Source organism: Streptomyces sp. NPDC054883 (genome assembly GCF_053610645.1).
On record NZ_JBSGYT010000013.1, the window covers coordinates 57,121 to 113,581 of the forward strand.

Here is a 56,461-nt window from a genome sequence, read left to right on the forward strand (position 1 = left end):
TCGAGGACGTGGCAGAGCACGGTGAACGGCGCAGGATGGAAGTGTTCTTCGGGGCGCGCAGCGACAATGACCTGTACGACAAGGACACCCTGCTCGGGCTGCAGCGTTCCCATCCGTGGCTGTCGGTGCGTCCGGTCGTCGGGGAAGGGCTTGCGGGGCAGCTGCCCCAGGCTGTCGGTGTGAACGGGCCGTGGAGTTCGTACGACGCCTTCATCTCGGGCCCCCCGGCGATGATCCGCAGCGGTGTCGACGCGCTCAAGCGGATCGGCATCCCGGGGGAGCGGATCCGCTACGACTCGGTCGAGGAGCTGGTGGGCGTCGCCGGCTGAACGACCCGCCGGGCTTCCTCCCGCCTCGGCGGCGGATCAGCCCAGGTCGGGCGCGTGCATGGCCCGTACCCCCTCGATGTTTCCGTCGAGGTAGTGGCGCAGGGAGAGCGGGACGAGGTGCACGGCCGCGATGCCGACCCGGCTGAACGGTACGCGGACGATCTCGTACTCGCCTTCGGGTTCGTCGATCTCGGGGCCGTGCCGTTGGGCGGGGTCCATGGATTCGAGACGGCAGACGAAGAAGTGCTGCACCTTGACGCCGGTCACGCCGCCATCGGCGATGTGCTCCACGGTGTCCACGAAGCAGGGCACCACATCGACGATCTTGGCGCCCAGTTCTTCGTGTACCTCCCGGTGCAGGGCGTCGACAACGGTCGCGTCCGTCGGCTCCACTCCCCCGCCGGGAGTGAGCCAGTACGGGTCGACGCCGGGCTTGGTGCGCTTGATGAGGATCAGGTCGTCACCGTCGAGCAGGATCGCGCGGGCGGTGCGTTTGACCACGGGACGTTCGGTCATGGGTGAAGAGTGGCCCACTCTTCCGCTTCTGAAACGCCCGCCTGCGAAACCCGCGGTTTCCACGAGGTGGACTCTGCGGTGACGGGGTACCGGGATGCGCCGGATCACCAGTCCACGGCGGCGCGCAGCAGCCGGTCATGGGCCCGGGCGAGGTGGGCGAGTGCCAGGCTCCCGGTCCGTACGACGACGAACCAGGTACGCAGCGGTGGTACCGCGGGCTCGAGCAGGGAGACGATCTGACCCCGGTCCAGGGCCTCCTGGCAGAGGTAGCGGGGCAGAACCGCGAGCCCCGCGCCGGCCCGCACGCACTCCCGTACGGCCCTGAGGTCGGGCACGACGACGGTGGCGGCGGCTTCCGGCACCGCGTCGAAGACGGCGGCCCAGTAGCGCGTGACGAGAGGAAGGCTCTCGTGGACTTCCACGACCGGGATCCCGTCGAGGGCGGCCGGACCGCCGGGGCCCTTGTCGCGCAGCAGGTCGGGATCGACGAGGGCGGCCCAGTAGGGAGCGGCGACCAGCACCTGCTCCTCGTCGCACAGGGGCGTGGCGGTGACCGGCCCGCCACGTGGCCGCCCCGTGGTGACCACGAGGTCGTGCTGTCCGGCGGACAGCCCGTCGAGGGCCTCCTCGGCGTCCGCCTGGAGTGCGGTGCGCAGGGTCTGCCCCTGACCGACCAGGGGCGCCAGGGCGGGGAGGACGCGATGGCACACGAACTCGGGCGGACCGGCGATGTGCAGCGTCCGTAACGCGCCGGCGGCCTCCCGTTCCGTCTCGGCGATGCGCAGCAGAGCGTCGAGGTGTGGGGCGGCCTTGTGGGCGAGTTCGTCACCGATGGCGGTGGGCGTCACCCCCCGTGCCCGGCGGTGGAAGAGGGGCCGGCCCAGTTGCCGTTCGAGGGTGCGGATCTGCGAGGTGACGGCGGGCTGGGACAGCCCGAGGAGCGTGGCGGCCCGGGTGAACGAGCCGGCCCGGTGCACCGCGACGAAGGTACGCAGCAGGGCCAGGTCCATGGCGGCCCCTCTCGTTGGGGCCTTCAACTATAAATATGCCGATAGGCCCCTGTCGCTACCGTGATTGGACTCTGACGCTGAGTCAACTAGCCTTGTGGACGTGGTTCTTCACCGAGGGAACCCGAGAGCGGTCCGAGCCAAGAGGGGGGAGGCTCGGACCGCCCTCATTCGTTCGGTCAGCCCTCCCGGCCCGCCACATCGAGTGCCCGGAGTACGTCTGCCACCAGGTCGTCGGTGTCCTCGGCGCCGGCCGAGAAGCGGATGAAGCCTTCCGGCACGGCGTCCCCGCCCCATCGCCCGCGACGCTCGGCGGTGGACCGTACTCCGCCGAAACTCGTGGCGTCCTCCACCAGATGCAGGGCTCCCATGAAGCGTTCGGCGTGCGCCCGGTCCGCCAGGGTGAACGAGACCACCGACCCGAAGCCGTTCATCTGCAGGGCGGCCGTCTTGTGCGAAGGGTCCGAGGGTAGCCCCGGGTACCGCAGCCCGGTCACGTCCGCGCGTTCGTGCAGCGCCTCCGCGACGGCCAGTGCGTTGGTCCACTGGCGCTGGGCCCGCAGCTGGATCGTGGCCAGCGAACGGTGGGCCAGCCAGGCTTCCATCGGGCCCGGGATGGCTCCGACGATCTTGCGCCAGCGACGGACCCCGGCGGCAAGCTCCGGGTCGCGGCAGGAAACGTAGCCGATCAGGAGGTCGCCGTGGCCGGTGAGCCCCTTGGTACCGCTGGCGACGGAGAAGTCCGCGCCGAGTTCCAGCGGCCGCTGCCCGAGCGGCGTGGCGAGGGTGTTGTCGACGGCGACCAGGGTGGAGCCCGTGTGCGCCGCTGACACCAGGCGCCGTACGTCGCACACGTCGAGTCCGGGGTTGGACGGCGTCTCGATCCAGAGCAGCCGAGCCCCGTCGAGCTCCGTGAGCTGGGCGTCGCCGCCGGTCGGGGCGGTGCGCACGTGGATTCCGTACGCCTCCAGCTGCTCCCGCAGCAGTGGCAGTGCCTGGTAGCCGTCGGAGGGAAGGGTGACGGTATCGCCCGCGCGGGTCTGCGACAGGAGAACCGCGGAGACGGCGGCCATGCCGGACGCGAAGACGATGGTTTCCACGCCGTCCCGTCCGGGGGCCTCCAGTTCGCTGATGGCCCGCTCCAGCAGCGTCCAGGTCGGGTTGCTGTCACGGGCGTAGGCGTACGGTCCCTCGACCTCGCCGGGGAGGTGGAAGTGGGCGGCGAAGACGGGCCCCGGCAACGCGGGCTCGTTCTTCACGGGATGGGGCAGCCCGGCGCGGACGGCCCGGGTCCCGTCGCCGTACAGGTCCGCCGATGAGACGGGGAGATCGTTCACGGGGGGCTCCTTCAAAGCACGCGATACGGGGCCGCCGCTCAGCTCTTGTCCGGCAGGGCGAGGTTCACGGCCCAGGAGACGACGGAGATGATCAGACCACCGATGAGCGCGGCCCAGAACCCATCGACGTGGAAGCTGAGGTCGAACTGCTCGGCCAGCCAGGAGGTCAGCAGCAGCATCAGGGCGTTCACCACCAGGGTGAACAGGCCGAGGGTGAGGATGAAGAGCGGGAGCGAGAGCAGCTTCACCACAGGCTTGACGATGAGGTTGACCAGGCCGAAGACCAAGGCGACCAGGATCAGAGTGAGCACCCTTTTGCCGGTGCTGTTCCCGTCCTCGTCGAGCGTGATGCCGGCGACCAGCCAGATGGCCACGGCCAGGGCCGCCGCGTTGGCGAGCGTCTTGACTACGAAATTCGTCATGTGCCCGATCGTTGCAGAGAAGATCCTGGTGGGACATCGTCAGATCAGCGGATTCCACGGCGCCGCGGAGCAAGGGGTAGGACAAGGATGAAAGCCTTCCGGCTGGACGAGCTCGAAGCGGAACGGGCTGCCAACGACGGCGCGTACCTGCAATTCCTGAAAGAACGCAACATGTCGGTCGGGCTGTACGCGCTCGATGCCGGACAGAGCGACCCGCAACAGCCGCATCGCCAGGACGAGGTGTACTTCGTCGTGAGCGGCCGGGCCTCGATCACGGTCGGGGAGGAGACGACGACGGTGGCGAACGGCAGCGTCGTCTATGTACCGGCCGGGGTGCCGCACAAGTTCCACCACATCACCGAACCGCTCAAAGTGATGGTGGTGTTCTCCCCGCCGGAGGGCTGAGGGTCGGGCCCCCGATCCCCCTAAGGGTCAGGTCAGGGGGTTCCGAGGGCTCGAGGGCCCCCGGACGAGAACGCGGCCTCCTAGCATCGGATGCAGGAAGTCACGGACGAGGAAGAGGTTGTGGACATGGACCGGATCCGAGCGATGTTCGAGGGCATGCCCTGGTGGGTCAAGTGGGTCGCCGTTCCGCTGCTGGCGCTGTTCGTGTTCGGAGGGTTGATCACCACCATCCTCGGGACACTGATCGCCTTCGTCTTCAAACTGCTGCTCTTCGTGGCCCTCGTGGGCGGATTGATCTTCGTGGTGAAGAAATTCACCCGGAGCGGATCGAAGTCATCCTCCGGTGAGTGGTAGGACGCACGACCCGGGCGGTGTCCGCGTTAACCCAGCCGGGGGAACGTGAGGCACGAAACCCCTCACCCGGTCAGAACCGGCGGATAGAGTGCCAATCTGGGCCGTCCCTGGGTACCCACAGCGGTATCATCGTTCTGACCTGCGGTTATCTCCATCAGCTGTCAAGCGCGACCCCCAGGATCCACGGCATACGCGGGGGCGGCCCCCGCAGGGCGGGCCACCCTTGAGCCCGCCGTCACGCCTGGGGGTGAGCTTTGTCCGCAGTCCACAACGCCGCCGTGCCCACGCTGATCGCTTCGGTGCAGAGGGCGCTGAGACTGCTCGAAGCTGTGGGTTCCCACAGCGCGGGAGCCCCGGCGAAACAGCTGGCGCGCGAAGCCGGCCTCCCGCTCCCCACCGCGTACCACCTGCTGCGTACCTTGACGCACGAGGGCTATCTGCGCCGCGAGGGCGGGGTCTTCCTGCTCGGTGACGCTGCCTGGCGCCTGGCGAGCGGTGGACTCCAGCAGAAACGTCGCAGCATGATCGTCGACTCCCTGGCGCACTTCCGCGACGTGATCGGGGCCCCCGTCTACTTCGCGGTCTACCGCGAGGGTGAGATCGAGGTGGTGGGCGTATCGGACACCCCAGCCGCCCCTGCCTGCGAAGAGTGGGCGGATTTCCGGGAGACCGGACACGCGCACGCGATCGGCCAGTGCCTCCTCGGCCAACTTGACGAGAAGGCGCGCAAGGACCACTACGGCCGGCATCCGGTTGGCGCGGTTACGCCTTACACGGTGCGGGACGAACGTGCTTTGGAGCAACGCCTCGCCACCCTGCAGCCAATGCAGCCGGTTACCGAACGTCAGGAATATGTATTGGGCACGGTGTGTGCTGCGATCCCCATTACGGTGGGAGATACCGCTGCAACCGTGGCGATTTCGGTCCCTTTGCGCCAAGAAGGTCGATTGCTCTATGCAGTTGATCGACTGCGGAGTGAAGTAGGCGCGCTGCTGAGCACCCTTTCGTTCTCTATCAGTATCTGAAATCTCACTCCTTGTGATCCGCTAGCGCTTCCACCACTCTTGTCAAGGGGGCCCACGGGGGGACCATTCCTGGCCACTTCCACAACATCGGGGTAGGCAATGCGCGAGTCGGTACAGGCAGAGGTCATGATGAGCTTTCTCGTCTCCGAGGAGCTCTCCTTCCGGATCCCGGTGGAACTCCGGTACGACGCTCATGACCCCTACGCAGTGCGACTGACCTTCCATCTTCCCGGGGACGCGCCCGTGACCTGGGCGTTCGGCCGGGAACTGCTCCTCGACGGGATCAACAAGCCCTGCGGCGACGGCGACGTGCACATCGCCCCGTCGCACCCCGATGAACTGTCGGACGTCCACATCCGGCTGCAGGTGGGCGGTGAGCGAGCCTTGTTCCGCGCGGGAGCTGCGCCGCTGGTCGCTTTCCTCGATCGCACCGACCGGCTGGTGCCGCTCGGTCAGGAGCGCAACCTCGGGGACTTCGAGGGCACGCTCGACGAGGCACTCGACAAGATCCTCGCCGAATCCCGGCAGAACGAGCAGAACGCCGGCTGAGCCCCTCCACCGCCCACCCGGACCCCGTCGGCTCAGCGCTTGCGCCGCCGCCCCCGGCCGGCCCGTACCGGTCCTGCGGCCGCGGTGGTCGCCGAGGCTCCCGGCCGGTCGGCGGAGACCACCAGTGCGGCCAGGGCGGTGGTGACCGGTACGGAGGCGACGAGCCCGATGGAGCCCACCAGTGTCCTGATGATCTCCTCGGCGACCAACTCGCTGTTGGCCACCGAACCCATGCTGCTGTTCGCGATGGAGAAGAGCAGCAGCAGGGGAAGCGCCGCGCCCGCATAGGCGAGCACCAGGGTGTTGACCACCGAGGCGATGTGGTCGCGCCCGATCCTGATGGCGGCCCGGTAGAGGGCCCGCGATCCCATTGTGGGATCGGCCTGGTGGAGCTCCCAGACCGCGGACGTCTGGGTGACGGTCACATCGTCGAGCACACCCAGCGATCCGATGATCACGCCCGCGAGCAGCAAACCACTCATGTCGATGTCCGGGTAGAGACCGTGGATCAGTCCGGTGTTGTCGTCGGTATTGCCGCTGAGGAAAGCCCAGTCGATGAAGAGGGAACCGAGCAGACCGATCAGCAGCAGTGACACCAGCGTGCCGAGAACCGCGACCGAGGTGCGTGCGGTCAGCCCGTGGCACATGTAGAGCGCGATCAACATGATGGCGCTGGCCCCGACCACCGCTACGACCAGCGGGTTGGAGCCCTGCAAGATCGCCGGAAGGATGAAGAGCGTCAGCACGCCGAAGCTGACGACGAGTGCGATCAGGGCGAAGACGCCGCGCATCCGCCCGACCACGACGACCGCGACGGCGAAGATGGCGGCCAGCAGAGCCAGCGGGAACTTCCGGTTGAGGTCGATGACCGAGTACTGGAGGTCCCGCGGCGCGTCCGGCGCGTAGGCCACCACCACCTCCTGGCCGCTGGCCAACTGCCGGGGCGCCCCCGGCTGGACGATCTCGACGAAGGTGCGGCCCTTGTCCGAGCCGGTACTGATCTCGACGGTCGCCTTCTTGCACGCGCCGGTCTGCTCCGCCGTGGCCTCGCGTCCCGACGGGGTCGAGGTATCGCCGGTGGGCGGGACCTGAGAGGCGTTGACGGACTTGCAGTCGACGCTCGCCAGCGCGACGACCTTGCCCTGCTGGGTCTGCCGGTCGAAGCCGACACCTGTCCGCTCGTGCGCCGGAGCTCCGCCCGGCCAGAGCACCACCATCCCGACGAAGACGGCCGCCGCGAACGGGATCAGCACGGCGGCGATGACCTTGCGCAGGTGCAGGGAGACGGGTGCCGCCGGGCCGTGGCCGTGGCTGTGCGCATGCCCGTGCCCGGACCCGTGGGAAGGCACGTGGCCATGGCCGTGCGGGGCGGGTACGTGGTCGCTGTGACCGGTGGGCTCGGAGGGACTGACGGGAGGCAGCGGCGAAGACGTCACCGGCAGATCATCGCAAGAGATGAGGGGGCCCACTGTTCAGCACGCCACAGATGACGCTAGCGTGGGGGCTACTTTGCACAACGCGGGAGCTCGGAGCACCGGGCTGAGAGGGCGCTGATCACCGTACGCACGCCGAACGGGCGGGTACGGGAAGAGGCTGCGTCGACCGCCGAACCTGTTACCGGGTAATGCCGGCGTAGGGAGATAGGTCTCATGACCATTCAGGACGCACGCACGCCTGCCGTCAGCCAGGACGCCGACGGCCAGACCGCGCGCCAGCCGGGCTGGCACAAGGGATACCTGGCGGGCTCCCGCCCCGACATCCGGGTGCCGGTCCGCCAGGTCCACCTCACCAACGGCAAGGACGTGACGCTCTACGACACGTCCGGTCCGTACACCGACCCGCAGATCGAGACCGACGTCCGCCGGGGGCTTCCCCCGCTCCGCGAAAACTGGATCATCGGGCGCGGAGACACCGAGGAGTACGCGGGACGTCCCGTGCGCCCCGAGGACGACGGCATCAAGCACACCTCGCCGCGCGGTGGCCTCAAGAACCTCGACGCGGTCTTCCCGGGCCGTCCGCGCCAGCCCCGTCGGGGCCGCGACGGGGCGGCGGTCACCCAGCTCGCGTACGCCCGCCGGGGTGAGATCACCCCGGAGATGGAGTACGTCGCGATCCGCGAGAACGTCTCTCCCGAGGTCGTCCGCGAGGAGATCGCCGCAGGTCGCGCTGTACTTCCGGCCAATGTGAACCACCCGGAGATCGAGCCGATGATCATCGGTAAGCGATTCCTGGTGAAGGTCAACGCCAATATCGGCAACTCCGCCGTCACCTCCTCGATCGAGGAGGAGGTCGACAAGATGACCTGGGCGACCAAGTGGGGCGCCGACACGGTCATGGACCTCTCCACCGGCCGCAACATCCACACGACGCGCGAGTGGGTGCTTCGCAACTCCCCGGTCCCGATCGGCACCGTGCCGCTCTACCAGGCGCTGGAGAAGGTCGACGGCCGCGCCGAAGAGCTGACGTGGGAGATCTACAAGGACACCGTCATCGAGCAGGCCGAGCAGGGCGTCGACTACATAACGGTGCACGCCGGCGTGCTGCTCCCGTACGTGCCGCTGACCGCCCGGCGCAAGACCGGCATCGTCTCGCGCGGTGGATCGATCATGGCCGCGTGGTGCCTCGCCCACCACAAGGAGAACTTCCTCTACACGAACTTCGAGGAGCTCTGCGAGATCCTCGCGACGTACGACGTCACCTACTCGCTGGGCGACGGCCTGCGCCCCGGCTCCATCGCGGACGCCAATGACGCGGCCCAGTTCGCGGAGTTGAAGACGCTTGGCGAGCTGAACACGATCGCCAAGCGGCACAACGTGCAGACCATGATCGAGGGACCGGGCCACGTCCCGATGCACAAGATCAAGGAGAACATCGACCTCCAGCAGGAGATCTGCGAGGAGGCGCCGTTCTACACCCTCGGCCCGCTGACCACGGACGTCGCTCCCGCATACGACCACATCACCTCAGGCATCGGCGCCGCGATGATCGCTTGGTGGGGCACCGCGATGCTCTGCTACGTCACGCCCAAGGAGCACCTGGGCCTGCCCAACCGGGACGACGTGAAGACCGGTGTCATCACGTACAAGATCGCGGCGCATGCCGCGGACCTGGCGAAGGGCCACCCCGGCGCTCAGGAGTGGGACGACGCCCTGTCGGACGCACGGTTCGAGTTCCGCTGGGAGGACCAGTTCAACCTGGCACTCGACCCGGACACCGCCCGTGAGTTCCACGACGAAACCCTGCCGGCCGAGCCGGCCAAGACCGCGCACTTCTGTTCCATGTGCGGTCCGAAGTTCTGCTCGATGAAGATCTCCCAGGACATCCGCCGCGAACACGGCGGAGACCTCAAGGCGGACGAGATCGAGGCCGGCATGGCGGAGAAGTCCGCGGAGTTCGCGGCCTCGGGGAACCGGGTCTATCTTCCGCTGGCCGACTGAGGGCAGTTCGCACGGAACGGACCCGCGTCCCATGGGGGGAGTCGCGGGCCCGTTCCACGCGGGTGTTTCACGTGAAACATCACTCCCGATCGGGCTCGGGGCCGCCGAAGTCGGGGCTGGTGAAGTCCGGCGGGGTGTAGTCCGGGAGCGGACCCTTGGAAGCGGCTCCAGGGCTGGTGAAGTCCGGGCGGGTGTACCCCAGGCTGGGGATGCGCCCCGCATGCGGTGTTCGCGGCGTCGGATACCCGGGGCCGGCGCTGGGATCGGCCAGGGCGTCCCGGAGGAACGGAATGATGCCGCGTTCCAGCAGGGCGTTGCGCCATGCCTCACGAGCGCGCGAGAGTTCGTCGGGTACCGCCACCGTCTCCTCGGCCGTGACCTCGGTGGAGCTGTTGCGGACGGCGGTCACGAGCAGTCCGATGACCGCGAAGAGCAGCGCGATCACGGTGAGCCCGCCGAAGAGCCACCCCGCCGTCAGCATCGTCCGGGCGAAGGCGGGCTCGGGATCGATCATCTTGAGGCTGTACCCGACCAGCAGGAAGATCAGCATGGCGGTGCCGGCCAGGACCGGCGCGAGGACCGCGACCACGGCGCTCACGCCCACGCCGCCGCCCTGCTCGTCCCCGTCGCCCTCGCCTGACGTGCCGGGGGCCGACAGATGCTCGTCGCGCAGTTCCGCGCGGACTTTCACGTAGTGGTCGTACTCGGCCGCGGCCGCCGCCGTCAGCAAGGCGGTGGCGCTCATGGCCATGGTGCGCAACTGTTCGGCGTTCAGCCGTTCGCCCAGAGAGGCGAGTTCGGGCCGCTCGTTCGCCGTGCGCAGCGCCTCGTCGAGAAGCCGATCGAACTCCGGTCGGTCTTCGGTGAGCAGGTGCGGAGCGCTGGTCATGTGCATCCCCCGATGCTCCGTACAAGCCGGTATGCCCGCGTAGATTCGGGCGCCGGCACAAACGGAGGAGAGCCTGCTACGGATAGAGCGATGGTAGAGCGCCCATGCCACGAGGTGACAGGGGCTTTCCGGAAATACCCCGCTCGGGGAATGCTCAGTCGTTCAGCGGGAGTTGGACGACGAGCAGCTTGCCGGCCATCGTCACGCCGCCGTCCATCGCGATGGCCAGACCGTCCGCGTACACGTGCGGACCGTCGACCGTCTCGGGGCCGTGGGAGTCGTCGCCGTCCTCCGTGCCCACCTCGCCGAGCAGGTACGGGATGGGGCTGTGGCCGTGCACCACGCGGCCGCCGCCATAGGTCCCGAGGAGTTCCCGTACGGCCTGCGGGCCCGTTTCCTCGTCCCGGAAGGCGAATCGCTTGGTGAACTTGCGGAACAGGTCCCAGGTGATGTCGGCGTCGTTGCGGGTGAGCAACTCGTGGATGGTGTCGTTGACGTCCTCGATGGAGTCGCCGTAGTCGAGGTACGCGGTGGTGTCCGAGTGCAGCAGCAGGTGCCCGTCCTCCAGCGTGGCGGCGTCGAGCCGCGACATCCACTGGAGGTGGACGTCCTGGAGGCGCTCCATGTCGGTGCGCTGACCGCCGTTGAGCAGCCAGGCGGCTTGGAAGGTGGCGGTCCCGGCGCCGGACACGACGGGGGTGTCACCGAACCGCTTGGCGCCGATGAGCAGCAGCTCGTGGTTGCCCATCAGGGCCTTGCAGTAGCCGCCGGCGGCGGCGGCCTCGGCGGAGAGCCGCATGACGAGGTCGATGACCCCGATGCCGTCGGGGCCGCGGTCCGTGAAGTCGCCGAGGAACCAGAGCCGGGCGTTGCCGGCGGACCAGTGACCGTCGGCGTCGATCAGGCCCTGTGCCTGCAGTTCGGTGACGAGCTCGTCGAGGTATCCGTGTACGTCGCCCACGACGTACAGGGGGCCCGGACCGCCGGGTGCCGGTTCCTGCGGAACGTAGTGGATCTGGACGGTGTCGCCGGGACCGGCGGCCGCCCCGCGGCCGATGACGGGCAGGTCGCGCTGTGTCGGCGTGTAGCCGTCGGGGTCCTCGTCCTGCGGGGCGGCGGCTGCGGGGGCCGCGTCGGGCCCGGTCGCGGGGGGCGGGGCGGCCTCGGGCGCGTAGGCGGGTCGCGGCGGCACGGGAGCGCCCTCCTCGTAGTACGCCGGGTACTCGCCGTAGACGGGAGCCTCGCCGGGCATGCCGACGGACGCGGCGTACGGGGCGGGTTCGGTGCCGGGAACCCGGAAGTCCCGCAGCGTGTCCGTCCGCATCGCGGGTCCCTGACCGGCCCCCTGAGTCATCGACCCCTCCACCACCGTCGCACTGCCGTACACCTGCGGACCCTTTTCGCCTCCGTGGCGGAGGGTCCGTGATGTCGTGCGCCCATCATAGGAATGCAGCTCGCGCTCTGTGACGCACCAGGGGTGGTGAATCCTGGCCGGAGCCGATCCTTTCTACCGCTTTCTCCCGATATCGGCGATTGTTGAAGTCTCCGGCGAGGTCGTCGGGCCCCGCCGGAGTGTCGCCAAGTCCCGTGCGCAGGAGTGTGATCAGTCCTGGGCGGGCGACCGAGGCGGGCTGACGGTCGTGCGGGGCTGCCTGCGCTGGGAGGAGGTCCGGATGATGAGTTCGGTGGGGACGACCTGCTCGACGGGCCGGCCGGTGTCGACACCTTCGATGGCGTCGATCAGCAGCTGGACCACGGCCGTGCCGATGCGGCGCGGCTTGAGGGAGAGCGTGGTGATGGGTGGTTCCGTGTTGGCGTAGACGGTCGATTCGCTGCAGCAGACGAGCAGCAGGTCCTCCGGGACGCGCAGACCGTAGCGCCGGGCGGCGGCGAGCAGATCGGTGCCGTTCGGGTCGAAGAGCCCGTAGACGGCATCGGGCCGGTCGGGCCGGGCGAGCAGCCGGTCCGCGGCGACGGCGCCCGCACACGGGTCGTGGGCCGGATAGGACTCGTAGACGGGGTCCTGGCCGACGCGCTCGCACCAGCTGAGGTACGCGGTGGTCGAGAGGCGGGTGTAGGTGTCGGTCGTGGTGCCGGTGAGGAGTCCGATCCTGCGGGCTCCCGCGGCGGCGAGGTGGTCGAGGAGGTTGAGCACGGCGGCCTCGTGGTCGTTGTCGACCCAGGCGGTGACGGGGAGCGAACCGGCCGGACGGCCGTCGGACACCACCGGCAGGCCCTGCCGGACCAGTTCGCTGACCACGGGGTCGTGGTCGGAGGGGTCGATGACGACGGTGCCGTCGAGGGCGACGTTGGACCACACGTCGTGGCGTGAGGTGGCGGGGAGGATGACCAGGGCGTAGCCCCGGGCGAGCGCGGCGGAGGTGGCGGCCCGGGCCATTTCCGCGAAGTACGCGAATTCGGTGAAGGTGAAAGGTTCATCCCCGTACGTGGTCACGGTCAGGCCGATGAGGCCGGATTTGCCGGTACGGAGGGTGCGTGCGGCTGCGGATGGCCGGTAGCCCAGCCGGTCGGCGACTTCGCGAACGTGGCGGCGGGTGGCGTCGGGCAGCCGTCCCTTGCCATTGAGCGCGTCGGAGACGGTCGTGATGGAGACGCCGGCCGCGGCGGCCACGTCCCTGATGCCGGCCCGGCCCTGTCGGCCGCCGACCCGCCGGGTGGTCTCGGTCCGGCTCACCTGATGCTTCCCTGCTGCTGTCATGGCGAGCCGATAGTAGGGCTCGATGGGGTGGGTGGCCCGGCTGCATATGCAGCCGTTGACAGGCACGATTCTGCACGGTTCGCCACCCCCAATGACCTTGGAATGCAAGGCGATTGATCATTATTGATGGCTAAGGCGCTAGTCGGCGACGATGGGCCTGCCGAAACGGTGCCGTCTCGGGCAGTTCTCAACTCACCTGCACGAGGGACGCGCGCCACGGCGCAGGCCACCAGCGCGCGCATATATGCGCGCGCTCCCCCTGTGATCCTGGCGCCCGCCATTCTCTGATCGGCGGAATCCTCATAAGGTGAGCAGTATTGAGTCGACGGCGACGTCGACGGGACGGTCGAGGAGGACCTGCGGTGAGCGAGAAGAGCCCGAGGCTGCGCGCCGAGCTGGACGGCATCCCCACTTACAAGCCGGGCAAGCCCGCGGCGGCGGACGGGCGCGTCGCGTTCAAGCTGTCCTCCAACGAGAACCCGTATCCGCCGCTGCCTGGGGTCCTGGAGACCGCGGTCGCGGCGGCCGGCCACTTCAACCGCTACCCCGACATGGCCTGCACGGGCCTGGCGAACGAGCTCGCCGAGCGCTTCGGCGTCCCGGTCGAGCACATCGCGACGGGCACCGGTTCGGTGGGCGTGGCCCAGTCGCTGATCCAGTCGACGGCCGGGCCGGGCGACGAGGTCATCTACGCCTGGCGCTCCTTCGAGGCGTACCCGATCATCACGCAGATCTCCGGTGCGACCTCCGTGCAGGTTCCGCTCACCGACGGGGACGTGCACGACCTGGACGCGATGGCGGAGGCGATCACCGAGCGGACCCGGCTGATTTTCGTCTGCAATCCCAACAACCCCACTGGTACGGCGGTGCGCCGGGCCGAGCTGGAGCGGTTCCTGGACCGAGTGCCGTCGGACGTCCTGGTCGTCCTCGACGAGGCGTACCGGGAGTTCGTCCGCGACACGGACGTCCCGGACGGCATCGAGCTCTACCGCAGCCGCCCGAACGTGTGCGTGCTGCGTACGTTCTCCAAGGCGTACGGACTGGCCGGCCTGCGGGTCGGATTCGCGGTGGCGCACGAGCCGGTGGCCGCGGCCCTCCGTAAGACGGCGGTGCCCTTCGGGGTCAGTCAGCTCGCCCAGGACGCGGCGGTCGCCTCGCTGCGAGCCGAGGACGAGCTGCTCGGGCGGGTCGGCTCGCTCGTGTGCGAGCGCAACCGGGTGTACGACACGCTTCTCGCCCAAGGCTGGACCGTGGTCCCGGACACGCAGGCGAACTTCGTCTGGATGCGCTTGGGGGAGCGGACCGTGGAGTTCGCGGCGGCGTGCGAGAAGGCCGGTGTGGTGGTCCGGCCGTTCCCGGGCGAAGGTCTGCGGATCACGATCGGTGAATCCGAGGCGAATGACATCTTCCTGAACACGGCGGAGGCGTTCTTCAAGGAGCTGTAGCCGTACCGCGGAAGGCGGGACCCGGTTACGCGAGCTCGACGCGGATCGGGTCGCCGTCGCGGACGGTGGCCAGCAGGCGCGGGTCGCCGTCGAAAGAGCCGAGTACGTTGCACGGGCTCGCGAGGCGGCTCTCGCCGGCCCGGGAGATGGGCGTGGGGCCGTAGGGCAGCGCGAGGGCATCGCCTTCGGTCCAGAAGGCGACCGTGCCCGGCTCGACGACCTGTCGGGCGTCCTGCTCCAGTGAGACCGAGACGCCCGTGTCGAAGTAGACCTCCTCGCCCCACGTGTGGGCGGAGGCGGAGATCGGGAGGGCCGCGCCCAGGGCCTTGCTGGTCGGGGTCTCTTCCAGGGTGGCGGTGAGCTGGCCCGCGGGCCAGCTGATTCGAATCTTCATGAGCCGCATTCAACAATCTGTTGAATCTGTTGGCTAGGGGGACCCCCGCCGAAAGATCGAAAAGCCTGTGCGCAATAATGCTTGTGAATGTGAACGCGTTCACAAGCTCGGCTGTTTTGTCCTGCATCACGTGGGATGTAACGGGCGGGGTGCGGCTTTGACGACCCACGGCGACCCGAAGGAGATGACGACGTGGATCTGGCTCTGGCGCCGGAGACTCTGGCGCGATGGCAGTTCGGTATCACCACCGTCTACCACTTCCTCTTCGTCCCCCTGACGATCTCGCTCGCCGCGCTCGTCGCGATCTTGCAGACCGCCTGGGTGCGCACGGAGAAGGAGAAGTACCTCAAGGCCACCAAGTTCTGGGGCAAGCTCTTCCTGATCAACATCGCGATGGGTGTCGTCACCGGCATCGTCCAGGAGTTCCAGTTCGGCATGAACTGGTCCGACTACTCGCGGTTCGTCGGTGACGTCTTCGGGGCTCCGCTGGCGTTCGAGGCGCTGATCGCCTTCTTCTTCGAGTCCACCTTCATCGGGCTGTGGATCTTCGGCTGGGACAAGCTTCCCAAGAAGATCCACCTCGCCTGCATATGGATGGTCTCGATCGGCACCATCCTCTCCGCGTACTTCATCCTCGCCGCCAATTCCTGGATGCAGCACCCGGTCGGGTACCGGATGAACCAGGAGACCGGACGCGCCGAGCTGACCGACTTCCTCCAGGTCCTGACTCAGAACACGGCCGTCGCACAGGTCTTCCACACCCTTACGGCGGCCGTGCTCACCGGCGGTGCCTTCATGGTCGGCATCGCCTCCTACCACCTGCTGCGCAAGAAGCACATCCCCGTGATGCGCACCTCGCTGCGGCTCGGTCTCGTCGCCGTCGTCATCGGCGGCCTGCTGACAGCGATCAGCGGAGACACGCTCGCCAAGGTCATGTTCAAGCAGCAGCCGATGAAGATGGCGGCGGCCGAGGCGCTCTGGGACGGGGATAAGAGCGCACCCTTCTCGGTCTTCGCCGTCGGTGACGTCGACAAGGGCCACAACAAGGTCGCCGTCGAACTGCCCGGCCTGCTGTCCTTCCTCGCGGACAGCGACTTCGATTCCTTCGTGCCCGGCATCAACGACGTCAACGAGTCCGAGCAGGCGAAGTACGGGCCCGGCGACTACCGGCCGGCCATCCCCGTCGCCTACTGGGGCTTCCGGTGGATGATCGGCTTCGGCATGGCGTCCTTCGGTATCGGCGCCCTGGGGCTGTGGCTGACCCGCCGCAAGTTCCTGCTGCCGGCCGCCCTGCGCACCAGCGACGACGAACGGCCGCACCTCGTCCTCTTCAGGACCGCCCTGAACCCGCGCCTCACCCGCCTGTACTGGCTCACCGCCATCGGCACTCTCGGCTTCCCGCTGATCGCCAACTCCTGGGGCTGGATCTTCACCGAGATGGGTCGCCAGCCGTGGGTCGTCTACGGAGTCCTGCGCACCCGTGACGCGGTTTCCCCCAGCGTCACGCAGGGTGAGGTGCTCACGTCGATGCTCGTCTTCACCACCCTCTACGCCGTGCTCGCCGTGATCGAAGTGCGGCTGCTCGTGAAGTACGTGAAGGCAGGGCCTCCGGAACTCACCGAGGCCGACCTCAACCCGCCCACCAAGATCGGCGGGGACGACAAGAATTCCGACCGGCCGATGGCCTTCTCGTACTGAGGCTGAGGAGACCACACCATGCAACTCCACGACGTCTGGTTCGTGCTCATCGCCGTCCTGTGGATCGGCTACTTCTTCCTGGAGGGCTTCGACTTCGGGATCGGCGTACTGACCAAGCTGCTCGCTCGTGGCCGGCGGGAGAAGCGGGTCCTGATCAATACCATCGGACCCGTCTGGGACGGCAACGAGGTCTGGCTGCTCACCGCCGGCGGTGCCACCTTCGCCGCCTTCCCCGAGTGGTACGCCACCCTCTTCTCCGGCTTCTACCTGCCGCTGCTGATCATTCTGGTCTGCCTCATCGTCCGAGGTGTCGCCTTCGAATACCGGCACAAGCGTCCCGAGGACAAGTGGCAGACCAACTGGGAACACGCGATCTTCTGGACCTCGCTGATCCCCGCGTTCCTGTGGGGCGTGGCGTTCGCCAACATCGTCCGCGGAGTCAAGATCGACCAGCACAAGGAGTACGTCGGCACCGTCCTCGACCTGCTCAACGGGTACTCGCTCCTCGGCGGTCTCGTCACGCTGGCCCTGTTCACCTTCCACGGCGCCGTCTTCGCATCGCTCAAGACGGTCGGCGACATCCGGGAGCGCTCGCGCCGGCTCGCGACCCGGCTGGGTATCGTCACCGCCATCCTTGCGCTGGCCTTCCTGCTCTGGACCCAGCTCTCGCGCGGTGACGGCAAGAGCCTGATCGCCATGGCCATCGCGGTCGCGGCACTTCTCGCGGCCCTGGCCTGCAACATGGCGGGCCGTGAGGGCTGGTCGTTCGCGCTGTCCGGGATCACCATCGCGGCAGCCGTTGCGATGCTCTTCCTGACACTCTTCCCGAACGTCATGCCCTCCTCGCTGAACGACGCCTGGAACCTCACGGTCACCAACGCATCGTCCAGCCCGTACACGCTCAAGATCATGACCTGGTGCGCAGGGGTGGCCACCCCGGTCGTGCTGCTCTACCAGGGCTGGACCTACTGGGTGTTCCGCAAGCGGATCGGCACCCAGCACGTCGTCGACGCGCACTGATCCGGCGCGCTGACCGACTCTCCCGCTTGACCCTCCCGAGGGGATGTTTCACGTGAAACCGATCGACCCGCGCCTGCTGCGCTACGCCCGTTCCACCCGCCTCTTCCTGGCTGCGGTGGTGGCCCTCGGGCTCGCCGGGGCGGGGCTGGTCGTCGGGCAGGCGATGCTCATCGCCGAGATCGTGGTCGGCGCCTTCGAGAAGGGGCTGAACGCGGAGACGCTCCGGACGCCACTGCTGCTGCTCGCGGCGGTGGCTCTGGGGCGAGCCCTGATCTCCTGGCTGACGGAACGAGCCGCTCACCGGGCCGGCGCGGCGGTCAAGTCGGAGCTACGAGGGCGGCTGCTGGACCGGGCCGCGGACCTCGGGCCGGGATGGCTGAGCGGACAGCGCACCGGCTCGCTGGTGGCGCTCGCCACCCGCGGTGTGGACGCGCTGGACGACTACTTCTCCCGCTATCTGCCCCAGCTGGGTCTCGCGGTGGTCGTGCCCGTGGCCGTGCTCGCCCGTATCGTCACCGAGGACTGGGTCTCGGCGGCCATCATCGTGGTCACGCTGCCGCTGATTCCGCTGTTCATGGTCCTGATCGGGATGGCCACACAGTCCCGGATGGACCGTCAGTGGCGGCTGCTGTCCAGGCTGTCCGGGCATTTCCTGGACGTGGTGGCTGGGCTCCCGACGCTCAAGGTCTTCGGCCGGGCCAAGGCCCAGGCCGAATCGATCCGCAAGATCACCGACGACTACCGCCAAGCCACGATGCGCACGCTGCGCATCGCGTTCCTGTCCTCGTTCGCCCTGGAACTGCTGGCCACGCTGTCGGTGGCCCTGGTGGCGGTGACCATCGGCATGCGGCTCGTCCACGGTGACCTGGACCTGTACACCGGGCTGGTCATCCTGATCCTGGCGCCGGAGGCCTATCTGCCACTGCGCCAGGTGGGGGCGCAGTACCACGCGGCTGCGGAGGGGTTGTCGGCCGCGGAGGAGATTTTCGACGTCCTGGAGACGCCGGTGACCGCTTCGGGCGGGGCCGACAGGGTGCCGGCCGGAGGGCTGCGGATCGAACTCGACGCGGTGGCGGTCCGGTACCCCGGACGGGGTGGGGATTCCCCGGGCCCCGTCTCGCTGGCCGTCGAACCGGGAGAATGTGTCGCCCTCACCGGGCCGAGCGGCGCCGGGAAGTCCACCCTGCTCCATGTCCTGACGGGCTTCGTTCAGCCCACCTCCGGCAGGGTCCGGATCGGCGGCACGGACCTGCGTGAACTGGCGCTGGAACAGTGGCGGGAGCGGATCGCCTGGGTGCCGCAGCGGCCGTACCTGTTCGCGGGAACCATCGCCGAGAACGTACGGCTGGCCCGGCCCGCCGCATCGGACGAGGCGGTGACCGAGGCGCTGCGCGACGCCGGGGCGTGGGAGTTCGTGGCAGAGCTGCCCCGGGGCCTGAACACACCCCTGGGTGAAGGCGGGACCGGACTGTCAGCCGGCCAGCGCCAGCGGCTGGCGCTGGCACGGGCGTTCTTGGCGGACCGGCCGGTACTGCTGCTGGACGAGCCGACCGCAGCGCTGGACGGGGAGACCGAAGCGGGCGTCGTGGACGCGGTCCGGCGCTTGGCGGTGGGCCGGACCGTAGTGCTGGTGGTGCACCGGCCGGCTCTGCTCGCAGTCGCGGACCGGGTGGTGGAGCTAGCTGCAGCCGACCCGGAGGCGGGGACCGGCAAGGCTCCGGTTTCGGGTGCCGCCGAGTTGACCGGGCGGGAAGCCGTACGCTCCGGGGGCGAACCGTCGGGCCCCGGCGAGTGGGTCCTCGGCGAGGCGTCGGAACGGACCGGGAAGGGGCTGGGGCGGAGCGCGAGTGGCGTCCATCCGCTGACCCGGGTCAGGGCGGTGGCCAAAGCCTGGCAGGGCCGGTTCCGTCTCGGCCTGCTGCTCGGGGCGTTGGCCGTCGGGTGCAGTGTCGGGTTGATGGCCGTGTCCGGGTGGCTGATCTCCCGGGCCTCCGAACAGCCGCCCGTGCTCTATCTGATGGTGGCCGTCACCGCCACCCGCACCTTCGGCATCGGACGGGCCGTCTTCCGCTACGCCGAGCGGCTCGTCTCGCATGACGCGGTGCTGCGGATGCTGGCCGACCTGCGGGTTTCCGTATACCGCCGACTGGAACGGATCGCCCCCGCCGGACTGCGCGAGCAGCGGCGAGGAGATCTCCTGTCCCGGCTGGTGGCCGACGCCGACACCCTCCAGGACTACTGGCTGCGCTGGCTCCTGCCGGTCGGCACCGCCGTGCTCGTCGGTTCCGGTTCGGTCGCCTTCACCGCCTGGCTCCTGCCCGAGGCCGGGGCCGCGCTCGCCGTCGGACTGCTGGCGGCGGGGGCCGGAGTGCCGCTGGTGAGCGGGGCGGTGGCCCGCCGCGCGGAGCGCCGGCTCGCTCCGGCCCGGGGTGAACTCGCCACCCGGGTGGCCGATCTGCTCACCGGCACTGCCGAGCTGACCGTGGCCGGCGCGCTGGAAGGGCGGAAGGACGCCGCGAGGCAGAGTGACCGGAGCCTGACCGCGATCGCCTCGCGGGGAGCCGCCGCGACCGGACTGGGCAGCGGCCTGTCCGCCCTGGTGTGCGGGCTGACCGTGGTGTGCGCTGCGGCGCTCGGTGCGAACGCGGTGGCCGGCGGCCGGCTGGCGGGAGTGGCGATGGCCGTGGTCGTGCTGACCCCGCTCGCCGCCTTCGAGGCCGTCACCGGACTTCCCCAGGCCGTCCAGTACCGGCAGCGGGTCCGCCGCAGCGCCGAGCGGATCTACGAGGTCATCGACGCGCCCGTGCCGGTCAGCGAGCCGGACCGGGCCGCCGGACGACCCTCCTCGCCGTTCCCGCTGAGACTCGCGGGCATCGCGGCCCGGCACGCCGGGCAGGAGACGGACGCCCTGCACGGGCTGGACCTGACCCTGGAAGCGGGCCGCCGCATCGCCGTTGTGGGGTCGTCCGGCTCGGGCAAGACGACGCTGGCGCAGGTTCTGCTGCGGTTCCTGGACCAGCGCGAAGGCACGTACACCCTCGGCGGTATCGAAGCGCGCACCCTGGACAGTGACGACGTACGGAGCCTCGTCGGTCTCTGCGCCCAGGACGCACATCTCTTCGACAGCTCGGTGCGGGAGAACCTGCGACTGGCCCGGACCGATGCGAGCGAGGCCCGGCTGCGGGACGCGCTCGCATCGGCCAGGCTGCTGGAATGGGTCGACAGCCTCCCGGACGGACTGGACACCCTCGTCGGTGAGCACGGGGAGCGGATGTCCGGTGGCCAGCGCCAACGGCTGGCGCTGGCCCGGGCGCTGCTCGCGGACTTCCCCGTACTCGTTCTGGACGAGCCGGCCGAGCACCTGGACCTGCCCACCGCGGACGCGCTGACGGCAGACCTGCTGGCCGCCACCGAGGGCCGCACCACGGTTTTGATCACACACCGGCTGGCGGGCCTGGAGGCGGTGGACGAGGTGCTCGTACTGGACCGGGGGCGCGTTGTGCAGCGTGGTGCGTACGAGGAGCTGGCCACGGCCGAGGGGCCGCTGCGACGGCTTCTGGAGCGTGAACGCGAGACTGGTGGGACGTTCGCCGACTTTCCCAGCTAATTGGGACTAACTAGGCTCAAGGGCATGTCAGCGGAGCAGTCTCAGGAATCGCCGGAACCATCACGGGCAGCACCGGACCCGCTGGAGGCCGCCGCTCACGCCACCCGCGGCCTGCAGGGGCTGTCCACTGAACTCACTGCCCGGGTGCCGCAGCTGCTCGAGGCCATGCGCTCGGTCGGTACCGGCCTGGAACTCCACTCCACGCTCGACCGGATCTGTGAGACGGCGGCTGAGCTCGCCAACGCACGCTATGCGGCGATCGGTGTCGTCGACACCGATCGCCGCGGTCTGTCCGACTTCGTCACCTTCGGCCTGGGCGAGGAGCTGGCCCGGAAGATCGGGCACCGGCCGGACGGTAAGCGGGGTCTGCTCGGGGCGCTGATCTCGCACGCCGACACGGTGCGGCTCCGGGACCTGACGAAGGATCCGCGTGCGGCGGGCTTTCCGGCTGACCACCCGCCGATGAAGAGTTTCCTCGGCGTCCCCATCCGGGTGCAGGGAGAGATCTTCGGCAACTTGTACCTGGCCGAAAAGGACGGTGGCGTCGAGTTCAACGACTACGACGTCCACATGGTCCGTGTCCTGGCCACGGAAGCGGGCATCGCCATCGGCAACGCCCGGCTGTACGAGGCCGCCACCCAGCGCGAGCGCTGGATCGACGGTTCGGTGGCCGTCACCACGGCCCTGCTCTCCGGAGGGGACGCGGACGATGCCCTCGCCGTCGTGGCCGAGCAGGCTCGCAGGCTGGCCGACTCCGCCGCCGGAATCGTGATGCTTCCGGCCGAGGAGGGCGGAATGGAGATCGTCGCCGTCTCCTCCGACAACCCGGCCACCTCCCTCGGCGTGGTGATCCCGCCCGAAAGCCCCGTCATCAACGAGCTGCTGCGGGGCGAACCGGTCTTCGTCGAGGACGCCGCCGCGGACTCCCGCATGATCAGCCGGCTCACCAGCCAGTACGGACCGTGCATGTTGGTGCCCCTGCAGAGCGGCGGCCGGGTGCTGGGTGCCTTGGTCACCCCCAGAGCGCGCGGCGGTCGGCCATTCAGCGAGGCCGAACGTACCCTGGCCACACAGTTCGCCTCGCAGGCGGCGCTCGCCCTGATGATGGCGGAGGCCCAGCGTGACCGGGAGCGGCTCGCGGTATTCGAGGACCGCGACCGGATCGCCCGTGATCTGCACGACCTCGTGATCCAGCGGCTGTTCGCGACGGGGATGATGCTGGAGGGCGCACAGCGCCGGTCCATCGTGCCCGAGGTCCGTGACGGCGTCGGCAAGGCGGTGGACGAGCTGGACGTAACGATCCAGGAGATCCGCACAGCGATCTTCGCGCTCCAGCAGGGACCGGCGGAGGCCCCGTCGGGGCTGCGTACCCGGGTGCTCCGCGAGATCAACATGGCCGCCGTACCGCTGGGATTCAAACCCGCGCACCGGTTCATCGGGCCGATCGACGCGGCCGTCGGCGAGCTGGTCGGCAAGAACCTGATCGCGGCCCTGCGCGAGGCCCTGTCGAATGCGTTCCGTCACGCGGAGGCATCCCGGATCGAAGTCCTGGTGGACTCCACGGTTCACGTGGCCGACGGCCGGCCGGGTGTGCGGCTCGAGGTCGCCGACGACGGCGTGGGCATCGCTGAGGGCGGTCGGCGCAGTGGTCTGCGGAACCTTCGCCGAAGGGCCGAGTCACTGGGCGGCGCGAGCTGGCACGGCCCGGGCATCGCCGAGAACGGAGGCGGTACCACCGTCGTGTGGGAGGCCCCGCTCTAGGACTTCGTCGCGCTGTTCACAGCCCCGGCCGGCGGGCGGCGCCTTCGGCCAGGATGCGTTCGATGACGAGTGCGACCCCGTCCTCGTTGTTGGCGACCGTATGGTCCGAGGCGCTCGCGAGTACGTCCGGGTGGGCATTGCCCATCGCGTACGAGGTGCCGGCCCAGGTCAGCATCTCCAGGTCGTTCGGCATGTCCCCGAAGGCGACGACTTCCGCGGGGGAAATGCCGCGCTCGGCGCAGCACAGTGCCAGCGTGCTCGCCTTGGACACGCCGAGTCCGCTGATCTCCAGGAGGGACGTCGGGCTGGAGCGGGTGATGGAGGCGTACGCGCCCGCGGCGGAACGGGCCAGGGCGAGGAAATCGTCCGGCGCCAGGTCGCAGTGGTGGGCGAGCAGCTTGAGCACCGGGGCCGCGCTGTCGTCGAGCTCCTCGCTCAGCAGCTTCTCCGCGATGGCGACGGCGGCACCGGGGTCCTGGAAGAACGGCGGATATGTCGGCTCGTAATTGATACCGGTGGTCAGTTCGACGGCGAAGGACGTACCGGGAGCGGCCGCTCGCAGCGTGTCCACGACCGTCAGTGCGGTGGCCCGGGGCAGGGGCCGCACCTGGACGAACTCGCCGTCGGCGTGCAGGTCGACCACGGCGGCGCCGTTGGCGCAGATCGCCAAGCCGTGTCCGTGGACGTGATCACTGACCACGCCCATCCAGCGTGCCGGGCGGCCGGTGACGAAGAAGACCTCGATACCGGCCTGCTCGGCGGCGGCGAGCGCGGCGACCGTGCGGGAGGACACGGTCTTGTCGTCGCGCAGCAGGGTGCCGTCGAGGTCGGTGGCGATGAGCCGGGGAGCGGAGATTGGCCCGTCCGGGCGCTGGGGAGCCGAGGTCACCGCTCCATCTTCGCCCATGGTGCCCGGCGGCCGGACCAAGATCAGCCACGCGGCGTCCCCGTCGGTGTTTCACGTGAAACACCGCAGCGGTGCATGTTTCACGTGAAACACCAGCGGAGCTGGTGAGTGCCGCGATGCGTGGTCGTTGCGTGAGGCGCCGTACGCTCGAACGCATGAGTCTGCGTCTGAGCACTGTGATCCTCCCGGTACGGCCTTGGCACGAGGGAGGCCGTGACCAGTGGGTACGGGCCGAGCGGCTCGGGTTCCACACCGCCTACACCTACGACCACCTCTCCTGGCGGACCTTCCGAGACGGCCCGTGGTTCGGCGCGATCCCCACTTTGACCGCGGCGGCCGCCATCACCGACCGGCTGCGCCTTGGCACACTCGTCACCTCGCCGAATTTCCGGCACCCCGTGACGCTCGCCAAGGACCTCATGTCGCTGGACGACATCTCCGGCGGCCGGATCACACTCGGTATCGGAGCCGGCGGAAACGGCTTCGATGCGACCGCGCTGGGCCAGGAGCCCTGGACACCGCGGGAGCGGGCCGACCGGCTGGCCGAGTTCGTGCCGCTCCTCGACCGGCTTCTCACCGAGGGTGCCGTCACCCACCACGGCGCGTTCTACTCCGCCGAGGAGGCTCGCAACATTCCGGGCTGCGTGCAGCGGCCGCGCCTGCCCTTCGCGATCGCTGCGACCGGTCCGCGGGGCATGAGGCTCGCCGCCCGGCACGGCCAGGCCTGGGTCACGACGGGCGACCCGAAACTGGAGAAGAACGGTACGCCGGAGCAGTCGCGTGAGGCCCTGCGAGGGCAGCTGGAGAAACTGGACAAGGCGTTCGCCGATGTCGGCCGGGACTCCGCGTCGATGGAGAAGATACTGCTCACCGGCTTCACCCCGGAAGGCAGCGCCGTACTGGAATCGGTCGACGCGTTCGTGGACTTCGCGGGCCGCCACCAGGAGCTCGGCTTCACCGAGCTGGTCATCCACGCGCCGATCCCGCACTCCGACTTCGCCGCCGACGAGGCGATCTTCGAACGGATCGCCACTGAGGCGCCGGCCCAGCTGAACGGCTGAGCCGGCAAAGCCGCGCCCGGCCCGCCCGGCGCGCCGTCGGCCCCCGCCACCGGCGAGTGGCGGGGGGCGGCGGACGGGCGGCAGGTCAGGACAGCAGGCCGGCGACGATCCGTTCAGCCTGTGGCAGCACCCACTCCGGTACGGCCCCCTCGGGCAGGGCCCGCACCTCCTCGATCAGGGCCGAGATCCGCGCGGCGCCCGCATGGGGGCGGTCCAGTTCGTGCTCGGTCCAAGCAGCGTTGTTAAGGCACTGGAGGCGGTCCTGGATGTGCTCGGGTCCGAGCGCGGCGTAGAGTCCGGCCGCCCGTTCCCACAGCAGGATCTCCTCCCCCCGCAGTGCCTCGGCCCCGTCCCCGCCCAGCGCGCCGGGTCCCGGGACTGCGCCGGTGTCGGCCGCTGTTCCCGCGGCCTCCTCCCGCGAGGTGACCCACCGGTCCAGCACCTGCGCCAGCTGGTGCCAGGTCTGGGCGAGCTCGGACCGCAGTTCCCGGGACTGGGGATCGGAGGCGAGCGCCGAGGCCAGTACGTCGGCGGCCTCGTCCATCCGGGTCCGCGCCCGCGTCACGGCTGCCTCGGTCACGTCCGGGCGCAGCCCGAGCCAGGCCAGTGAACGCAGCATGCGCACCTCGGCGACCGGTGCGCCGCCCGCCCGCCGGTGCAGCAGCAGGGCCCGCTCGTAGGCGGCGACCGCTTCGGGCACCATGTCCGCGTTGGAGAGCTGATCGGCCGCCGCCTGGGCCAAGTGCGCCTGCGGAAGTGGGTCTTCCCAGTCCTTGGCGATCTCTGCCGCCTGCAAGTACTGCTCCGCCGAGGCGTGCCACTCCCGCAGCTCGCGCAGGAGATCACCCAGGAACTCGTGGGCGGCGACGGCCTGGCCCTCGCCCTGCTCAAGCAGCTCCGGCAGTGCCGACTGCAGTACCTCGGCCGCGTCGGCAGTGCGGCCGGTGCGGGCATAAGCGCGGGCGAGCAGCAGCCTGGCGTGGGCACCGCCGGCGGCGCTCAGACCGGCCTGGTCGAACCAGTGGGACGCCGTGAGCGCGTGCTCGGCGGCCTCCTCCGCCGCGCCGTGCTCCACGCCTTGCGCGGCGTCTTGCGTCGTGCCCGCGCGGCGCAGCAGGATGTCGGCGAGCGTGAGCCGTACGACGCCCTGCGTCTCGGCGTCCGTCACCTCTGTGGCGTGCTCCCATGCGGAACGCGCCGCCTCCTCGGCCTCCTCGGGCCGGCCGAGTGACGACAGCACACCGGCCCGCATGACCAGCGGATCCACGGCGATCCAAGGACGTCCCGCAGCTATGCCCCGCGCCGCCGCGGAGGCCAGCAGGGGCAGGGCGCGTTCCGGGTCGCCCTGCGAAAGAGCGATCCGGCCCAGTACCTCCTCCGCCTCCGCCACCACGTCTGGGACCGGCTGCGCGTAGGCGGTGACGAAGGCCGTCAGTTCTGCCGACAGCTCACCGTGCCCGTGGTCCTCCCCGTGCGCGTGTCCGTGCCCGGTGCCCTGGACGGGCTCCTCCACCGAGCGCAGGTACGAGTCCAGGCGGATCGACGCCAGCTCCGCGAGCGCGATCCGGCGGGTACGCACGGGTTCCGCCGGGTCGAGTGTTTCGGCGGCCCTTCGGGCCGCGCCCAGCAGCCCGCGGACCTCCGCGGGCTCGGCTCCCGACTGCGCGGCCACGGTCGCCAGCCGCAGCTGTGCGAGCGCGGCCCGCTCCGCCTGCCCGAGGGCCCGGTACGTGTCACGGACGGCCGTCAGCAGCTGGGCCGCGTCGTCGGCCCCGCAGCGCGCGGCCGTGAGCGCCCGATGGTCGGCGACATCGGCCGAGACCAGCGGGTCCACTTCGTCCGCCGGTTGCGACTCCACCCGTACCGCCAGCTCGTCCCAGAGCGCGTCGCCGGCCGGGTGCCCCTGATCACGCGCCGCCCGGGCCCGGCCGACGAGCTCCGTGAAATCACCCCGCAAGGCCCCGGCCGGCGTGGAGACGGGCGCGGGACGGTCGGCGGTCCTGGACGGCAGAGGAGCGCTGCGCACGCCCAGCGGAACCATCCCGACCAGCGGCTCCCGGCCGATCCGGGTGAGGAACCGGTCCGAGATGCGGGTCGTGCCGTTGCGTGAATCGAAGCGCCGGGCGCTGTCGAGCGAGCCGGCGAGGAGCACCTCGTACAGTTCGGACACGCTGTGCAGTACGCCGTTGTAGGGGACGGCCGGGCTGTGACCGTGGCCCAGTTCCTCCAGCCGCCGCAGCAGGACGAGGACGCCGCCGTGGAAGACCAGCTGGTCGCGGTCATTGGCGAGCGGGGTCATGTGGGGGGCGTGTTCGGCGAGGATCTCCAGGCCGCGCGACTCGTTGCCGGTCAGTGCGCAGAACTCGATGTGGTTGCCGACCGAGGGCAGCAGGCTCTCGTTGCCCCGGACCAGGCGATAGCCGCGCAGGTGGTGGGAGCGCGCCTCGTCCAACCGGCCGAGGCGCACCAGCGGCAGCAAGGAGGCGGCCAGGACCCGGTGGGGCTCCTCGGCGCAGACGCGCTGCCCCTCCAGGACGTGCTTCCAGACGTCCAGGGCCTGGGCATCGTCACCGCGCAGCGCGGCGTACTGCCCCTGGCTGTTGTCCTCGCAGGCGTGGCAGTCGCTCATCCGGTCGCGTTCGGCGCCGCGCCACGCCCGGAAGGCGCGCTCCGCCCGCTCGTCGTCACCGGTCACATCGGCGAGCCACATCTCTGCCTCGCGTACCGGCCGTTCGCTGTAGCCCGCGATCCGGTAGCGGCGCTCCATGTCTTCCAGCCAGCCGGCCGCCGACTCCAAGGGGATCTCGGGAGAGTTGCTGATGGCCGTGGCCACCCACTTGAACTGCCAGAAGAGCGAGTGGGTGGCGCTCTCGGAGAACGAGCCGGGGTCCTTGTCGTACTCCTGGAGCAGCCGGGCGAAGGGGACCAGCAGCTTGGGGGACTCGGCGCTGTAGAGGTAGGCGTTGACGAGGTTGTCCAGCGCCTCCCGGAACAGGCCCGCGTCCCCGCTCACCTCGGCCGCTCCGGCCAGTGCCTCGGCGTGTGCGTTGCGGGTGGCGCCACCGGGTGCGCGACGGTTCTCCGCCAGGCCGTGCGCGATCTCCTCGCGTGTCAGCGTCGTCACTTCTGGCCCTCCTGGGCGTCGTGGGAGTGGGTGGCCCATTCCAGGAGACCCAGGAACGCCCGGTTGAGCAGGGCCGAGTCGGCGGGGCGCAGCGGCCGCTGGGACATCAGGAGCGCCTGCCCGTAGAGGGACTCGACGGCGGTGCCGGTGAGCGTCTCGTCGGGGAGGCCGGCGATCCGACGGATCAGCGGATTGTTGTGGTTCAGGACCAGGCGGGCACGCGGCGCGGAGCCGCGCAGGGCGCCGAGGATCCCGGTCCAGAGGGAATCGGCGCTGTCCAGCGCCGCGCTGCGGTCGCGCTCCTGACGGGCCTGGCGATCGTCCAGATAGAGCGCCGGGACGGCGACGGGCTGGAAGGCACGCAGCACCACGTCGCAGCCCTGCGGTTCGAGCCGGGTGCGCGCGGTGGAGAGGAAGGTGGCGAGGGCGAGTTCAACAGCGGTCGGGACTGGGTCGAGCCGCTCGGTGACGGCTCCGGCGTCCAGCTCGGTGACCTTGAGGTCGGGGCGTACGGCGGGCAGCAGCGCCAGCAGGTCGGCGTCGTACGTGTAGCCGGCGTTGATGACGCCGAGTCCGTGGGCGGCCGCGATCGGGGCGATCTGGCGGAACTCCTCGACGGTGCGCGTGAAGTGGATGTCGCTGTGCGCGGCCGCGAACTCCTCCAGGCTCATCGAGCCGTCGCTGGTCTCGAACGGCAGCCACGGCAGCATCAAACCGAGCAGTTCGGCGTCGTGCCGGGCGAGGGACTTCACCCCGAGGTGGTGGACGCTCAGGAACGCGGCCAGGCGCTCGGGTTCGCCAGCGGCCAGCTCGGCGAGCCAGGTCCGGATGCGGGAGCCCAGTGCTTCCCGTACGGCGGCCAGGGTCTCGTCGTCGTACAGGTTCTCGCGCGAGGCGGTGGGGCGCAGTGTGTCGGTGTCCAGGACGACGCGGACGAAGAACGCCCAGTCGGGGAGCAGGTTGTCCGCCTGGTCGGTGAGCAGCATGCCCTTGAGGTGGACCCGGTGGCCGGACCGGTGCGCGGGGCTGGTCGGTTCGGGCAGGACGTACGCGACGCCGCGCACCCCGGCGACGGGCAGGTCGAGGTCGATGCTGTCGAGCGGGGTGAACCCGAAGACCTGTGCGCAGTGGCCCGCCAGCGCGACGCGGCGGGCCGCCGGGGTGGGGTGGGGGCGGTCCCAAACGGCCGGCCGGTCGGTGACGGAGCGCGGCTCGTCGTCGGTCCCCGCCTGGAAGGCGATGTCGTAGGGCAGCAGGGAGCCGTAGTCACGGGCGAGCTGTTCGACCTTGGCCGGGACCATCCATTCCTCGGCTCCGTGGCGGGCCCGCAGCAGGACGGTGGTACCGGGCTCGGGCATGGCTTCGTGGTCCAGCTCGCGGACGGTGTACGAGCCGTCGTCCGTGGCGAGCCACTCGACGGGTCGTGCGGTGAGGTCACGGGCGGACCGGGTGATGACGCGGATCTCGGTCGCTACGACGAAGCAGGCGAGCAGGCCGATGCCGAACTGCCCGAGGAATTCTTTGCGCGCCGTCTCCAGGCCGTGTTCGCCGCCGCGCTTGGAGCTCCTGCCGATAGTGGCGAGCAGGGAGTGTGCCTCGGCGGCGGTCAGTCCGATGCCGTTGTCCGAGATGCCCACCGTCGCGTTCGAGGCCCACAGCCGGATGCGGGGCTCCGTTGCCGGTTCGATGGCGTGGCGTGCGGTGATGGCGTCCACGGCGTTCTGCATGAGCTCGCGCACGTAGACGCGCGGGCTGGAGTAGAGGTGGTGGGAGAGGAGGTCCACCAGCCCGCGCAGGTCGACCTGGAAGCTGTTGGTGGCCGGCCCGGTCGGCGGGGCCGTCGATTCCTGTGGGGTTGCGGACGTCATGGAGCGTCACCTCGTGTAGTCGCGTGGGTGGTTCGGCGATCGCGAGGTGCCCCCCTCACCGATCCCGGAATTGAGGAACAGGGTAGGGGGATGATCTGACAATCTCCGCGTGAATTCCGCTGCCATCGGCTACTGGAAGCGCAGGAACCGCGGGGGCACCGCATCGGCCAGCCAGACACCGTTGGCGCTGATCCGGAAGACGTGTCCGGCCGCGCGCATCGCGGCGGCGTCCACGGCCAGCACGACCGGCCGTCCGCGTCGGGCGCCCACCCGGGTCGCGGTCTCCCGGTCCGCAGACAGGTGTACGTGGTGGCGGGCCATCGGCCGCAGGCCCTCGGAACGGATGGCGTCCAGGGCGGCGGCCACCGTGCCGTGGTAGAGGTACGCGGGTGGTTCGGCCTCCGGAAGGCCGAGGTCCACCGCGACGGTGTGGCCCTGATTGGCCCTGATCTTGGTCCCCTCGACGGCGAAGCGCTGCTTGTCGTTCGCGGCGACGACGTGGTCGAGCTCGGCCCGGCTGACCGGGAATCCGTGGGCCGCCGCGGCGCGGAGCAGATCGTCGATCTCCACCCAGCCGTGCGGATCGAGCACCAGCCCGATCCGTTCCGGCTGATGCCGCAGGTGTTTCGAGACGTATTTGGACACCTTCACGGTGCGTCTGTCGTCCATCGTCCCAGGGTGCCGCCTTGCAGCCGGTGGGAGCAGCGCTTTTCCGCCGGTCCATTGAACTTCCACCACCCCTATCGCGTTTCCAAGATACGGAATACATTTTCCGATTGACTGCTTCCCAGGGGGAGGATCCATGACAATCGATGCCTCACTGCCGCGCCGTGCCGCTGCCGAACTCATCGGCACCGCCGCATTGCTCATGGTGGTGATCGGCTCCGGGATTCAGGCCACGGCCCTCAGCCGTGACACCGGTGTCGCACTCATCGCCAACTCGCTGGCCTCAGCCATCGGCCTCGGCTTGATCATCACCTTGTTCGGCCCGCTGTCCGGCGCGCACCTCAATCCGGTGGTCACCCTCACCTCCTGGTGGGCGCGGCGGTCCGGCGGCGACGGGGTGGGCGGCCGGGACGTCTTCGTCTACGCCGCCGCCCAGACGGCCGGCGCCATCGGCGGCGCCGTGCTCGCCGAGGTCATGTTCGGCCGTGTTCCGGGGACCTTCGCCACCCAGGTGCGGGGTGGCGGCCACCTGTTGCTCGGTGAGGTCGTCGCCACCGCCGGACTGGTCCTGGTCATCCAAGGCTTCGGCCGCATCGGCCGTCCGCGGCTGATACCGGCGGCGGTGGCCACCTACATCGCCGCAGCGATCTGGTTCACCTCTTCGGGATCTTTCGCCAACCCGGCCGGCACCGTAGGGCGAGCCTTCAGTGACTCGTTCACCGGGATCGCGCCGCAGTCGCTGCCCGGGTTCGTCGGAGCCCAGCTGCTCGGAGGGGCGCTCGGTCTCGTGCTCGCCGGGCTGCTCTACGGCGCCGAGCGCGGAACGCGGCGCGCAGGTGCCAAAGCGGCGCTCCCGGAAGCCGTCCCCCACCTCCTGGCAGGGGCCGGCCCGCACCTCCCCGCTGCCGCCCTGCATCTGCCGACAGCCGGTCCCGATCCATCGCGTTCCACCGAATCGGCCACGCCGATGGCCGATTTCCCTCGCCCGAGCGCCCCGGATTCGTTGGCGATGTGAGATTCCGGCCCTGTTACCCACAGGGGAGACCGGGTTGTCCACAACCGGTTCGGCAGGTTTTGGCGTCAAGAGCGCGATTCGCCCTGTGGACTACTGATCGAGCACTACCGGCCGCTGGCCCCGGCTGGCCAGCTCGTTCATCGTCCGAGCCCGGAGCTCCCGTTCCGTGGCGGCCCGGACGAACTCCGCCACGTGTTCAAGGCCCACCAGCTCCCGCACCGCCCGTACCGTCTCGGCCGGCAGCGGCACCGCCGAGGGTCCTGATGCCTGGGTCGTTCCGGAGGCGCCCAGATGCCGCTGCAGGTGCCGGGTCGCGAACAGCCGCATCGCCCGCGCGAGCTCGGCGTCCACCGTCTGCTGCGCCAGCGGTCGCAGCCTTCGCACCATCGTCGCCGCCTCGGTGGCGTCAGCGTCCGTGGGGGGGACGGGCCCCAGGTAGCGGGCGAAGACGTGCTCGGTGGTGAACTCCAGGAACCGCGAGGCGATGTGCTCCACCTGACCGCGCAGCTCCCGCAAGTGCCCGGTGATCGCCGGCAGCGGCACTCCGGCCGCGTACAGCTCGGCGGCCACGGCCAACTCCTGCGGCGAAGGGACGAGGAACTCGTCGGGCCGCCCGGGGATCCGCTCCAGCACCCCCAGCTCGCACGCCTCCCCCACCGCGTCGTCGTCGGGCCTGCCCCCGAACCGCTCGTTGAGCTCGGCCCGGCTGATCCGCGCCGCCTCCTCGTCGGTCCACGGCCCGTGCACCTCGGCGACCAGGCCCAGTACGCCGCCCAGTCCGCGCCCCGCGTCCCAGGCCTCCAGCAACTCCTTGATGGAGGCCAGGGTGTAGCCGCGGTCCAGCAGGTCCGCGATCTGGCGCAGCCGCGCCAGATGGGTGTCCCGGTAGACGTTGGACCGGCCGCGCCGCTCCGGCTTCGGCAGCAGTCCGCGGTCCTGGTAGGCGCGGATCGTGCGCACCGTCGCCCCGCTGTGGTGCGCCAGATCCTCGATCCGGTACTCGGCTAGCGCCTGATCGGACAATCCCGGCTCCCTACGACATGGCGGCTCGGCCGGCCGCGCCCCCGGCGGCCCGGGCGGCAGGTGAAGCCGCCAGGTGCTCGACCGCCGTGCGCAGCGAGCCCTCCTGCGAGGGATGGTACGACCGCCGCAGGTAGCCGGGTATGGCCGTGCCGGGCCGACTCCGGCCAGGACGGCCGGTCCGGCTCACAGCCTGGGCTCCAGCTTCGCGATCCGCCGCAGCGTGCGCGGTGCGAAGCGGGACATCCACAGCGCGCCCTTGGACTCCGGGGTCACCGGTACCACGGCCTGGTTCCTGACCACGGCGAGCAGAATGGCCTCGGCCACCTTCTCAGGCGGGAAGTTGCGCAGTCCGTACAGCCGGGACGAACGCTGCTGGCGGCGCTTCTCCTCGGCCGCGTCCACTCCTGCGAACCGCGAGGTGGCGGTGATGTTGGTGTTCACGATGCCCGGACAGATCGCCGAGACGCCGATCGACTTCGACGCCAGCTCGGCGCGCAGGCACTCGCTCAGCATCAGCACCGCCGCCTTCGAAGTGCTGTAGGCCGGCAGGGTCTTGGAGGGCAGGTAGGCGGCGGCGGAGGCGGTGTTGACGATGTGGCCGCCCTGGCCGCGGTCGGCCATCTGCTTCCCGAAGATCCGGCAGCCGTGGATGACGCCCCACAGGTTGACGTCGAGGACCTTCTTCCAGTCCTCCGAGGTCGTTTCGAGGAAGGGGCCGGAGAGCCCGATCCCGGCGTTGTTGACCAGGACGTCCACGACTCCGTACTCGGCGGCGGTCTTCTCCGCGAACTTCTCCATCGCCTGCTCGTCGCTGACGTCGACGCACTCGCCCCAGGCCTGCGGAGCGCCGACCAGACGGGCCATCTCGGCGGTGCGCGCCGCGCCCTCGCCGTCCCGGTCCACACACACCACCCGCGCCCCGGCCTCGGCGAACGCGAAGGCGGTGGCCCGCCCGATACCACTGGCCGCGCCGGTGACCAGCACCAACTGGCCGCCGAACCGGTCGGCGTACTTCCCCGGGGCTTTCCGCTCCGGTGCCCGCGTCGCGGGCTCCTCCGTCGCGTCCACGAATTCGCCGATCCAGGCGGCCACCTGGTCCGGCCGGGTCTGGGGCACCCAGTGCCTCGCGGGCAGCGTCCGGCGTACGAGGTCCGGAGCCCACAGTTCGAGCTCGTCGTAGAGCCGTTCGGAGAGGAACGCGTCCCCGGTCGGGATGATCAGCTGGACCGGTACGTGCGCGTACGCGTCGGTGCGCGGGCGACGCAGACGCGGCCGTACGTTGTCCCGGTAGAGCCAGGCCCCGTGCGCCGCGTCCGAGGGAAGCGAGGCGGTCGGGTAGTTGCCGGCCGGGACCTCCTCGGCGCGCTGCAGCATCCCCGGCCACCGCCTGCCGAGGGGCCCGCGCCAGGCGAGCTCCGGCAGTACGGGGGTGAGCAGCATGTACACGTACCAGGACTTACGGCCCTGATTGACCAGTTGGGCTGCCCGGCGCGGGGTGGGACGCGCCATCCGCTTCTTGATCCAGTGTCCGAAGTGGTCGAGGGACGGCCCCGACATGGAGGTGAAGGAGGCGATCCGGCCCTCGGTACGGGCGACCGTCGCGAACTCCCAGCCCTGGACCGAGCCCCAGTCGTGCCCCACCAGGTGCACCGGCCGGTCCGGACTGACCGCGTCCGCCACCGCCAGGAAGTCGTCCGTCAGCTTTTCCAGGGTGAAGCCGCCGCGCAGCGGAACCGGAGCCGAGGAGTGCCCGTGGCCCCGTACGTCGTACAGCACCACGTGGAAGCGGGTGGCCAGCCGCTCGGCGACCTGCGACCAGACCTCCTTGCTGTCCGGATAGCCGTGCACCAGCACCACGGTCGGCCGGCCCGTCTCGCCGAGTTCCACGACGCACAGGTCGATGCCGCCGGTGCGCACCCGCCGCTCGCGCGCGCCCGCCAGGTCCGCTCCGCCCATACCGCTCATGCCGCCTTCTCCTCAGCCCAGCGCCGCACGTGCGGCAGATCGTCGTCCAGCCAGAAGGCGCTCTCCTCGGGGTCCCGGGAATCGGTGACGACCAGGATCTCCTCGAATTTAGCGCCGGTGCCCCGGAAGCCGAGATGCGGCTCCACCGCCCACAGCCCGGGCTGTGGTGGGTGATCGGAGAAGTGGTACGGGCTCCACAGCGGCGACCAGCCCTCGCGGTGCCCGTGCAGGGCGTCGCTCGCCAGGCCCTTGAGCGACTGGGTGCCGAACCCGAATGCGGTGGGCGACCAGCGCCGCTCCTTGACCCGGTCCACCTTGTGCGCGATCACGCCGAAGGGATAGGCGCGGTGCCGGTTGGCGTATCCCTGGCGGGTCATGAGCCGCTCCACGTTCTCGTAGATCTCGCGCAACGGGCGGCGCTCGCGCACCTGCCCCAAGATCAGCTCGCGGTGCGGCCGGAGATCGGACATCAGCCGGTCCTGGACCGGGTTGAGCCCGAGGCTGCCCGAGTAGCCGACGTCGGCCGCGTGCCCCTTGTAGACCGGGGCCATGTCGAGGATGAACGGCATCCCCGGCTCCAGTCTCCGGTTCGTCGGGAAGAACTGGAGGGGGATCTTGAAGTTGACGAAGGCGGTGCGGTCCCCGAACCAGGCGAACGGCAGGTGGAACCAGTCCCGCACCCCGCGCTCGCGCAGCCACTCGCGCTGCATGCGCGCCGCCTCGCGCTCGGTCACCCCGGCGCGCAGCTGCGCCGCCACCGCCTCGGCGCACTCGTAGGCGAGGCGCTGCACCTCCTGGAACCCGCGCAGTTCGGCGGAACGCGCGGTGAGCGACGAGGGTGCGATGAGTGTGGTGCCCTGCCTCGTGCGTTGCGTGGTGTCCCCAGTCATGCCAGCCGTCCGTCCGTATAGCCGTACGCGCCCGTAACTTGACACTGATGAATGTGACAATGACCGGAGGTCACGTCAAGGGCCGTGCACGGACCTGTGGATAAAGTTCGCCGGCCGCGGGAGTGCCTCGCGGGAGCGCGGGGGCTTGCCGCGTAAGCCTTCTGTCGGGGTCCGTAGTCCTCAAGGCGGAGACGGGATCCCGCTCCAGGTCTGACGATCGAGCCGCCCCGCGCCACTAACGTCGAAGCCGTGACTGTCATCGCGACCGAAAGCCTGAGCAAGCGGTACCCCCGAGTGACCGCTCTCGACCGGCTCTCCCTGGACATCGGGCCCGGCGTTACCGGCCTGGTGGGTGCCAACGGAGCCGGCAAGTCCACGCTGATCAAAATTCTGCTGGGACTGTCCCCCGCCACCGAGGGCCGCGCCGCCGTACTCGGACTGGACGTCGCCACGCACGGCAGCGCCATCCGCGAACGCGTCGGCTACATGCCCGAACACGACTGCCTGCCACCCGACGTCTCGGCCACCGAGTTCGTGGTGCACATGGCGCGCATGTCCGGGCTGCCACCGACCGCCGCACGCGAGCGGACCGCCGACACGCTGCGCCACGTGGGCCTCTACGAGGAGCGCTACCGTCCCATCGGCGGTTACTCCACGGGCATGAAGCAGCGGGTCAAGCTCGCCCAAGCGCTCGTCCACGACCCCCAGCTGGTCCTCCTCGACGAGCCCACCAACGGCCTCGACCCGGTCGGCCGCGACGAGATGCTCGGCCTGATCCGCCGCATCCACACGGACTTCGGCATTTCCGTCCTCGTCACCTCCCACCTCCTCGGGGAGCTGGAGCGGACCTGCGACCACGTCGTGGTGGTCGACGGGGGCAAGCTGCTGCGGTCCAGCTCCACCAGCGACTTCACGCAGAACACCGCGACGCTGGCGGTCGAGGTGACCGACTCCGACGCCCACCCGGACGGCAGCGCCGCCCTGCGCAAGGCGCTCACCGAGGCGGGCCTCACCCTGCACGCGGCCGACGAACAGGGCCTGCCGGGAGCGGGCCACATCCTGCTCGTGGAGGCGACGGGCGAGGAGACGTACGACCTGGTCCGCGACACCGTCGCCGACCTCGGTATCGGTCTGGTCCGCATGGAGCAGCGCCGCCACCACATCGCGGAGGTCTTCCGCGACAACGGCCAGAATGCCACCGACCAGCGGAAGGGAGCCGGTTCCGATGGCGCCTGACACCTCGACCCAGATCCACAACATCGGTTACCGGTCCTACGACGGCCCCCGGCTCGGCCGCGCCTACGCCCGCAAGGCGCTGTTCTCGCAGTCCTTGCGGGGCGCCTACGGGCTCGGCCGGTCGGCGAAGTCCAAAGTGCTCCCGATGATCCTCTTCGCGGTGATGTGCGTTCCCGCGCTGATCATCGTCGCCGTCGCCATCGCGGTGCCCGGCTCCACCGATCTTCCGGTCAAGTACACGACGTACGCCCTGACCACGCAGGTGGTGATCGGCCTCTACCTCGCCTCCCAGGCGCCGCAGTCGGTCTCCCGGGACCTGCGCTTCAAGACGGTGCCGCTCTACTTCTCGCGGCCCATCGAGCGCGTCGACTACGTCGTGGCCAAGTACGCCGCCATGGCCTCGGCGCTGTTCATCCTCACCGCCACCCCGTTGGTGATCATGTACGGCGGCTCTCTGCTGGCCAAGTTCGACTTCGGGGACCAGACCAAGGGATTCGGGCAGGGACTGGTGTCCGTACTCCTGCTGTCGCTGCTGTTCGCCGGTGTGGGACTGGTCATGGCCGCGCTGACCCCGCGCCGCGGATTCGGTGTCGCCGCGATCATCGCCGTGCTCTTGATCCCCTACGGCGCGGTGACCGCCGTACAGGGCATCGCCTACAACACCGGCTCCGCCGGCGCCATCGAGTGGATGGGCCTGTTCTCCCCGATCACCCTGATCGGCGGCTTCCAGACGGCCTTCCTCGATGCGACCTCCGCCTTCCCCGGCGGCGAGGGCCCCACCGCCGGCGTCGGCACCGTCTACCTGCTCGTCATCCTCGCCCTCATCGCCGGCTCCTACGCCGCCCTGATGGCCCGCTACCGGAAGGCCGGGCTGTGACCATCATCGACATCGACCACACCTCCCGCTGGTTCGGGAACGTCGTCGCCGTCAACGACGTGACCATGCGCATCGGCCCGGGCGTCACCGGACTGCTCGGCCCCAACGGCGCCGGCAAGTCCACCCTCATCAACATGATGGGCGGCTTCCTCGCGCCCTCCACGGGCAGCGTCACCCTCGACGGCACGCCGATCTGGCGCAACGAGCAGGTCTACAAGCAGGTCGGTGTCGTGCCCGAGCGCGAGGCCATGTACGACTTCCTCACCGGTCGCGAGTTCGTCGTCGCCAACGCCGAACTCCACGGGCTCGACGACGCGGCCGCCCAGCGGGCGCTCGCCACCGTCGAGATGGAGTACGCCCAGGACCGCAAGATCTCCACGTACTCCAAGGGCATGCGCCAGCGTGTGAAGATGGCCTCCGCCCTCGTCCACGAGCCGTCCGTACTGCTCCTCGACGAGCCGTTCAACGGAATGGACCCGCGTCAGCGCATGCAGCTGATGGAACTGCTGCGGCGCATGGGCGACGAAGGCCGCACGGTGCTGTTCTCCTCCCACATCCTGGAGGAAGTCGAGCAGCTCGCCTCGCACATCGAGGTGGTCGTCGCCGGCCGGCACGCCGCCTCCGGGGACTTCCGCAAGATCCGGCGCCTGATGACGGACCGCCCGCACCGCTACCTCATCCGCTCCTCCGACGACCGGGTGCTCGCAGCCGCGCTCATCGCCGATCCGTCCACCGCCGGTATCGAGGTCGACCTCAAGGAAGGCGCCTTGCGCATCCAGGCCGTCGACTTCGGCCGTTTCACCGAACTCCTGCCGCGGGTCGCCCGCGCGCACGGCATCCGGCTGCTGACGGTCTCCCCCTCCGACGAGTCCCTCGAGTCGGTCTTCTCCTACCTCGTCACGGCCTGAGGAGCTGGCTTAGATGTACAACCCCACCGTTGCCCGGCTCACCTACCGTGCTCTGCTCGGCCGGCGGCGCGCGCTGATCCTCTTCGCGCTGCCCGCCCTGCTGATCCTCATCTCCGTCGCCGTCCGAGCCCTCACCGGCGTGGACGACAAGGTGGCGGCCGACCTGCTCGGCGGCTTCGCCCTCGCGACGATGGTCCCGCTGATCGGCGTTATCGCCGGAACCGGCGCCATCGGCCCCGAGATCGACGACGGCTCGATCGTCTATCTGCTCTCCAAGCCGGTGAAGCGACCGACGATCATCATGACGAAGCTGACCGTCGCGATCGCCGTCACCATGGCGTTCTCCGCGATCCCCACCCTGATCGCCGGCTTCATCCTCAACGGCAACGGCCAGCAGATCGCCGTCGCCTACACCGTTGCGGCCCTGGTCGCCTCGATCGCCTACAGCGCACTGTTCCTGCTCCTGGGCACCGTCAGCCGGCACGCGGTCGTCTTCGGCCTGGTCTACGCCCTGATCTGGGAGTCGCTCTTCGGCAGCCTGGTTTCCGGTGCGAAGACGCTGAGCGTGCAGCAATGGGCCCTGTCCCTGGCGGAGAAGATCGCCGGAGAGGGGTACGTGGACGCCACCGTGGCCCTGCCGACCGCAGCCGTCCTGCTCATCGTGGTCACCGTGGGGGCCACCGTCTACGCGGGTCAGAAGCTGCGCAGGCTGACGCTGGCCGGCGAGGAGTAACCTCCGGCCCGCCTCCCGTCCGCTTGTGCCCCGCCCGGCCCACCGGCCAGGCGGGGCACAGGCGCGCCGGGCATCATCGGGACATGACGCCCCGCCCCGAGGCCGAGCCGTCCAGGCCTTTGTGGTCCTGGATACGCTCCGCGCCCGGTACGCACATCTGGCTGCTGGTCATCGCCATCACCAGCGTCATCGTCGTGATCGCACCCGACCGTGTGGAACACGTCCTGCTGCACCGCAACAGCAGCAACATCCACGAGCTCACCCGGCATCCGGTACGGGCCTTGGTATCCAGCGCCTTCTGGATCGAGAACCCGGCCTCGCTGGCCCAGTACGCCGTGCTCTTCGAAATCTTCCACGCCTCCGTCGAGCGTTGGCTGGGCACGCTGCGCTGGCTGGTGATCGTGGCGACCGCACACATCACCGCCACCCTGATCAGCCAGCGGGTGGTCCTCATGGCCATCCAGGACCACCGGGCACCCCGCAGCATGGTCCATGTCGTAGACATCGGCGTGAGTTACGGGCTCGCGGCCGCCGCCGGGGTGCTCACGTACCGGCTGCCCGGCCCTTGGAGATGGCTCTACCTCGTCGGGACCGTCGCCTTTTTCGGGGTCCCGCTCATCACGGGCGGCACCTTCACCGACCTCGGGCACGCGATCTCGCTCGCCGTCGGGCTTCTCGCCTGGCCGCTGACCCGCCACCCGCACGGGAACGCGCAGCAACCCGTCATGCGTGTTTCACGTGAAACATGACCCCGAGCCGTACCGAAATTCGCTGGTACGCGGCATGCGGGCGCGGCAGAGTGAGGCATGCGGGGAGTAACAAAAGGTCCGGAACGGCCACTTCGAGCGCGCCTGACGGCGCGGGCCGTTCCGGACCTTCCCGGCTTCCGCCGGGCCGCCGTCAGGCGGCGCCCAGCAGACGTTCCAGGACCACGGCGATCCCGTCCTCCTGGTGGGAGGTCGTGACCTCATCGGCCACGGCCTTCAGTTCAGGGTGGGCGTTGGCCATCGCCACTCCGTGGGCCGCCCACGCGAACATCGGGATGTCGTTGGGCATGTCACCGAAGGCAATGGTCTCCGCGGCCTTCACGCCCAGCCGGCGTGCGGCCAACGAGAGGCCGGTGGCCTTCGTCAGCCCCAAGGGGAGGATTTCGACTATCCCGGGACCGGCCATCACCACGTCCACCAGGCTGCCCACGATCTCCCGGGCCGTCTTGACGAGCGTGTCGTCGTCCATTCCGGGGTGCTGGATGTACAGCTTGTTCAGTGGCGCGCTCCACACGGCGGAGGTGTCCTCCAGGTAGAGCGCCGGCAGGCCCTCTTGCACCTGGTACCCCGGCCCGAACAGGACTTCGCCGTCCACTCCGTCCCGGCTGGCCGCGAGCGCCAGCGGGCCCACCTCGGCTTCGATCTTGGACAGGGCCAGTCCCGCCAGCTGCCGGTCCAGCGTCACCGAGGTCAGCAGCCGGTGCGCGCCGGCGTCATAGACCTGCGCCCCCTGCCCGCACACGGCGATCCCCTGGTAGCCGAGATCGTCCAGTACGCTCCGGGTCCAGGGCACGGCCCGGCCGGTGACGATGATGTGCGCCGCGCCCGCCGCGGTGACCGCGGCGAGCGCTTCACGGGTGCGTTCCGAGACGGTGTCGTCGCTGCGGAGCAGAGTGCCGTCGAGGTCCGTCGCGACGAGCTTGTACGGGAACGGGACCGGGCTCACTTGGCGATCGGCTCCAGGACTTCACGACCGCCCAGGTAGGGGCGGAGCACCGGAGGCACCCGCACGGAACCGTCCGCCAGCTGGTGGTTCTCCAGAATGGCCACGATCGTGCGCGGGACCGCGCACAGGGTGCCGTTGAGCGTGGACAGGGGCTGGGTCTTCTTGCCGTCGCGGTAACGGATCGACAGGCGGCGCGCCTGGAATCCGTCGCAGTTCGAGGCGGAGGTCAGCTCGCGGTACTTGCCCTGCGTGGGGATCCAGGCCTCGCAGTCGAACTTGCGGGATGCCGAAGAACCGAGGTCACCGGTGGCGACGTCGATCACCTGGAAGGGGAGCTCCAGGCTGGTCAGCCACTGCTTCTCCCATTCCAGGAGCCGCTTGTGCTCGGCCTCGGCCTCCTCCGGTGCGACGTAGGAGAACATCTCCACCTTGTCGAACTGGTGGACGCGGAAGATGCCGCGGGTGTCCTTGCCGTACGTGCCGGCCTCACGGCGGAAGCACGGCGAGAAGCCGGCGTACCGCAGCGGGAGCTTGTCCGCATCGATGATCTCGTCCATGTGGTACGCGGCGAGCGGTACCTCGGAGGTGCCGACCAGGTAGTAGTCGTCCTTCTCCAGGTGGTAGACGTTCTCCGCGGCCTGGCCGAGGAAGCCCGTGCCCTCCATGGCGCGCGGGCGGACCAGCGCGGGGGTCAGCATCGGGATGAAGCCGGCCTCGGTGGCCTGAGCGATCGCCGCGTTGACCAGGGCCAGCTCCAGCAGGGCGCCGACGCCGGTGAGGTAGTAGAAGCGGGAGCCCGACACCTTGGCGCCGCGCTCGACGTCGATGGCGCCGAGGGACTCGCCGAGTTCGAGGTGATCCTTGGGCTCGAAGCCCTCGGCTGCGAAATCGCGGATCGTGCCGTGCGTTTCCAGGACGGTGAAGTCCTCTTCGCCGCCGACCGGCACATCGCTGTGAACGATGTTGCCGAGCTGCAGGAGGAGCCGCTTGGCCGCCTCGTCCGCCTCGTTCTGCTCGGCCTCGGCCGCCTTGACGTCCGCCTTGAGCTGTTCGGCCTTCTTCAGCAGCTCCGCCCGCTCCTCCGGAGAGGCCTTGGGAATCAGCTTGCCGAGCGACTTCTGCTCATTGCGCAGTTCGTCGAAGCGCATGCCGGAGGACCTGCGGCGCTCGTCGGCGGAGAGCAGCGCGTCGACGAGGCCGACGTCCTCTCCACGGGCGCGCTGCGAGGCGCGGACACGGTCAGGGTCTTCACGGAGCAGCCGGAGGTCAATCACCCCTCCAGGCTACCGGGCCGGGGTTCCGGGGATCACATCGATAACACGTTGCGTGACACTATGTCCCAATTGAGGCGAATGTAAAACTGCTGCCCTTCCGTCGGCAAAAGCACCCGGTTTTCCAGGAAAAGTGGCCACAAGGCCGACCCGGGTCAGGCCCTCAGCAGGGAGAAGGCGCTCCTTGTCCACAGGAATTCCGCACAGGAGCTTCTTATCCACAGGCTGTGTGCCGGATCTGTGGACACGGAAATAGATCGTTACCGGCCGGTGGCCACCCGCTGGAAATCAGGGCTCAAACCGCCCTCACACACTCATTCGGGTGGGAATGCCTCGCCCCAAAGAGTTGATCGGCGATACGGGGGTGACGCCGTTCACCTCGCGCTCCCTTGCGTGAAACCTGAGAGCCCCGGCCGATATGTCGACCTTGTCGCGCTACTCTGTCGACTTGTCCCCAGGCCCGCCTCTCGACCTGTGGATAACTCTGTGGACAGTGGAGGAACCCTACGGCCGGCCGTCGAGACAGCGCGCCAACCAGTCGGAGGCGTCCGTGAAGTCGCTGTCGGAGGTGCCCGGCCGCGCGGCCCGTACCTCACTCACGGCAACGCCGGCCCTCGGGTAGGAACCAAGGAAACGGACCTGGGGACAAGTGCGCTTGAGACCCATCAGCGCCTCGCTGACCCGGCGGTCGGAGATGTGGCCCTCGGCGTCGACCGCGAAGCAGTAGTTGCCGATGCCCGCGCCGGTCGGCCGGGACTGGATCAGCATGAGGTTGACCCCGCGCACGGCGAACTCCTGGAGGAGTTCCAGCAGCGCACCAGGGTGGTCGTCCCCGAGCCACAGCACGACCGAGGTCTTGTCGGCACCCGTCGGGGCGGCCGGCCGGGCGGGGCGGCCGACGAGCACGAACCGGGTCTCGGCGTTCTCCGCGTCGTGGATCTCGGTGACCAGTGGCACCAGCCCGTACGTGGCGGCGGCGAACTCACCGGCGAAGGCCGCGTCGAAGCGGCCTTCCTGGACCAGCCGGGCGCCGTCGGCGTTCGAGGCGGCCGACTCCCAGACCGCGTCGGGCAAGTGGGCACGGAGCCAGTTGCGGACCTGCGGCTGCGCTACCGGGTGCCCGGTGACGGTCTTGACGTCCGACAGCTTGGTGCCGGGCCGCACGAGCAACGCGAACGCGATCGGCAGCAGGACCTCGCGGTAGATCATCAGCGGTTCGCCCGAAGCCAGCTCGTCCAGGGTGGCGGTCACCCCGCCCTCCACCGAGTTCTCGATCGGCACCAGTGCGGCGGCCGCTTCGCCGTTGCGTACGGCGTCCAGGGCGGCCGGGACCGACACCATCGGGACGAGCTCCCTGGTGGCGGCTTCCGGCAGCGTGCGCAGGGCGGCTTCGGTGAAGGTGCCCTCGGGACCGAGATAGGTGAAGCGGGTGGCCGACATGCGATCAGCCTAATGCCGGGGCAGCCGCGCCCGGCGGGATGTTCACCCTTCGAGCAGCCGCTGCCCGACGTACTCCCCGGGCCGCGGCCCCGGCGGAACCGCGTACAGCCCGCTGGATTCGTGCCGGATGAATTCGGACAGGGCATCACCCCGGTCGAGCTTGCGCTGGACGGGTACGAAGCCGCGCAGCGGATCGGCCTGCCAGCAGATGAACAGCAGCCCGGCATCGGGGGAGCCGTCGGGCGCGATGCCGTCGTGGAAGGAGAAGGGCCGCCGGAGCATGGCTGCCCCGCCGTTCTGCTCGGGAGCGGAGATCCGTGCGTGTGCGTTGGACGGGATCACCGGCTTGCCGTCGGCGCCCAGCTTCGCGAGATCCATCTTCGTGGTCTCGCTTCCGCCGCTCAGGGGGGCGCCCGTGGCCTTCGTACGGCCGATGACCTCCTCCTGCTGGATGGTGGACTGCTTGTCCCACTCGTCGAGCAGCATCCGGATCCGGCGCACGACGGCGTACGAGCCCCCCGCCATCCAGGAGTGCTCGGCCGCGCCGGGGCCCGCGGCCGGCACGAAGATCCGCTTGTCGAAGTCGGGGTCCGCCGGCTTCGGGTTGGCGGTGCCGTCCACCTGGCCCATCAGGTTCCGGGCGGTCATCGGGGCGCCCGTGGCTCCGGGGGACCGGTTGAAGCCGTTCATCTGCCAGCGCACCCGGGCGGCTTCCCCGGCGTCCTTCTGCAGGGCCCGCAGCGCGTGGAAGGCGACGAGCCCGTCGTCGGCTCCGATCTGGATCCAGAGGTCACCGTTGCTGCGCTGGAGGTCGAGCCGGTCGGAGGAGAAGTCCGGCAGCGGGTCGAGGGCGGACGGGCGGCGCGAGACGAGTCCGGTGCGCTCGAAGAAGGAGTGCCCGAACCCGAAGGTGACGGTCAGGGACGAGGGCCCGGCATCGAGGGCGATCCCGGTGTCGGCGGTGGGCGCGGTCTGTCCGGCCATCAGCCGCTGCGCGGTCTGGGACCAGCGGCGCATCAGGGCGGCGGCTTCCGTACGCCCGGCGCCGGGCGCGAGGTCGAAGGCCAGGACGTGTCCCTTGGCCTGGAGCGGGGTGGTGATACCGGCCTGGTGGTCTCCGTGGAACGCGACCTGGGTGGCGCCGAGGGAAGCGAGGGTTCCCGCGCTGCCCTTCGCCGTGGTCTGCGGGGTCTCGGCGAGCGCGGAGTGCACGAGGGCGCCGCCGGTGGCGCCGAGTGCCAGGCCGGCGGCGCCCGCGGCGCCCACCGTGCCCAGCAGACGGCGCCGCGAGATCTCGATGTCGGGGTTGCTCTCGGTGCTGTCGGTCACGCTGGTCAGCCGATCTTCACGTTCTTCTGGACGGTCGTCTGGTCGATGTCGGAGGTCCGCACGGTGACGTCGATGCGCCATTCGCCCGAGAGCGGCAGCTGTACGCCGTCCGCGCTCCAGTGTCCGGGAGCCGCGCGCTCCGGGAGGACCGGCAGCGGACCGATCTCCTTGGCCGGGAGCGTGAAGGAGACCTTCACCTCGGGGAGGTCGAGGGGCTGTCCGTCGGGGGTTTCGGCCCACAGGTGGAGGCCGTTGGCGCCGACCCGCCCCGGAGCGAGTTCCAGCCGGACGGTGCCCTTGCCCTGGGGGCCGCCCGTGTCGAAAGGCAGGGTGATCTTCACCGGCCGGTTCGGAACGGCGGTGGCCGCCGCCGAGCCGCGCCCCGTCTCCAATTCAGCAGTGCGCCCCGGCTCGGTACTGGTCAGCACCGTGGTCACGGCCAGCAACGCGACCGCGACCACGGCCTCTGCCAGGACCGAGCGGCGCAGGGCGGCCCGCGCCGGGTCGGCGTCCCGCACCTGCTTGGAGCGGGCGTTCTCCTTGGCGGCACGTTGCCGGGCCAGCTGAGCGGCACGCCGGGGGTCAGCGGGCACCGTTACCAGCGCCGCCTCCTCGGGCGACGGCACACGCTCCGACGTTTCACGCTCCGATGTTTCACGTGAAACAGCCCCCTGGACCGGCTCCGCCGAACTGTCCGAGAGTCGGGCGGTCCAGGAGCGGGAGAGGTAGGCGATGCCGACGAGGACGCCGACGAGGGCGACCTTGATCAGCAGGAGCTGCCCGTAACTCGTGCCGGTCAGGGCGGACCAGCTGCCCAGCTGGCGCCAGGATTGGTAGACGCCGGTGACGACCAGCACCAGGACGCTGATGAACGCGACCTTCGAGAAGCGCCTGACGGCCTCGCGCTCGATGCCGGGCACCTTGTACAGGGCGACGAGCAGCGCGGTGAGGCCGCCGAGCCAGGTGGCGACCGCGAGCAGGTGCAGGATGTCGACCGGCATGGCGATGCCGGGCTGGAGACCCGTGGAGGCGTGCTCGGACAGGGCCCAGGTGGCGGCGATACCGCCGGCCACGACAGCCCCGCCGACACCGAGCCCGAAGGCGAGGTCGCTCGTGTCCTTGCGTGCGTCCACCGTGTCGTCGGCCGTGGCCGCTCCGTCGGTGACGTGCGCCTCGGTGCCCCGCGCGTCCGGTCCGGCGCCCTGCTGCCGGCGCGCGTAGGCGCCGAAGAGCACGGCCACGAAGAGCGCCGCTGCCCCCAGGAGCAGCAGCCTCGACACGAACGAGGCGCCGGCCTTGGTATCGAGGACGGCCTTGAGTCCGTCGAGGTCGAAGGCGTCGGCGAACTTGCCGGACCCGGTGTACGGGCTGCGCAGCACCAGCATGGCCAGGGTGGATGCGGTCAGCAGCACCCAGCCGCGCAGGACCAGCTTCTGCAACGGCCGCTCGGCCGAGCCCCGCCGCCAGCACAGCAGGATGAAGGCGGCGCCGCCGACGAGGACGGTGAAACCGATGTAGGCGGTGTACCGGGCGATGCCGTACGCGATGCCGACGGGTCCGCCCCCCGCCTTCTGGGTGGGGAGGGCGACCTGAGTGGCCGACGGGGCGCCGACGGAGAAGGTGAAGGCGCCGGAGACCGGATGGCTGTCGGCGGAGACGGCCTGCCAGGCGACCGTGTACGTGCCGTTGGGCAGCCCGGAGTGCAGGGCGGTGCCGTAGCGGATGGTGGATCCACTGCACATGTCTCGCAGTTCGCCGGTGTCGACCCGCTTGCCCTGCGGGTCCATCACGCGGATGGAGTCGTCGCCCATGGCGACCTGTTCCGAGAAGGAGAGGGTGACCTGGGCGGGCGCCGTGGCGACCACCGCCCCGTCCTTCGGGTCGCTCGCGGTGAGTGCGGCGTGTGCCGCGGCCGGACCGGCCGCGGTGAACAGGGTCGCCAGCAGGGCTGCGAGGACCAGCGCGAACCGCGGCAGGAGTGCCGTGGCCTCTGCGCGGGCCGGGGTGGGGGCGGTGGCCGTCATGGCGTGTCAGTTCCTCGGTCCGTCAGTGGGCGTTGGAGCTCTGCCCGGTGTACGTACGGTCCTTCACGTCCAGCTCGATCGTGACCGGATCGGCCTTCTCGAACTTGAGCTCGACCTTGACCTTGTCGCCGACCTTCGGCTTGCTCTTGAGCCCCATGAACATGACGTGGCTGCCTCCGCGCTCCAGGCTGAGGCGGCCGTTCGCGGGCACGTCCAGCGAAGGGACCTGCCGCATCTTCTGGTCCTTGGTCTCGTGGATCTGGAGATCGTCCGAGAGCGGGCTGGTCAGGCCGGTGAGCTTGTCGGGCGTCTTCGAGTCGTTGGTGATGACCATGAAGGCGCCGGCCATCTTGTCGTCGACGGGCTCGGGCATGAAGGCGCCGCTGACCGTCAGCTTCGGAGTGGCGTCCTGGGTCTTGCCCTCCGACTCGGAGGAGCAGCCGGATATCGCGAGCGCTGCCGTCAGGGAGAGCGCGGCGGCGATGGTGCGGGTGGTGCGGGCGTTCACGGGTTCTCCCCCTTGACGATCTTCGGCAGGTCCTTGGTGTAGTCATCGACGGTGGTGCTCTCGCCGTAGAGGAGGTAACCCTCGTCGGTCTTGGGCGAGAACGCGATGACCTGGGCCCCGTGCATGGAAACGACGCTGCCGTCGGCCTCCTTCTTGGCGGCCTCGATACCGATGCCGAGTGACCGCGCCGCGGTCTGGATGGTGGCGAAGTCCCCGGTCAGTCCGATGAAGGACGGGTCCTGGGCCTTGAGCCACGTGCCGAGGGATTCGGGGGTGTCCCGTTCGGGGTCGGTGGTGACGAAGACGACCTGGAGCTTGTCCTGGTCCGCCTTGGGCAGCGCCTTCCTGGCGACCGCGATGTTGCTCATGGTCAAGGGGCAGACGTCGGGGCAGTTGGTGTAGCCGAAGTAGATGAGCGTCGGACGGCCCTTGGTCTGCTCGCGCAGGTTCCACGGCTTGCCGGTGGTGTCCGTGAGGACGAGGTCCGGCTTGTCGAAGGGGCGGTCCAGGACGGTCGCCGATCCGGCCTTGTCCGTGCCGGTGATCTGGGTGACCGAACCGCTGGACTTGGCCGGCTCACCGCCGCAGGCGGTGAGGGCGAGCGCGGCCGCCGCGACGAACGCGGCGACCGTCACACGTGTGGTGCGCATGGGGTGGGATCCCTGGGATCGGGGTTTCGGATGGTCTCTCAATGACAGAGCCCGCGGGGCCCGTCGGTCAGGAGGCGCGGCGACGCGAGACGAAGCCGAAGGCGACGCCACCGAGGCCCAGCACGATGCCGGCGATGCCGAGGGCGCGCGCGGTCGTGTCGGAGCCGCTCGCGGCGGCCTCGGCGTGGCCGTCCTCGTGGCCCTTGGCGTCGTCGGTCTTCTTCGCATCGTCGTCGTGGTGATCGTCCGCGGCCGCGGCAGCGGTCAGCTTGAGGACGGGCGCCGGGTTCTGCGGCTCGGCAGCTCCCGCCTTGGTCTCCTCGATCCAGCGCACGACCTCGTTGTTGTCGTAGGTCTGGATCGCCTTGAAGACCATCTGGTCCGCGTTGTCGGGCAGCTTGCCGATGGAGACGGGGAACTGCTGGAACTTGCCGGGCTCGATCTTGCCGCCGCTCCAGGTCACCTTGGTGACGGCCTCGTTGACCTGCTTGCCGTGCACGGTCAGCGGCTTGTCGAGCTTGCTCTTCTCGACGCTCACGGTCCAGCCGGGGATGTCCTGCGGCATGACGGAGGTGAGCGGCTGGTCGACCGGGAAGTTGACCTCCAGCTGCGTGGTCGACGCGTTGTCGCGCTCGTTCGGGACCTTGAAGTTGATCACCGCGTAGCCGCCCTTGGCGGCCTCGCCCGGCTGGACGCCGACGTGGGCGAAGGCGGGACCGGAGAGGACGAGGACGGCGCCGGCGGCGAGGGCGGCGGCGAAGGAGACACGAGAGGTCTTCATGGCAGGAACACTCCACGGGAAACAGGGGTGACATGGCTCCGCGTGCGGGCGCGCGCGGGGTTCACGGCACCGGTGCTCCCCTGATGTCGCGGGTAGTGGAGGTGCCGTGTCAGGCTGCGAGGGTGAGCACCGTCGGCGGCCCGCGCCTGATCACCGTGTGCTGGAGCGCTCCACGACCGGTGGAGACTTCGGACGACGCCTCGCCCCGGGGAGCCCGCGCCACCCGCTCCGGGGCGCCGGGCAGCCCGGACACGAGGGCTCGTACCAGCGTCAGGGCCGTACGCAGCGGACGTACCGGATCCGCCTCGGTGGACAGCCGGGACAGCTCGACGAGCCGGAACAGCGCGGCGTCGCCGCGCCCGAGCAGCCAGCCGCCGGCGAGCGCGGCCAACAGGTGGCCGAGCAGCATGGCGGGGCTGAACAGAGCGGTCTGCGGGGCGTGGGCCATGTGCGCGTGGGCCAGGTGCCCTTGCGCAGCCATGGCGGCCGGGTCCAGCCCGGCGGTCTCCAGGATCAGCCGGGCGTCTTCCGGACTCGGCGGCACGGAGTTGCCCCCGCAGATCAGCTGCGCGGCGAGTGCGGCGAGCGAGGAGTCCGAGGAGGCGGTGTCGACCGGCGCCGCGGCGCCGTGCTGACCGAGGCCGAACACCGCGTGCAGGGTCAGCTGTCCGGCTGCGAGCGAGGCGGCGATGCCGGGCAGCGAACGCCGACGTCCTGCCAGCGGCGCGGTGACCGCGAAGAGGGCGAGGAAGCCGAGGCCGAGGGCCCACCACGGCACGGCGGCGCAGGACGCCAGGGCGTGCCCGACCGCGGACAACACGACGCAGACCGCGGTGAACACCGCGGCCCGTATCGTCCGGAGGCCCGCTCCGGCATGCGTCGCGTGGGGGGCAGTCATGGCCGGCCCATCATCGCACTGCCCCCGGGACCGCCATACGGCAGGTCCGGAACATCCCATCCGTCCCCACGGGAGCCCGAGCGGGGTTCGAGCGCGCCCCTTCAAGCGGTGCCCGGCCCGGCCGGCTGCCCGGACTGCCCGCGGACCGCCTGCTGCCCGCGAACGGGCGCATACACCGGCACTCGCAGAGCCGCATCGGCCGAATGAGGGCTCCGGCAGCCGCCGGGGGCTTACGGGTGACCGAGGGCGGCAATAGGTAACCGTATGAGCATCTGGTGGTCTCTCCACTTGAGGCGCGACGCCGCGAGCGTGCCGCTCGCCAGGCGACTGCTGCTCGGGACGATGGAGACCGCGGGGGTGGACCCGGACATCTGTTTCGACCTGTCGGTGGCGCTGAGCGAGGCGTGCGCGAACGCGGTCGAGCACGGCGGGCCGGTGGCCGGCCCGTCCTGCGCCGGGAAGCCCGACCCCGCGCTCTGCGCCGAGTACCGCGTCACGGCCTATCTGGACGGCGACCACTGCCGCATCGAGGTGACCGATTCGGGGCCGGGCTTCCCGGCCTCGACGGTCGCCGGGCACAGACCCCGGCCCGCGGGGCCGTCGGAGAAGGAGCACGGCCGGGGCCTGGGACTGATCGCCGAACTCTCCGACCACGTCCGCTTCCGCAACCGGCCGGGCCGGGGCGCGGTGGTCAGCTTCGACAAGGTCCTCAAGTGGCGCGAGGGCGCACTGCTCGGCGTCTCGTAGCCGCGTCCCCCCTGCCGGGGCGGGGACCCGAAGGCCCCCGGTACGCCGGTGGGCGGGCCCCAACCGGGACCCGCCCATCGGCGCGGTGCGACGGCCGATCAGCCCTTGAGGCGCGCCATCCACGCCTCGACCTCGGCCGATGCGCGGGGCAGGCCGGCCGACATGTTCCGGTTGCCGTCCTCGGTGACGAGGATGTCGTCCTCGATCCGCACGCCGATGCCGCGGTACTCCTCCGGCACGGTCAGGTCGTCGGCCTGGAAGTACAGGCCGGGCTCGACGGTCAGGCACATGCCCGGCTCCAGCGTGCCGTCGACGTACGCCTCGGTCCGCGCGGCGGCGCAGTCGTGGACGTCCATGCCGAGCATGTGGCCGGTGCCGTGCAGCGTCCAGCGGCGCTGGAGGCCGAGCTCCAGCACCCGCTCGACCGGCCCCTCCACCAGGCCCCACTCGACGAGCTTCTCCGCCAGCACGCGCTGCGAGGCGTCGTGGAAGTCGCGGAACTTGGCGCCCGGCTTCACGGCGGCGATGCCGGCTTCCTGGGACTCGTAGACCGCGTCGTAGATCTTGCGCTGGATGTCGGTGTACGTGCCGTTGATCGGCAGGGTGCGCGTGACGTCGGCGGTGTAGAGGGAGTGGGTCTCCACGCCGGCGTCGAGCAGCAGCAGGTCACCGGAGCGCACGTCGCCGTCGTTGCGGACCCAGTGCAGGGTGCAGGCGTGCGGACCGGCGGCGCAGATGGAGCCGTAGCCGACGTCGTTGCCCTCGACGCGGGCGCGCAGGAAGAAGGTGCCCTCGATGTAGCGCTCGGAGGTGGCCTCGGCCTTGTCGAGGACCTTCACCACGTCCTCGAAGCCGCGGACGGTGGAGTCGACGGCCTTCTGCAGCTCACCGATCTCGAAGTCGTCCTTCACGGCGCGGGCCTCGGAGAGGTAGACGCGCAGTTCCTCGTCGCGCTCGGCGGTGACCTTGTCGGTCAGCGCCTTCTCGATGACGGTGTCGTGGCCCCGCAGGAAGCGGACCGGGCCGGTGGCCTCGGCCAGAGCCTCGGGCAGCTCGCGCACGTCCTTGGCGGGCAGACCGAGGAGCTGCTCGGCCTCGGCGAGGGAGTGGCGGCGGCCGACCCACAGCTCGCCCTGGCCGGACAGCCAGAACTCGCCGTTCTCGCGGTCGGAGCGCGGCAGCAGGTAGACGGTGGCGGTGTGGCCGCTCTCGCCCGTGGGCTCCAGCACCAGGACGCCGTTCTCGGCCTGGTCGCCCGTGAGGTACGCGTACTCGGTCGACGCCCGGAAGGGGTACTCGGTGTCGTTCGAGCGGATCTTCAGCCGGCCCGCGGGGACGACCAGCCGCTCGCCGGGGAAGCGTGCGGACAGGGCGGCCCGGCGCGCGGCGGTGTGCGAGGCCTGGGCGATCGGCTCCAGCCCGCGCAGCTCGGTGTCGGCCCAGCCGGTACGCATGTTCTCCGCGAGTTCCTCGCTGACGCCCGGGTACAGCGCGTTCTTGCGCTGCTTGTGCTTCTTCTGGGGCTGCTCTTCTTCCGGGGTCTCCGGGGTGAGCTCGTCAGCCACGTCTTCTCCTCAGCTACGACAGAACGGACCGGGTGTGGACCTCATCCATCGTATGGGTGAGCGGAAGACCCGTGTCGGGCCATGTGACAAATCAGTCAAATCGGGCCGCGAGCAGCACGATGTCCTCGGCCGGGTCCGCACCGGCGGCGCCGCTCGCCGGGCCCCCGTCCCGTGGGGGGAACACCGTGCGCAGGATGTGGTCGCAGATCGCCGCCGGGTCGTCCCGGGCGCTGCGCGGAACCCCGGCGGCCGCGGCGTGCAGCCGCGCGTAGGCCCGGTCCATGGGGTCGCCGGTACGCCGCAGCAGCCCGTCGGTGTAGAGCAGCACCGTTTCTCCGGGAGCGGGTTCGAACTCAACGCTCGGCGCCTCCCAGCAGGCCAGCATTCCCAGGGGCGCGGAGAGGGAGGTCTCCACGTACTCGGTGCGCCGCTCGCCGATGAGCAGCGGCGGGGCATGACCGGCGCCGGCCAGGATCATCTTGCGGGAGGCCGGCTCGCAGTAGGCGAACAGGGCCGTTGCCGAGCGCGCGGGCTCGGTCAGCCGCAGCAGGAGTTCGAGGTCGGACAGGACGGCGACGGGGTCCTCGCCCTCCATGACCGCGTACGCGCGCAGCGAGGCCCGCATGCGCCCCATCGCCGCGACCGCGCTCGGCCCCGAACCGCTGACGGAGCCGACGGCCAGCCCCATGGCACCCTCGGGCAGCGGCAGCGCGTCGTACCAGTCACCGCCGCCGCGCGGGCCGGTGTGGTGCCGGGCGGCGAGCTGTACCCCGGCGATCCGGGGCAGCCGGCTGGGCAGCAGTTCCTCGGCGACGGTGGCGAGCCGGGAGCGGGAGCGTTCCACCTCCATCATCCGTGCGAGGTGCTCGGCGGCATGGCGGACGTAGAGCCCGGCCAGGTCGCGTTGGCGTTCGCTCGGTTCGGCCTGCTCGTCGTAGAGCCAGACGGCCGCGCCCAGCCGGCCGGTCGCCTCCGCGGCCAGGGGCAGCGCGTAGCTGGCGGCGTAGCCCAGCCGGGCGGCGACCTCGCGGTGGCGGGGGTCGACGGGAGCGCCGAGCGCGCCCGACCCGGCCGTGGCACCGGGTTCCGGGAGCACGTCGCAGCCGCCCTGGGCGTCCGGTAGCCCGTCGAGGATGCGGCCGTACGAGGTGGCGCTGCGGGGCACCGTTTCGATGTGGCCGAGGTCCGCCCGCCCGAGCCCGAGGCCGATGGTGGTGGCCGGACCGAGCCCGTCGGAGGGCTCCAGGACCACCAGGCCGCGCCGGGCCCCGACGAGCGCCGCGCCGGCACGCACGAATTCACGCAAGGAGGCGTCGAGATCGACCGCCCGTGCGAGGCGTTCGGTCAGTTCGTGGAGGGTGGTCAGGTCGGAGACCATGCCCGCCAGCCGGTCCTGGATGACGGTGCTCGCGGCAGGCGGCACGGTCGGGACGGGGGCGGCGGTACGTGCGGCAGCGGCCGAGGTGGGCGCCGCAGTGTGCGGTGACGCGGTAACTGCCGGATCGATTCCAGCCACTTTCGGCAGATGCGAGGCGCTCATGGCGTCCGCCTTTCCACCTGGTGCGATTCGCCATATAGCATCGCAAACCCCCAGATCGTGCTGCGCCGCCATCAATGGATCCACATCTACACGCACACGAGGAGCGATGTCCAGCATTGCCCGGCTGGGAATCCTGGTGTCCGCAGAGCCGCAACTCGCTGTCCGGCCAAGGCTAAAACTTGGCCGGAAAAAGCCGGAACCGGACGGTTTTTGCGATCGACTGAGCGGGCGTCCCAGCGGGTCCGGGTACGTAAACGGTGATGCCCGGGGTCAGTTGACGCCTCCCGGCATCTGCCGGGAACCGCCCGGCTCGTGCCGTCGTCCTTAGCGGCGGCAGCCGGTCTCGGCATCCGGCGGTGTTGCGCTCGGCCCCGCCGTACGTTGGATGGACCCGTAAGAAAACTGCACGAACCGTGTGAACCTGCTCCGGCGGACGGTGACGCGAAACGTGTACGTGTGGTGAAACACCGACTACGTGGTGTGATGTGGCCCTCGGCGTTCAACGGAAAGGAACGAGCGCTCATGCGCGAGATCCTCGGAAGGCGTCTCCAGCGGCTCCGCGATTGCTTGAAATCCCGTTTCCCGACCTCTCCCGCCGCCCGGAACCCGGACGGCGACGCCGCTTCCCTGCTCGACGCGGCCCTGACCTGCGCGACCGTATGGCGGTGGCCCGTACTGCCCGGCGTGGGCCGGGCCGGCGCCGACAGTGCCCGCTGCGCCTGCCCCGACCCCGACTGCGTGGTGCCCGGCGCGCACCCCTTCGACCCGGGCCTGCTCGCGGCGACCACCGACCCGCGGATGGTGGGCTGGTGGTGGGCCAGGCGGCCGGCCGCCCCGGTCCTCATGGCCACCGGTGGCGCTGCGCCGTGCGCGGTCAGCCTCCCCGCCGTCGCGGCCGCGCGTGCCGTCGTACGGCTGGACGCGCAGGGCATGAGGCTGGGCCCGATCGTCGCGTCGCCCACCCGCTGGTCCCTCCTGGTGGCGCCGTACTCGCTGGAGCGGCTCGGCGAACTCCTCTACGCCAAGGACCACGTGCCGTCCTCCCTGCGCTTCCACGGTGAGGGCGGCTACCTGCTGCTGCCGCCCTCCCCGGCGTCCGGTGGCGGGCAGGTCCACTGGGAGCGGGAGCCGTCGACCGGGCCGGAGGGCCTCTGGCTGCCCGAGGTCGAGGAGCTCGTCCACGCGTTGGTGGAGGCGAGCAGCGGGGCGCCCGGAGGCGGAAGCCGGCTCGCATACTGAGGCCGCACGCCTGCCCTATCACTCTTACGGGTGTCGGCGAGTGCGGTTTACAGGGGAATTGGGCGCGGGGATCTCCGCGCCCCATTCCGGCATCGCTATCTTCGGCGAATGAATCTCCGCCTGATCGGTATCGGTGCCGGTGTGCTGATCATCTTGTCGCTTCCGCTTGCAGGAGCGATCGCCGGGCCGGATTTCGCCGGTCAGGGCGACGGAAAGGCGGGCGGGCTGCTCTCGTCGCTCGGCCTTTCCGACCCTTCCCGCACGTCGGACAAGGCGCGGGCCGCTGACCGCCCGGCTCAACCGGGTCCGCCGGAGCAGCCGCGTACGGATGCGCGGTGCGGTCCGGAACTCACCTCGCCGCACGGCCTGGAGGCCCAGACCTGCGTCCTGGTGAGCGAGGGCAGCACCTGGGGCCGCAGCTACTACCGCAACACCAGCGGCCGCGCGCTGGACGCCGTGCTGACCGTGATGGGGCCTGCGGGGCGCACGGTGCAGATCCGCTGCGCGGTGGGCGCGGGGGACGAGCCGGGTCTGTGCGAGACGCCGAGGGAGGCATCGGCTGGCGCGGCGAACGGCTACTCGGCCGTAACGGAGTTTGCAGTTCCGGATGATGAAGGTGCACTGCTACTGCGGTCCGGGAGCAACACACCGGCACCGAACGGCGGTTGAGCACCACCGGAAATGAAGGGCCCGGTCGCTGGCGACGGGGGATGCACCAGCGACCGGGCTACAAGAACGGTAACAAGAGATCGCCTGTACGCAAATTCGATCTCTGATATTCAGACACCGATTTGCAGGCGATTAGCGGGAGTTGTGACCCCGGTCACCGGACCCGCGGGGGTGCGCCGGGGTCAGCTGAGCGTCACCTGACGGTTGGTGAGGCCACCGCGCGCCCGGCGCTCCTCGGGGGTCAGCGGGGCGGTCGTCGCCAGGGCTGCTGCCAGGCGCTCCGCGAGCTCTGCGGCGGGCTTCTCCACGTCGTCCGCGGAGACCCCGGTGGGCAGGTCCCACACGGGGACCATCAGACCGTGGGCGCGGAACGACCCGACGAGCTTGGTGCCCTCGCCGAGCGAGGAGGTACCGGCCGCGTGCAGCCGCGCCAGGGCGTCGAGCAGCTTCTCCTCGGGGTGCGGCATGACCCATCGCAGGTGGTTCTTCTCCGGGGTCTCGCACCAGTAGGCGGCGTCCACGCCGGTCAGCTTGACCGTCGGGATGGCGGCGGCGTTGGCGCGTTCCAGCGAGGCGGCGACCTCCGGGGAGGCGTTCTGAGCGCTCTCCGCATCCGGAATCCAGAATTCGAAGCCACTGTGCACAACCGGCTCGAAAACGCCGTCGGTGTCCAGGAGATCCTGAAGTCGGGGACCCTCGGCCGGAACCCGGCGCGCCGGAACCGGAGATCCCGGCTCCGCCGTCAGTGCGCGCTCCAGGGTGTCCGCCATGTCCCGGGCGAGGTCCCCGGTGGTCGAGTCGTTCTGGAGGCCGAGCAGGACGGAACCGTCCTCGCGGCGCAGGGCCGGCCACGCCATCGGCAGTACGGTGACCAGCGTGACGGACGGGACGCCCTCGGGC

At 70.1% G+C, this 56,461-nt stretch carries 49 protein-coding genes and 1 pseudogene (2 of these 50 running past the window's edge); 21 read left to right on the forward strand and 29 right to left on the reverse strand.

Features of this window, described 5'->3' with window-relative positions:
- Positions 1-329 carry the 3' portion of a globin domain-containing protein gene (locus ACWGH1_RS12545; protein WP_453351841.1) on the forward strand. The gene continues 859 nt to the left of window position 1, outside the view, so 329 of the gene's 1,188 nt are visible here — the last part of the coding sequence; the start codon falls outside the window, past its left edge; it ends in the stop codon at positions 327-329.
- Between the two features lie 36 nt (positions 330-365).
- Here ACWGH1_RS12545 and ACWGH1_RS12550 read toward each other — a convergent pair whose 3' ends face one another.
- From ACWGH1_RS12550 to ACWGH1_RS12565, 4 genes are all read right to left on the reverse strand, one after another.
- Entirely contained in the window at positions 366-845 is a 480-nt protein-coding gene (locus tag ACWGH1_RS12550) for an NUDIX domain-containing protein (protein WP_453351840.1), read from the reverse strand.
- Between the two features lie 104 nt (positions 846-949).
- Entirely contained in the window at positions 950-1,855 is a 906-nt protein-coding gene (locus ACWGH1_RS12555; RefSeq protein WP_453351839.1) for a LysR family transcriptional regulator, read from the reverse strand.
- A 176-nt stretch (positions 1,856-2,031) separates the two neighbouring features.
- Complete coding sequence (locus ACWGH1_RS12560; protein ID WP_453351838.1) at positions 2,032-3,189, reverse strand: cystathionine gamma-lyase; 1,158 nt, start codon at positions 3,187-3,189, stop codon at positions 2,032-2,034.
- A gap of 38 nt (positions 3,190-3,227) precedes the next feature.
- A complete protein-coding gene (locus ACWGH1_RS12565; RefSeq protein ID WP_453351837.1) occupies positions 3,228-3,611 on the reverse strand; it encodes a phage holin family protein in 384 nt (127 codons plus the stop codon).
- Between the two features lie 87 nt (positions 3,612-3,698).
- Between ACWGH1_RS12565 and ACWGH1_RS12570 the strand changes: the two genes are divergently transcribed.
- From ACWGH1_RS12570 to ACWGH1_RS12585, 4 genes are all read left to right on the forward strand, one after another.
- Positions 3,699-4,016, forward strand: a complete 318-nt coding sequence (locus ACWGH1_RS12570; RefSeq protein ID WP_453351836.1) for a cupin domain-containing protein — start codon at positions 3,699-3,701, stop codon at positions 4,014-4,016.
- Between the two features lie 126 nt (positions 4,017-4,142).
- Positions 4,143-4,370 (forward strand): DUF5326 family protein, encoded by a 228-nt coding sequence (locus tag ACWGH1_RS12575; protein ID WP_453408667.1) that lies wholly within the window; start codon positions 4,143-4,145, stop codon positions 4,368-4,370.
- A gap of 278 nt (positions 4,371-4,648) precedes the next feature.
- A complete protein-coding gene (locus ACWGH1_RS12580; RefSeq protein ID WP_453351834.1) occupies positions 4,649-5,395 on the forward strand; it encodes an IclR family transcriptional regulator in 747 nt (248 codons plus the stop codon).
- A gap of 99 nt (positions 5,396-5,494) precedes the next feature.
- A complete protein-coding gene (locus tag ACWGH1_RS12585; protein ID WP_453351833.1) occupies positions 5,495-5,944 on the forward strand; it encodes an SsgA family sporulation/cell division regulator in 450 nt (149 codons plus the stop codon).
- 32 nt (positions 5,945-5,976) lie between these two features.
- Here ACWGH1_RS12585 and ACWGH1_RS12590 read toward each other — a convergent pair whose 3' ends face one another.
- Positions 5,977-7,293, reverse strand: coding sequence for a YibE/F family protein (locus ACWGH1_RS12590; RefSeq protein WP_453351832.1), 1,317 nt, complete (start codon positions 7,291-7,293; stop codon positions 5,977-5,979).
- A 300-nt stretch (positions 7,294-7,593) separates the two neighbouring features.
- Between ACWGH1_RS12590 and thiC the strand changes: the two genes are divergently transcribed.
- Complete coding sequence (thiC, locus tag ACWGH1_RS12595; protein ID WP_453351831.1) at positions 7,594-9,381, forward strand: phosphomethylpyrimidine synthase ThiC; 1,788 nt, start codon at positions 7,594-7,596, stop codon at positions 9,379-9,381.
- Positions 9,382-9,460: 79 nt separating this feature from the next.
- Here thiC and ACWGH1_RS12600 read toward each other — a convergent pair whose 3' ends face one another.
- From ACWGH1_RS12600 to ACWGH1_RS12610, 3 genes are all read right to left on the reverse strand, one after another.
- Positions 9,461-10,276 carry a hypothetical protein gene (locus ACWGH1_RS12600; RefSeq protein ID WP_453351830.1) on the reverse strand — a complete coding sequence of 272 codons (816 nt, stop codon included), beginning with the start codon at positions 10,274-10,276 and terminating at the stop codon, positions 9,461-9,463.
- Between the two features lie 148 nt (positions 10,277-10,424).
- Positions 10,425-11,639, reverse strand: a complete 1,215-nt coding sequence (locus ACWGH1_RS12605) for a metallophosphoesterase (RefSeq protein ID WP_453351847.1) — start codon at positions 11,637-11,639, stop codon at positions 10,425-10,427.
- Between the two features lie 234 nt (positions 11,640-11,873).
- Positions 11,874-12,989 carry a LacI family DNA-binding transcriptional regulator gene (locus ACWGH1_RS12610; protein WP_190185544.1) on the reverse strand — a complete coding sequence of 372 codons (1,116 nt, stop codon included), beginning with the start codon at positions 12,987-12,989 and terminating at the stop codon, positions 11,874-11,876.
- Positions 12,990-13,351: 362 nt separating this feature from the next.
- On the opposite strand from ACWGH1_RS12610, the gene hisC reads away from it, so the two are divergent.
- Positions 13,352-14,434 carry a histidinol-phosphate transaminase gene (hisC, locus tag ACWGH1_RS12615; RefSeq protein ID WP_453351829.1) on the forward strand — a complete coding sequence of 361 codons (1,083 nt, stop codon included), beginning with the start codon at positions 13,352-13,354 and terminating at the stop codon, positions 14,432-14,434.
- A gap of 25 nt (positions 14,435-14,459) precedes the next feature.
- Here hisC and ACWGH1_RS12620 read toward each other — a convergent pair whose 3' ends face one another.
- Complete coding sequence (locus tag ACWGH1_RS12620; protein WP_453351828.1) at positions 14,460-14,828, reverse strand: cyclophilin-like fold protein; 369 nt, start codon at positions 14,826-14,828, stop codon at positions 14,460-14,462.
- Between the two features lie 192 nt (positions 14,829-15,020).
- On the opposite strand from ACWGH1_RS12620, the gene ACWGH1_RS12625 reads away from it, so the two are divergent.
- The 4 genes from ACWGH1_RS12625 to ACWGH1_RS12640 are packed head-to-tail and all read left to right on the forward strand — an operon-like array spanning position 15,021 to position 22,914.
- Positions 15,021-16,526 carry a cytochrome ubiquinol oxidase subunit I gene (locus ACWGH1_RS12625; protein WP_453351827.1) on the forward strand — a complete coding sequence of 502 codons (1,506 nt, stop codon included), beginning with the start codon at positions 15,021-15,023 and terminating at the stop codon, positions 16,524-16,526.
- A gap of 18 nt (positions 16,527-16,544) precedes the next feature.
- Positions 16,545-17,546 (forward strand): cytochrome d ubiquinol oxidase subunit II, encoded by a 1,002-nt coding sequence (gene cydB / locus ACWGH1_RS12630; protein ID WP_453351826.1) that lies wholly within the window; start codon positions 16,545-16,547, stop codon positions 17,544-17,546.
- Between the two features lie 43 nt (positions 17,547-17,589).
- Positions 17,590-21,153 carry a thiol reductant ABC exporter subunit CydD gene (gene cydD / locus ACWGH1_RS12635; RefSeq protein WP_453351825.1) on the forward strand — a complete coding sequence of 1,188 codons (3,564 nt, stop codon included), beginning with the start codon at positions 17,590-17,592 and terminating at the stop codon, positions 21,151-21,153.
- Between the two features lie 24 nt (positions 21,154-21,177).
- Complete coding sequence (locus ACWGH1_RS12640) at positions 21,178-22,914, forward strand: sensor histidine kinase (protein ID WP_453408668.1); 1,737 nt, start codon at positions 21,178-21,180, stop codon at positions 22,912-22,914.
- A 16-nt stretch (positions 22,915-22,930) separates the two neighbouring features.
- On the opposite strand, the gene ACWGH1_RS12645 is transcribed toward ACWGH1_RS12640, so the two are convergent.
- Positions 22,931-23,821, reverse strand: coding sequence for a Cof-type HAD-IIB family hydrolase (locus ACWGH1_RS12645; RefSeq protein ID WP_453352256.1), 891 nt, complete (start codon positions 23,819-23,821; stop codon positions 22,931-22,933).
- Between the two features lie 155 nt (positions 23,822-23,976).
- Between ACWGH1_RS12645 and ACWGH1_RS12650 the strand changes: the two genes are divergently transcribed.
- The gene (locus tag ACWGH1_RS12650) at positions 23,977-24,882 is read left to right on the forward strand and encodes an LLM class flavin-dependent oxidoreductase (RefSeq protein ID WP_453352255.1); all 906 of its coding nucleotides are present in this window, start codon (positions 23,977-23,979) and stop codon (positions 24,880-24,882) included.
- 85 nt (positions 24,883-24,967) lie between these two features.
- Here the strand turns inward: ACWGH1_RS12650 and ACWGH1_RS12655 are convergent, their stop codons facing one another.
- The 3 genes from ACWGH1_RS12655 to ACWGH1_RS12665 form a co-directional block, all read right to left on the reverse strand.
- Positions 24,968-28,006 carry a tetratricopeptide repeat protein gene (locus tag ACWGH1_RS12655; protein ID WP_453352254.1) on the reverse strand — a complete coding sequence of 1,013 codons (3,039 nt, stop codon included), beginning with the start codon at positions 28,004-28,006 and terminating at the stop codon, positions 24,968-24,970.
- Complete coding sequence (locus tag ACWGH1_RS12660; protein ID WP_453352253.1) at positions 28,003-29,874, reverse strand: HSP90 family protein; 1,872 nt, start codon at positions 29,872-29,874, stop codon at positions 28,003-28,005. Before ACWGH1_RS12660 ends, ACWGH1_RS12655 begins: the two co-directional genes overlap by 4 nt.
- Positions 29,875-30,003: 129 nt before the next feature.
- Entirely contained in the window at positions 30,004-30,543 is a 540-nt protein-coding gene (locus tag ACWGH1_RS12665; RefSeq protein WP_453352252.1) for an RNA 2'-phosphotransferase, read from the reverse strand.
- A 133-nt stretch (positions 30,544-30,676) separates the two neighbouring features.
- Here ACWGH1_RS12665 and ACWGH1_RS12670 point away from each other — a divergent pair, with 133 nt between their 5' ends.
- On the forward strand, positions 30,677-31,555 hold the full coding sequence (locus ACWGH1_RS12670; protein ID WP_453352251.1) for an aquaporin: 879 nt from the start codon (positions 30,677-30,679) through the stop codon (positions 31,553-31,555).
- 90 nt (positions 31,556-31,645) lie between these two features.
- Here the strand turns inward: ACWGH1_RS12670 and ACWGH1_RS12675 are convergent, their stop codons facing one another.
- The 4 genes and pseudogenes from ACWGH1_RS12675 to ACWGH1_RS12690 form a co-directional block, all read right to left on the reverse strand.
- Positions 31,646-32,578 carry a MerR family transcriptional regulator gene (locus tag ACWGH1_RS12675; protein ID WP_453352250.1) on the reverse strand — a complete coding sequence of 311 codons (933 nt, stop codon included), beginning with the start codon at positions 32,576-32,578 and terminating at the stop codon, positions 31,646-31,648.
- 10 nt (positions 32,579-32,588) lie between these two features.
- Positions 32,589-32,729, reverse strand: a pseudogene (locus tag ACWGH1_RS12680) (metal-dependent hydrolase); the annotation flags it as partial.
- Positions 32,730-32,761: 32 nt separating this feature from the next.
- A complete protein-coding gene (locus tag ACWGH1_RS12685) occupies positions 32,762-34,534 on the reverse strand; it encodes an SDR family oxidoreductase (RefSeq protein ID WP_453352258.1) in 1,773 nt (590 codons plus the stop codon).
- A gap of 5 nt (positions 34,535-34,539) precedes the next feature.
- Positions 34,540-35,433, reverse strand: coding sequence for a M24 family metallopeptidase (locus ACWGH1_RS12690; RefSeq protein WP_453352249.1), 894 nt, complete (start codon positions 35,431-35,433; stop codon positions 34,540-34,542).
- A gap of 249 nt (positions 35,434-35,682) precedes the next feature.
- Between ACWGH1_RS12690 and ACWGH1_RS12695 the strand changes: the two genes are divergently transcribed.
- From ACWGH1_RS12695 to ACWGH1_RS12715, 5 genes are all read left to right on the forward strand, one after another.
- Positions 35,683-36,669, forward strand: coding sequence for an ABC transporter ATP-binding protein (locus ACWGH1_RS12695; RefSeq protein WP_453352248.1), 987 nt, complete (start codon positions 35,683-35,685; stop codon positions 36,667-36,669).
- Positions 36,659-37,546 carry an ABC transporter permease gene (locus tag ACWGH1_RS12700; protein ID WP_453352247.1) on the forward strand — a complete coding sequence of 296 codons (888 nt, stop codon included), beginning with the start codon at positions 36,659-36,661 and terminating at the stop codon, positions 37,544-37,546. Before ACWGH1_RS12695 ends, ACWGH1_RS12700 begins: the two co-directional genes overlap by 11 nt.
- A complete protein-coding gene (locus ACWGH1_RS12705; protein WP_453352246.1) occupies positions 37,543-38,454 on the forward strand; it encodes an ABC transporter ATP-binding protein in 912 nt (303 codons plus the stop codon). Before ACWGH1_RS12700 ends, ACWGH1_RS12705 begins: the two co-directional genes overlap by 4 nt.
- A gap of 13 nt (positions 38,455-38,467) precedes the next feature.
- Positions 38,468-39,187: an ABC transporter permease gene (locus ACWGH1_RS12710; protein ID WP_453352245.1), complete on the forward strand. Its 720-nt coding sequence runs from the start codon at positions 38,468-38,470 to the stop codon at positions 39,185-39,187.
- Positions 39,188-39,270: 83 nt separating this feature from the next.
- Positions 39,271-39,936: a rhomboid-like protein gene (locus ACWGH1_RS12715; RefSeq protein ID WP_453352244.1), complete on the forward strand. Its 666-nt coding sequence runs from the start codon at positions 39,271-39,273 to the stop codon at positions 39,934-39,936.
- 151 nt (positions 39,937-40,087) lie between these two features.
- Here ACWGH1_RS12715 and ACWGH1_RS12720 read toward each other — a convergent pair whose 3' ends face one another.
- The 9 genes from ACWGH1_RS12720 to ACWGH1_RS12760 all read right to left on the reverse strand — a co-directional run bounded on the left by ACWGH1_RS12720 (position 40,088) and on the right by ACWGH1_RS12760 (position 49,801).
- Positions 40,088-40,900 carry an HAD family hydrolase gene (locus ACWGH1_RS12720; protein ID WP_453408669.1) on the reverse strand — a complete coding sequence of 271 codons (813 nt, stop codon included), beginning with the start codon at positions 40,898-40,900 and terminating at the stop codon, positions 40,088-40,090.
- Positions 40,897-42,174, reverse strand: a complete 1,278-nt coding sequence (serS, locus tag ACWGH1_RS12725) for a serine--tRNA ligase (protein ID WP_453356125.1) — start codon at positions 42,172-42,174, stop codon at positions 40,897-40,899. The genes ACWGH1_RS12720 and serS overlap by 4 nt, the downstream gene beginning before the upstream one ends.
- A 501-nt stretch (positions 42,175-42,675) precedes the next feature.
- Positions 42,676-43,611 (reverse strand): prephenate dehydratase, encoded by a 936-nt coding sequence (pheA, locus tag ACWGH1_RS12730; protein ID WP_453356124.1) that lies wholly within the window; start codon positions 43,609-43,611, stop codon positions 42,676-42,678.
- Between the two features lie 42 nt (positions 43,612-43,653).
- Positions 43,654-44,940 carry an iron uptake transporter deferrochelatase/peroxidase subunit gene (gene efeB / locus ACWGH1_RS12735; protein ID WP_453408670.1) on the reverse strand — a complete coding sequence of 429 codons (1,287 nt, stop codon included), beginning with the start codon at positions 44,938-44,940 and terminating at the stop codon, positions 43,654-43,656.
- A 5-nt stretch (positions 44,941-44,945) separates the two neighbouring features.
- Entirely contained in the window at positions 44,946-46,964 is a 2,019-nt protein-coding gene (locus ACWGH1_RS12740; protein WP_453355705.1) for a copper resistance CopC/CopD family protein, read from the reverse strand.
- 22 nt (positions 46,965-46,986) lie between these two features.
- Positions 46,987-47,472: a copper chaperone PCu(A)C gene (locus ACWGH1_RS12745; RefSeq protein ID WP_453355704.1), complete on the reverse strand. Its 486-nt coding sequence runs from the start codon at positions 47,470-47,472 to the stop codon at positions 46,987-46,989.
- On the reverse strand, positions 47,469-48,122 hold the full coding sequence (locus ACWGH1_RS12750) for an SCO family protein (protein ID WP_453355703.1): 654 nt from the start codon (positions 48,120-48,122) through the stop codon (positions 47,469-47,471). Before ACWGH1_RS12750 ends, ACWGH1_RS12745 begins: the two co-directional genes overlap by 4 nt.
- Positions 48,123-48,189: 67 nt before the next feature.
- The gene (locus ACWGH1_RS12755) at positions 48,190-48,903 is read right to left on the reverse strand and encodes a YcnI family copper-binding membrane protein (protein WP_453355702.1); all 714 of its coding nucleotides are present in this window, start codon (positions 48,901-48,903) and stop codon (positions 48,190-48,192) included.
- Positions 48,904-49,012: 109 nt separating this feature from the next.
- A complete protein-coding gene (locus ACWGH1_RS12760) occupies positions 49,013-49,801 on the reverse strand; it encodes a hypothetical protein (RefSeq protein WP_453355701.1) in 789 nt (262 codons plus the stop codon).
- Between the two features lie 264 nt (positions 49,802-50,065).
- Between ACWGH1_RS12760 and ACWGH1_RS12765 the strand changes: the two genes are divergently transcribed.
- Positions 50,066-50,548, forward strand: coding sequence for an ATP-binding protein (locus ACWGH1_RS12765; protein ID WP_453408671.1), 483 nt, complete (start codon positions 50,066-50,068; stop codon positions 50,546-50,548).
- 98 nt (positions 50,549-50,646) lie between these two features.
- Here the strand turns inward: ACWGH1_RS12765 and ACWGH1_RS12770 are convergent, their stop codons facing one another.
- Together ACWGH1_RS12770 and ACWGH1_RS12775 are read right to left on the reverse strand one after the other, a co-directional pair.
- A complete protein-coding gene (locus ACWGH1_RS12770) occupies positions 50,647-52,113 on the reverse strand; it encodes an aminopeptidase P family protein (RefSeq protein WP_453352371.1) in 1,467 nt (488 codons plus the stop codon).
- A 91-nt stretch (positions 52,114-52,204) separates the two neighbouring features.
- A complete protein-coding gene (locus ACWGH1_RS12775) occupies positions 52,205-53,770 on the reverse strand; it encodes a PP2C family protein-serine/threonine phosphatase (RefSeq protein ID WP_453352372.1) in 1,566 nt (521 codons plus the stop codon).
- Between the two features lie 405 nt (positions 53,771-54,175).
- On the opposite strand from ACWGH1_RS12775, the gene ACWGH1_RS12780 reads away from it, so the two are divergent.
- The gene (locus tag ACWGH1_RS12780; protein ID WP_453352373.1) at positions 54,176-54,892 is read left to right on the forward strand and encodes a bifunctional DNA primase/polymerase; all 717 of its coding nucleotides are present in this window, start codon (positions 54,176-54,178) and stop codon (positions 54,890-54,892) included.
- A gap of 108 nt (positions 54,893-55,000) precedes the next feature.
- Complete coding sequence (locus ACWGH1_RS12785) at positions 55,001-55,561, forward strand: hypothetical protein (RefSeq protein WP_453352374.1); 561 nt, start codon at positions 55,001-55,003, stop codon at positions 55,559-55,561.
- A gap of 182 nt (positions 55,562-55,743) precedes the next feature.
- On the opposite strand, the gene ACWGH1_RS12790 is transcribed toward ACWGH1_RS12785, so the two are convergent.
- Positions 55,744-56,461, reverse strand: partial view of a DUF5926 family protein gene (locus tag ACWGH1_RS12790; protein WP_453352375.1) — the 3' portion only. Its footprint extends 257 nt past the window's final position; 718 of the gene's 975 nt are visible here — the last part of the coding sequence; the start codon falls outside the window, past its right edge; its stop codon occupies positions 55,744-55,746.

Bases quoted from the DNA above. Each gene is read 5' to 3' on its own strand.
- ACWGH1_RS12555 (WP_453351839.1), bottom strand. From the start codon at position 1,855: ATGGACCTGGCCCTGCTGCGTACCTTCGTCGCGGTGCACCGGGCCGGC.
- ACWGH1_RS12575 (WP_453408667.1), top strand. From the start codon at position 4,143: ATGGACCGGATCCGAGCGATGTTCGAGGGCATGCCCTGGTGGGTCAAG.
- ACWGH1_RS12550 (WP_453351840.1), bottom strand. From the start codon at position 845: ATGACCGAACGTCCCGTGGTCAAACGCACCGCCCGCGCGATCCTGCTC.
- ACWGH1_RS12750 (WP_453355703.1), bottom strand. From the start codon at position 48,122: ATGCGCACCACACGTGTGACGGTCGCCGCGTTCGTCGCGGCGGCCGCG.
- ACWGH1_RS12765 (WP_453408671.1), top strand. From the start codon at position 50,066: ATGAGCATCTGGTGGTCTCTCCACTTGAGGCGCGACGCCGCGAGCGTG.
- thiC (WP_453351831.1), top strand. From the start codon at position 7,594: ATGACCATTCAGGACGCACGCACGCCTGCCGTCAGCCAGGACGCCGAC.
- ACWGH1_RS12780 (WP_453352373.1), top strand. From the start codon at position 54,176: ATGCGCGAGATCCTCGGAAGGCGTCTCCAGCGGCTCCGCGATTGCTTG.
- ACWGH1_RS12610 (WP_190185544.1), bottom strand. From the start codon at position 12,989: ATGACAGCAGCAGGGAAGCATCAGGTGAGCCGGACCGAGACCACCCGG.
- ACWGH1_RS12785 (WP_453352374.1), top strand. From the start codon at position 55,001: ATGAATCTCCGCCTGATCGGTATCGGTGCCGGTGTGCTGATCATCTTG.
- ACWGH1_RS12660 (WP_453352253.1), bottom strand. From the start codon at position 29,874: ATGACGTCCGCAACCCCACAGGAATCGACGGCCCCGCCGACCGGGCCG.
- ACWGH1_RS12740 (WP_453355705.1), bottom strand. From the start codon at position 46,964: ATGACGGCCACCGCCCCCACCCCGGCCCGCGCAGAGGCCACGGCACTC.
- pheA (WP_453356124.1), bottom strand. From the start codon at position 43,611: ATGTCGGCCACCCGCTTCACCTATCTCGGTCCCGAGGGCACCTTCACC.
- ACWGH1_RS12775 (WP_453352372.1), bottom strand. From the start codon at position 53,770: ATGCTGGACATCGCTCCTCGTGTGCGTGTAGATGTGGATCCATTGATG.
- ACWGH1_RS12670 (WP_453352251.1), top strand. From the start codon at position 30,677: ATGACAATCGATGCCTCACTGCCGCGCCGTGCCGCTGCCGAACTCATC.
- ACWGH1_RS12685 (WP_453352258.1), bottom strand. From the start codon at position 34,534: ATGGGCGGAGCGGACCTGGCGGGCGCGCGCGAGCGGCGGGTGCGCACC.
- ACWGH1_RS12570 (WP_453351836.1), top strand. From the start codon at position 3,699: ATGAAAGCCTTCCGGCTGGACGAGCTCGAAGCGGAACGGGCTGCCAAC.
- ACWGH1_RS12585 (WP_453351833.1), top strand. From the start codon at position 5,495: ATGCGCGAGTCGGTACAGGCAGAGGTCATGATGAGCTTTCTCGTCTCC.
- cydB (WP_453351826.1), top strand. From the start codon at position 16,545: ATGCAACTCCACGACGTCTGGTTCGTGCTCATCGCCGTCCTGTGGATC.
- ACWGH1_RS12665 (WP_453352252.1), bottom strand. From the start codon at position 30,543: ATGGACGACAGACGCACCGTGAAGGTGTCCAAATACGTCTCGAAACAC.
- ACWGH1_RS12710 (WP_453352245.1), top strand. From the start codon at position 38,468: ATGTACAACCCCACCGTTGCCCGGCTCACCTACCGTGCTCTGCTCGGC.
- ACWGH1_RS12640 (WP_453408668.1), top strand. From the start codon at position 21,178: ATGTCAGCGGAGCAGTCTCAGGAATCGCCGGAACCATCACGGGCAGCA.
- ACWGH1_RS12620 (WP_453351828.1), bottom strand. From the start codon at position 14,828: ATGAAGATTCGAATCAGCTGGCCCGCGGGCCAGCTCACCGCCACCCTG.
- ACWGH1_RS12715 (WP_453352244.1), top strand. From the start codon at position 39,271: ATGACGCCCCGCCCCGAGGCCGAGCCGTCCAGGCCTTTGTGGTCCTGG.
- cydD (WP_453351825.1), top strand. From the start codon at position 17,590: ATGTTTCACGTGAAACCGATCGACCCGCGCCTGCTGCGCTACGCCCGT.
- ACWGH1_RS12650 (WP_453352255.1), top strand. From the start codon at position 23,977: ATGAGTCTGCGTCTGAGCACTGTGATCCTCCCGGTACGGCCTTGGCAC.
- ACWGH1_RS12700 (WP_453352247.1), top strand. From the start codon at position 36,659: ATGGCGCCTGACACCTCGACCCAGATCCACAACATCGGTTACCGGTCC.
- ACWGH1_RS12760 (WP_453355701.1), bottom strand. From the start codon at position 49,801: ATGACTGCCCCCCACGCGACGCATGCCGGAGCGGGCCTCCGGACGATA.
- ACWGH1_RS12645 (WP_453352256.1), bottom strand. From the start codon at position 23,821: ATGGGCGAAGATGGAGCGGTGACCTCGGCTCCCCAGCGCCCGGACGGG.
- ACWGH1_RS12565 (WP_453351837.1), bottom strand. From the start codon at position 3,611: ATGACGAATTTCGTAGTCAAGACGCTCGCCAACGCGGCGGCCCTGGCC.
- ACWGH1_RS12690 (WP_453352249.1), bottom strand. From the start codon at position 35,433: ATGACTGGGGACACCACGCAACGCACGAGGCAGGGCACCACACTCATC.
- ACWGH1_RS12755 (WP_453355702.1), bottom strand. From the start codon at position 48,903: ATGAAGACCTCTCGTGTCTCCTTCGCCGCCGCCCTCGCCGCCGGCGCC.
- ACWGH1_RS12600 (WP_453351830.1), bottom strand. From the start codon at position 10,276: ATGCACATGACCAGCGCTCCGCACCTGCTCACCGAAGACCGACCGGAG.